This window comes from Chryseobacterium sp. POL2, from assembly GCF_011058315.1.
In the GTDB taxonomy this organism is placed as follows: domain Bacteria; phylum Bacteroidota; class Bacteroidia; order Flavobacteriales; family Weeksellaceae; genus Soonwooa.
The window spans coordinates 2,479,691-2,537,361 of the sequence record NZ_CP049298.1; the positions used below are offsets into that span (position 1 = coordinate 2,479,691).

At 35.3% G+C, this 57,671-nt stretch carries 52 protein-coding genes, 3 tRNA genes, 1 pseudogene and 1 riboswitch (2 of these 57 running past the window's edge); of the genes and pseudogenes, 26 read left to right on the top strand and 30 right to left on the bottom strand.

Annotated elements, in window-relative coordinates; genetic code table 11:
* The 6 genes from G6R40_RS11490 to G6R40_RS11515 form a co-directional block, all read right to left on the bottom strand.
* Positions 1–349 carry the start of a (Fe-S)-binding protein gene (locus tag G6R40_RS11490; RefSeq protein WP_165135580.1) on the bottom strand. It extends 989 nt beyond the left edge of the window, so the window shows 349 of its 1,338 coding nt (coding positions 1–349); its start codon is at positions 347–349; the stop codon falls past the left edge of the window.
* A gap of 11 nt (positions 350–360) precedes the next feature.
* On the bottom strand, positions 361–1,302 hold the full coding sequence (locus G6R40_RS11495) for an MlaD family protein (protein ID WP_165135583.1): 942 nt from the start codon (positions 1,300–1,302) through the stop codon (positions 361–363).
* Between the two features lie 126 nt (positions 1,303–1,428).
* Positions 1,429–3,573: a SurA N-terminal domain-containing protein gene (locus tag G6R40_RS11500; protein ID WP_165135586.1), complete on the bottom strand. Its 2,145-nt coding sequence runs from the start codon at positions 3,571–3,573 to the stop codon at positions 1,429–1,431.
* A gap of 158 nt (positions 3,574–3,731) precedes the next feature.
* Positions 3,732–4,373 carry a hypothetical protein gene (locus G6R40_RS11505; protein WP_165135589.1) on the bottom strand — a complete coding sequence of 214 codons (642 nt, stop codon included), beginning with the start codon at positions 4,371–4,373 and terminating at the stop codon, positions 3,732–3,734.
* A 20-nt stretch (positions 4,374–4,393) separates the two neighbouring features.
* Positions 4,394–4,963, bottom strand: coding sequence for a hypothetical protein (locus tag G6R40_RS11510; protein ID WP_165135592.1), 570 nt, complete (start codon positions 4,961–4,963; stop codon positions 4,394–4,396).
* 13 nt (positions 4,964–4,976) lie between these two features.
* The gene (locus tag G6R40_RS11515) at positions 4,977–5,534 is read right to left on the bottom strand and encodes an RNA polymerase sigma factor (protein WP_165135595.1); all 558 of its coding nucleotides are present in this window, start codon (positions 5,532–5,534) and stop codon (positions 4,977–4,979) included.
* Positions 5,535–5,636: 102 nt separating this feature from the next.
* Between G6R40_RS11515 and G6R40_RS11520 the strand changes: the two genes are divergently transcribed.
* The 8 genes from G6R40_RS11520 (at position 5,637) to G6R40_RS11555 (ending at position 14,729) form a co-directional block, all read left to right on the top strand.
* Positions 5,637–6,419 carry a Rossmann-like and DUF2520 domain-containing protein gene (locus G6R40_RS11520; RefSeq protein ID WP_228455853.1) on the top strand — a complete coding sequence of 261 codons (783 nt, stop codon included), beginning with the start codon at positions 5,637–5,639 and terminating at the stop codon, positions 6,417–6,419.
* A 61-nt stretch (positions 6,420–6,480) separates the two neighbouring features.
* The gene (locus G6R40_RS11525; protein WP_317164513.1) at positions 6,481–7,377 is read left to right on the top strand and encodes a GLPGLI family protein; all 897 of its coding nucleotides are present in this window, start codon (positions 6,481–6,483) and stop codon (positions 7,375–7,377) included.
* 140 nt (positions 7,378–7,517) lie between these two features.
* Positions 7,518–7,742 (top strand): ferrous iron transport protein A, encoded by a 225-nt coding sequence (locus G6R40_RS11530; RefSeq protein WP_410497364.1) that lies wholly within the window; start codon positions 7,518–7,520, stop codon positions 7,740–7,742.
* 2 nt (positions 7,743–7,744) lie between these two features.
* Positions 7,745–9,784, top strand: coding sequence for a ferrous iron transport protein B (gene feoB, locus G6R40_RS11535; RefSeq protein WP_165135598.1), 2,040 nt, complete (start codon positions 7,745–7,747; stop codon positions 9,782–9,784).
* 16 nt (positions 9,785–9,800) lie between these two features.
* Positions 9,801–9,941, top strand: coding sequence for a FeoB-associated Cys-rich membrane protein (locus tag G6R40_RS11540; protein ID WP_165135601.1), 141 nt, complete (start codon positions 9,801–9,803; stop codon positions 9,939–9,941).
* Between the two features lie 97 nt (positions 9,942–10,038).
* Positions 10,039–11,745, top strand: coding sequence for a hypothetical protein (locus tag G6R40_RS11545; RefSeq protein ID WP_165135604.1), 1,707 nt, complete (start codon positions 10,039–10,041; stop codon positions 11,743–11,745).
* Positions 11,746–11,878: 133 nt separating this feature from the next.
* On the top strand, positions 11,879–13,261 hold the full coding sequence (gene glmM, locus G6R40_RS11550; RefSeq protein WP_165135607.1) for a phosphoglucosamine mutase: 1,383 nt from the start codon (positions 11,879–11,881) through the stop codon (positions 13,259–13,261).
* Positions 13,262–13,358: 97 nt separating this feature from the next.
* A complete protein-coding gene (locus G6R40_RS11555) occupies positions 13,359–14,729 on the top strand; it encodes a tetratricopeptide repeat protein (protein WP_165135610.1) in 1,371 nt (456 codons plus the stop codon).
* Between the two features lie 16 nt (positions 14,730–14,745).
* Here G6R40_RS11555 and G6R40_RS11560 read toward each other — a convergent pair whose 3' ends face one another.
* From G6R40_RS11560 to G6R40_RS11570, 3 genes are read right to left on the bottom strand one after another with little or no spacing between them, the layout of a single operon-like run.
* Positions 14,746–15,636 carry a DMT family transporter gene (locus G6R40_RS11560; protein ID WP_165135613.1) on the bottom strand — a complete coding sequence of 297 codons (891 nt, stop codon included), beginning with the start codon at positions 15,634–15,636 and terminating at the stop codon, positions 14,746–14,748.
* Positions 15,626–16,279, bottom strand: a complete 654-nt coding sequence (aat, locus tag G6R40_RS11565) for a leucyl/phenylalanyl-tRNA--protein transferase (protein WP_165135616.1) — start codon at positions 16,277–16,279, stop codon at positions 15,626–15,628. The genes G6R40_RS11560 and aat overlap by 11 nt, the downstream gene beginning before the upstream one ends.
* Before the next feature lie 52 nt (positions 16,280–16,331).
* Positions 16,332–16,706, bottom strand: a complete 375-nt coding sequence (locus G6R40_RS11570) for a DUF3127 domain-containing protein (RefSeq protein WP_165135619.1) — start codon at positions 16,704–16,706, stop codon at positions 16,332–16,334.
* 177 nt (positions 16,707–16,883) lie between these two features.
* Between G6R40_RS11570 and G6R40_RS11575 the strand changes: the two genes are divergently transcribed.
* The 5 genes from G6R40_RS11575 (at position 16,884) to G6R40_RS11590 (ending at position 18,210) form a co-directional block, all read left to right on the top strand.
* A tRNA-Leu gene (locus G6R40_RS11575) sits at positions 16,884–16,965 on the top strand.
* Positions 16,966–16,969: 4 nt separating this feature from the next.
* Positions 16,970–17,045: transfer RNA gene (locus G6R40_RS11580), tRNA-Gly, on the top strand.
* Between the two features lie 6 nt (positions 17,046–17,051).
* Positions 17,052–17,135: transfer RNA gene (locus G6R40_RS11585), tRNA-Leu, on the top strand.
* Between the two features lie 445 nt (positions 17,136–17,580).
* On the top strand, positions 17,581–17,709 hold the full coding sequence (locus G6R40_RS15260) for a hypothetical protein (RefSeq protein ID WP_262887645.1): 129 nt from the start codon (positions 17,581–17,583) through the stop codon (positions 17,707–17,709).
* Between the two features lie 102 nt (positions 17,710–17,811).
* On the top strand, positions 17,812–18,210 hold the full coding sequence (locus G6R40_RS11590; RefSeq protein WP_165135622.1) for a lipocalin family protein: 399 nt from the start codon (positions 17,812–17,814) through the stop codon (positions 18,208–18,210).
* A 207-nt stretch (positions 18,211–18,417) separates the two neighbouring features.
* On the opposite strand, the gene G6R40_RS11595 is transcribed toward G6R40_RS11590, so the two are convergent.
* Together G6R40_RS11595 and G6R40_RS11600 are read right to left on the bottom strand one after the other, a co-directional pair.
* Entirely contained in the window at positions 18,418–19,032 is a 615-nt protein-coding gene (locus G6R40_RS11595; RefSeq protein WP_165135625.1) for a response regulator transcription factor, read from the bottom strand.
* Positions 19,010–21,934 (bottom strand): sensor histidine kinase, encoded by a 2,925-nt coding sequence (locus tag G6R40_RS11600; protein WP_165135628.1) that lies wholly within the window; start codon positions 21,932–21,934, stop codon positions 19,010–19,012. The genes G6R40_RS11595 and G6R40_RS11600 overlap by 23 nt, the downstream gene beginning before the upstream one ends.
* A gap of 242 nt (positions 21,935–22,176) precedes the next feature.
* On the opposite strand from G6R40_RS11600, the gene G6R40_RS11605 reads away from it, so the two are divergent.
* The 3 genes from G6R40_RS11605 to G6R40_RS11615 are packed head-to-tail and all read left to right on the top strand — an operon-like array spanning position 22,177 to position 26,850.
* The gene (locus G6R40_RS11605; protein WP_228455854.1) at positions 22,177–24,633 is read left to right on the top strand and encodes a glycoside hydrolase family 3 N-terminal domain-containing protein; all 2,457 of its coding nucleotides are present in this window, start codon (positions 22,177–22,179) and stop codon (positions 24,631–24,633) included.
* A 26-nt stretch (positions 24,634–24,659) separates the two neighbouring features.
* Positions 24,660–26,096 (top strand): glycoside hydrolase family 1 protein, encoded by a 1,437-nt coding sequence (locus tag G6R40_RS11610; RefSeq protein ID WP_165135634.1) that lies wholly within the window; start codon positions 24,660–24,662, stop codon positions 26,094–26,096.
* Positions 26,097–26,136: 40 nt separating this feature from the next.
* Positions 26,137–26,850, top strand: coding sequence for a hypothetical protein (locus tag G6R40_RS11615; protein WP_165135637.1), 714 nt, complete (start codon positions 26,137–26,139; stop codon positions 26,848–26,850).
* 228 nt (positions 26,851–27,078) lie between these two features.
* Here G6R40_RS11615 and G6R40_RS11620 read toward each other — a convergent pair.
* From G6R40_RS11620 to G6R40_RS11650, 7 genes and pseudogenes are all read right to left on the bottom strand, one after another.
* A pseudogene (locus G6R40_RS11620) lies at positions 27,079–28,282 on the bottom strand (IS256 family transposase).
* 544 nt (positions 28,283–28,826) lie between these two features.
* On the bottom strand, positions 28,827–29,003 hold the full coding sequence (locus G6R40_RS11625) for a histone H1 (RefSeq protein ID WP_079666618.1): 177 nt from the start codon (positions 29,001–29,003) through the stop codon (positions 28,827–28,829).
* A gap of 303 nt (positions 29,004–29,306) precedes the next feature.
* Positions 29,307–30,164 (bottom strand): neutral zinc metallopeptidase, encoded by an 858-nt coding sequence (locus G6R40_RS11630; RefSeq protein ID WP_165135640.1) that lies wholly within the window; start codon positions 30,162–30,164, stop codon positions 29,307–29,309.
* 213 nt (positions 30,165–30,377) lie between these two features.
* Positions 30,378–30,860, bottom strand: a complete 483-nt coding sequence (gene ribH, locus G6R40_RS11635) for a 6,7-dimethyl-8-ribityllumazine synthase (RefSeq protein WP_165135643.1) — start codon at positions 30,858–30,860, stop codon at positions 30,378–30,380.
* A gap of 2 nt (positions 30,861–30,862) precedes the next feature.
* On the bottom strand, positions 30,863–31,567 hold the full coding sequence (locus G6R40_RS11640; RefSeq protein WP_165135646.1) for a tetratricopeptide repeat protein: 705 nt from the start codon (positions 31,565–31,567) through the stop codon (positions 30,863–30,865).
* 70 nt (positions 31,568–31,637) lie between these two features.
* A complete protein-coding gene (locus G6R40_RS11645) occupies positions 31,638–32,174 on the bottom strand; it encodes an adenine phosphoribosyltransferase (protein ID WP_165135649.1) in 537 nt (178 codons plus the stop codon).
* Between the two features lie 4 nt (positions 32,175–32,178).
* Positions 32,179–33,387 carry a hypothetical protein gene (locus G6R40_RS11650; protein WP_165135652.1) on the bottom strand — a complete coding sequence of 403 codons (1,209 nt, stop codon included), beginning with the start codon at positions 33,385–33,387 and terminating at the stop codon, positions 32,179–32,181.
* A gap of 162 nt (positions 33,388–33,549) precedes the next feature.
* Here G6R40_RS11650 and G6R40_RS11655 point away from each other — a divergent pair, with 162 nt between their 5' ends.
* Genes G6R40_RS11655 through G6R40_RS11670 form a run of 4 tightly spaced genes read left to right on the top strand, consistent with a single transcriptional unit; the run spans position 33,550 to position 35,917 of the window.
* The gene (locus G6R40_RS11655) at positions 33,550–33,972 is read left to right on the top strand and encodes an RNase adapter RapZ (RefSeq protein WP_262887646.1); all 423 of its coding nucleotides are present in this window, start codon (positions 33,550–33,552) and stop codon (positions 33,970–33,972) included.
* The gene (locus tag G6R40_RS11660; RefSeq protein ID WP_165135658.1) at positions 33,972–34,685 is read left to right on the top strand and encodes an NDP-sugar synthase; all 714 of its coding nucleotides are present in this window, start codon (positions 33,972–33,974) and stop codon (positions 34,683–34,685) included. The genes G6R40_RS11655 and G6R40_RS11660 overlap by 1 nt, the downstream gene beginning before the upstream one ends.
* A complete protein-coding gene (locus G6R40_RS11665) occupies positions 34,682–35,398 on the top strand; it encodes a TIGR00730 family Rossman fold protein (RefSeq protein WP_165135661.1) in 717 nt (238 codons plus the stop codon). The genes G6R40_RS11660 and G6R40_RS11665 overlap by 4 nt, the downstream gene beginning before the upstream one ends.
* 48 nt (positions 35,399–35,446) lie before the next feature.
* Positions 35,447–35,917, top strand: coding sequence for a DUF6702 family protein (locus G6R40_RS11670; protein WP_165135664.1), 471 nt, complete (start codon positions 35,447–35,449; stop codon positions 35,915–35,917).
* Positions 35,918–35,969: 52 nt separating this feature from the next.
* On the opposite strand, the gene G6R40_RS11675 is transcribed toward G6R40_RS11670, so the two are convergent.
* The 8 genes from G6R40_RS11675 to G6R40_RS11710 form a co-directional block, all read right to left on the bottom strand.
* Positions 35,970–36,710, bottom strand: coding sequence for a sulfite exporter TauE/SafE family protein (locus tag G6R40_RS11675; protein WP_165135667.1), 741 nt, complete (start codon positions 36,708–36,710; stop codon positions 35,970–35,972).
* Positions 36,701–37,156, bottom strand: coding sequence for a FixH family protein (locus G6R40_RS11680; protein WP_185670486.1), 456 nt, complete (start codon positions 37,154–37,156; stop codon positions 36,701–36,703). The genes G6R40_RS11675 and G6R40_RS11680 overlap by 10 nt, the downstream gene beginning before the upstream one ends.
* Before the next feature lie 11 nt (positions 37,157–37,167).
* The gene (gene ccoG / locus G6R40_RS11685) at positions 37,168–38,619 is read right to left on the bottom strand and encodes a cytochrome c oxidase accessory protein CcoG (protein WP_165135670.1); all 1,452 of its coding nucleotides are present in this window, start codon (positions 38,617–38,619) and stop codon (positions 37,168–37,170) included.
* Positions 38,620–38,746: 127 nt separating this feature from the next.
* Positions 38,747–39,625 carry a cbb3-type cytochrome c oxidase N-terminal domain-containing protein gene (locus G6R40_RS11690; protein ID WP_165135673.1) on the bottom strand — a complete coding sequence of 293 codons (879 nt, stop codon included), beginning with the start codon at positions 39,623–39,625 and terminating at the stop codon, positions 38,747–38,749.
* Positions 39,626–39,640: 15 nt separating this feature from the next.
* A complete protein-coding gene (locus G6R40_RS11695; RefSeq protein ID WP_165135675.1) occupies positions 39,641–39,865 on the bottom strand; it encodes a cbb3-type cytochrome oxidase subunit 3 in 225 nt (74 codons plus the stop codon).
* A 12-nt stretch (positions 39,866–39,877) separates the two neighbouring features.
* Complete coding sequence (ccoN, locus tag G6R40_RS11700; protein ID WP_165135678.1) at positions 39,878–42,148, bottom strand: cytochrome-c oxidase, cbb3-type subunit I; 2,271 nt, start codon at positions 42,146–42,148, stop codon at positions 39,878–39,880.
* A 2-nt stretch (positions 42,149–42,150) separates the two neighbouring features.
* Complete coding sequence (gene ccoS / locus G6R40_RS11705) at positions 42,151–42,348, bottom strand: cbb3-type cytochrome oxidase assembly protein CcoS (RefSeq protein ID WP_165135681.1); 198 nt, start codon at positions 42,346–42,348, stop codon at positions 42,151–42,153.
* Between the two features lie 107 nt (positions 42,349–42,455).
* Positions 42,456–44,837, bottom strand: a complete 2,382-nt coding sequence (locus G6R40_RS11710) for a heavy metal translocating P-type ATPase (RefSeq protein WP_165135684.1) — start codon at positions 44,835–44,837, stop codon at positions 42,456–42,458.
* A 91-nt stretch (positions 44,838–44,928) separates the two neighbouring features.
* Between G6R40_RS11710 and G6R40_RS11715 the strand changes: the two genes are divergently transcribed.
* The 4 genes from G6R40_RS11715 (at position 44,929) to G6R40_RS11730 (ending at position 47,683) form a co-directional block, all read left to right on the top strand.
* Positions 44,929–45,642, top strand: a complete 714-nt coding sequence (locus tag G6R40_RS11715; protein ID WP_165135687.1) for a Crp/Fnr family transcriptional regulator — start codon at positions 44,929–44,931, stop codon at positions 45,640–45,642.
* A gap of 65 nt (positions 45,643–45,707) precedes the next feature.
* Complete coding sequence (gene panB, locus G6R40_RS11720) at positions 45,708–46,523, top strand: 3-methyl-2-oxobutanoate hydroxymethyltransferase (protein ID WP_165135690.1); 816 nt, start codon at positions 45,708–45,710, stop codon at positions 46,521–46,523.
* A gap of 135 nt (positions 46,524–46,658) precedes the next feature.
* Entirely contained in the window at positions 46,659–46,985 is a 327-nt protein-coding gene (locus G6R40_RS11725; protein ID WP_165135693.1) for a hypothetical protein, read from the top strand.
* Positions 46,985–47,683 carry an RluA family pseudouridine synthase gene (locus tag G6R40_RS11730; protein ID WP_165135696.1) on the top strand — a complete coding sequence of 233 codons (699 nt, stop codon included), beginning with the start codon at positions 46,985–46,987 and terminating at the stop codon, positions 47,681–47,683. Before G6R40_RS11725 ends, G6R40_RS11730 begins: the two co-directional genes overlap by 1 nt.
* Positions 47,684–47,745: 62 nt before the next feature.
* Here G6R40_RS11730 and G6R40_RS11735 read toward each other — a convergent pair whose 3' ends face one another.
* The 4 genes from G6R40_RS11735 to G6R40_RS11750 form a co-directional block, all read right to left on the bottom strand.
* Positions 47,746–49,941, bottom strand: a complete 2,196-nt coding sequence (locus G6R40_RS11735; protein WP_165135699.1) for a TonB-dependent receptor domain-containing protein — start codon at positions 49,939–49,941, stop codon at positions 47,746–47,748.
* A 126-nt stretch (positions 49,942–50,067) separates the two neighbouring features.
* On the bottom strand, positions 50,068–52,335 hold the full coding sequence (locus G6R40_RS11740) for an aconitate hydratase (RefSeq protein WP_165135702.1): 2,268 nt from the start codon (positions 52,333–52,335) through the stop codon (positions 50,068–50,070).
* A gap of 503 nt (positions 52,336–52,838) precedes the next feature.
* On the bottom strand, positions 52,839–53,330 hold the full coding sequence (locus G6R40_RS11745; protein WP_165135705.1) for a DinB family protein: 492 nt from the start codon (positions 53,328–53,330) through the stop codon (positions 52,839–52,841).
* Between the two features lie 104 nt (positions 53,331–53,434).
* Entirely contained in the window at positions 53,435–56,197 is a 2,763-nt protein-coding gene (locus G6R40_RS11750; RefSeq protein ID WP_165135708.1) for a bifunctional aconitate hydratase 2/2-methylisocitrate dehydratase, read from the bottom strand.
* Positions 56,198–56,548: 351 nt separating this feature from the next.
* Here G6R40_RS11750 and G6R40_RS15385 point away from each other — a divergent pair, with 351 nt between their 5' ends.
* Both G6R40_RS15385 and G6R40_RS11760 read left to right on the top strand, forming a co-directional pair.
* The gene (locus tag G6R40_RS15385) at positions 56,549–56,851 is read left to right on the top strand and encodes a DUF2752 domain-containing protein (RefSeq protein ID WP_410497365.1); all 303 of its coding nucleotides are present in this window, start codon (positions 56,549–56,551) and stop codon (positions 56,849–56,851) included.
* 75 nt (positions 56,852–56,926) lie between these two features.
* A riboswitch (TPP riboswitch) is annotated at positions 56,927–57,015 on the top strand.
* 42 nt (positions 57,016–57,057) lie between these two features.
* Positions 57,058–57,671: the 5' portion of a TonB-dependent receptor gene (locus tag G6R40_RS11760; protein ID WP_165135714.1), read on the top strand. Its footprint extends 1,501 nt past the window's final position; only the first 614 of its 2,115 coding nucleotides appear in the window; its start codon is at positions 57,058–57,060; the stop codon falls past the right edge of the window.

The following is a 57,671-nucleotide window of genomic DNA, read 5'->3' on the forward strand; positions in this document are numbered from 1 at the left end:
CTTCTAAAGTTGCTGTAAAGACGTTATAAAATGTATCTCCTAAAATAGAATGTAAAAAGCGATGTGTCCCGAAAATTCCATCGACAATTATTTCTAACAATTCGATGTTAATAATTACGAATCCAACATAGACAAATACGTGTAAAATGGCTGCAATAGGGCGTTTTCCCATTTTGCTTTGTCCTAAAGCTACACGTGTCATGGTTGCCCAACGTTCGGACTTTCTGTCGGATCTGTTAATGTCTTTACCAAGGTTGATATTTCTATAAATCTTTTGTAAGCTTTTCGCAAACATGCCAAAACCAAGAATCAAAAGAATTACAAAAATGATGTTGTCAATATACTGCATATCAATCGAAGTTATTTTTTTCCAAATACAGAAATGTTAATGTAACGTTTAGGGTTAGCTTTAAGATCTTCTATTAAAGCGTTAAGACTGTTAGATGTTTTGTTCAGATTGTTGTAAAGTTCTTCATCTTTGGTAAGCTTTCCAAGAGAACCTTCTCCATTTTGTATGCCAGAAATAACAGAATTCAGTTTGTCTGCTGTTGTGCTAAGATTGTCAATGGCAGAGTTCAGTTTTTTAACATCAACATTGTCGGCAACTGTCCCGAATTTTTCTACTGTTGTTTTTGTAGACTGTAGAGTTTTGTTGGTATTATCAAGTACCGAATGGATGCCAGCTTCGTTATTCGCTAAAAGTCTGTTAGTTTGGTCAGCTGTTGTTTTGAAAGCTGCAACCGTTTGGTTTAGGTTGGCTAAAAGTAGTTTTATCTGTTGGCGATTTTGTTCATCTACCAATTTGTTTGCACTTACCATAGTTGAGTCTAGTTTTGTAAGAACGCTAGCAACTTGGTCTTTTACAGGTCCGACTTGTGAGGCTAAAGAGTTTAACATTGATAGTTGGAAATTCCCCATCAAAGTGTCACCGTCTTTAGCAAGGATATTTCCTTTGGCTAAATTAATCCTAAGCTCTTTGCCAGACATTAAGCCTGGCTCAAAGATTTCTACTTTAGACTGTTTAGAAAATTCGAATCTGTCGTTCACAGTAATTTCAACGACAAAGTGGATGTCGCCAGAAGTCGTCGGGATAGGTTTGATGTCAGAAACCTGACCTACACGTAATCCATTGATGGAAACTGGATTTGATTTTGCTAAACCTTCAACGTTATCGTATTTAATGTAATATTGATTATCGGTAGAGAAGATGTTTTTCCCTTTCATAAATTGATACAATATGACAAAGGAAATAACCGCAAATATTGCGATAAGACCCGCCTTTAATTCTTTACTAAACTTCACGTAAATATTATTTTTTAGGTTACAAATATAAGAATATTGAGATTAATATTCTTTCTAAATAAAATAAGAAAAGCGATTTGCAAAAATACAAACCGCTTTTCTTTATGTTTTTAAATAATTTTATTCTTATTGGTGGTTTTTATCCCAAACTTCAATTCTGAAATCTTCGATATCCGCGTTATCCTGAAGAGATTTAAGATAACCTTGTCCGAACATAGAACTATTTTGTTGTTGGATAGACTCAACGACTTGTTTAGCATCACCAGGCATTTTGTTACTCTTAAGCGATTTGCGTTGTACAACATATACGCCACTCATCCCTTCGATAGGAGAAGAAAGCTTGTTGTTTGCAACACCGAAAGCCGCACCAGCAACTTTTGGCTCCATAGAGTTTGCTAAGAATGCGTTGAAGAAGTTGATGTCAGAGTTTGCTTTTTGTGTGTTGAACATTTTCGCAATTTGATCTAGACTTCCCGCTTTTGCAGAATTGATTTTTTCTATGATTTTCTTCGCAAGCAACTTGTTTTTCACAATAGGTTCAATCTGTTCTCTGACGCTTTCTGGATTTGCCAGACCTGCATCTTGTTTGCCAGCAACGTAAACAACAATGCGATCTCCTGTCCCGTCAACAGTGAAGATATCCGTATCTCCAATTTCTCTTTTCTTGTCAAATGCCCACATTAATATTTCTGAATCTTTATCCGTTCCTAAACCAGGCAATTGACCTTGGAATCGTGTAACAGATTTTGGATTTTGCATAGTAAAGCCACCCTTTTTAGCAATGTTAGAGAATTCGTTAAAGCTCTTACCTTGGATTTGTTGGATAAATCGTGTTGCTTTATTGTGAACATCGCTTTCCGTTTTGTCGGAAGCTTTGATGCTTTTTGCTAAATGAGCTACTTTGTAAGCCATGCTACCCGCTTTTTTATCATCGATTTTGATGATGTGGTAACCGAACTGCGTTTCTGCTAATCCGATTGTTCCTTTGCTGTTTGTTGCTAAGAATTGCAAATATCCTGGCGCAAATTGAGATTCTGGTGTTGTCCATCCCACGCTACCTTTTCTTTCAACAGCGTTCGGTTCATCAGAGAATTTTAAATCTTTATCAAAATTAGCAGCGTTTGATTTTGTGTCTGCAAGGATGCTGTCAGCTAGTTTTTTTGCTGCTTCTTTCGTTCTTGTCGCTGTCGATCTTTCCGCGCCTTTGTAAGCGATAAGAATGTGGCTTGACAATGTAGAGTCAGAAGGTTTCTTATCTAGCAATTTTGATACGATATAATAATTTTGCTCTTTATATGGTCCAAATGTTTGTCCTATTGCAGCAGAGGCGATTTTGTCTTTTAAAGTGCTTGGTAGTTGTTCTGGCTTCAGGTACTGCGGGATGTATGGAACATCTGAGTTAAGCTCAACAAACATAGAGTCATTTGTTGTGTTTTGGAAGTTCTCAGTTCCGTTAAAAGCGTCAGATCCTTTTAGGAATAATTTGTTTAATTCATTAAGCGAAGCCGCGTCGTCTTGCGCACTTGGCGTTGCAGGGAAATAAACGTATCCTAAGTTACGGTTAGCATCAACTTTGAATCTTGTTGGGTGAAGTTTGATATAGTCCAATAAATCTTGTGTTGTAACTTTTACAGGATTTATTTTCTCAAAACTTGTATAATCAACTTTTACATAATCGATGTTTGCTATCTCATCACGTTGTTTCACGATAAGATCTGCTTCTTTTTTGCTGGCGGTAATGCCGTTTCCTAAGTTACCGAAAAGAATTCTTGCCATCATTCTGTATTCAATTGATTTTTTGTTTCTTAACCAACTGTTATACATTTCTGCCTCCCCAGAATTTTGCAGGCTTTCGATTTGTTTTTTTATGTCTTGCAGTTTGAAGTTTCCTTTTTCGTCAAAATTTGAAGGATTTTGTGCAAACATTGGATCGTACTGAAGTTGGCTCCAGAACACATCGTCTGTTAATTCAAGTCCTAATTTTTCAAACTCTTGTTTGATTAGTTTGGATTGTACCAATACTTGCCAAGCTTGTTCTTCAAGTCCGTTTTGTGGTTGTCCTTGTTGTTGAGCCTGTTGTTGAAGTACAAATAATTGGTCATTGAACTCGTCACGGCTAATATCTTCGCCATTAACTTTTCCTAAAATACTAGGGTTTTTTCCAAAAACCTGATCAATAGTATCTGGATTTATTAAGAATGCTACTAATGCTAAGGCAATAACACCCATCAATAACCAAGGTCGTTTTCTAATCTCTCCTAAAACTGCCATTTTTTGTTATGTGTTTATAATCAATTCGCGAAAATACATATTTTTAAAGGAAAATGAAAAATTTGTTTTAAACTTTTATCAATCTGAATGCTATATTAAGAAAAAACCACCGAAAAAATCTTTTTCGATGGCCTTATTTGGAAGAGCTTTGGTGATAGCTATTTTTCCTTTCCACCATACTTTTTATCTATAATTTTGTCCCGGACTTTACCTTCGGTTTGGAAAAATTTTAAAACTTGTTGAGGTGTTAATATTTTTAAAAATTTGTCCGCGTATAATTGTCTATTGTTTAAAAGCTGTTTTCCAACTTCAAAACTTTCGTCAAGTTTTTGTTTGGCTTCATCGTTGCTCAATTTTTCAATGTCAATAGTACCTTTGAATTTGTCTTTAATTTGTTTCTGGCTCAAGGTATATTGTTTAAATATTTCTTTGAACTCTTCCTGCGACTCTTTCGGAATGTTTAATTCGTCGAGTATAATATCTTCTTTTACAGTCTGCATAAATTGGGAACGCTCTCTAGGATTCATGTTTTTTATCATTTGATGACGTTCTTCTTTATCCAGCTGATTCCAGTTGTTTATAGAATTTTGTTGCATTTGCGAAGTTGTTCTTGTCCTGTTAAAATCATTTTGACTAGGACTGAAATTGTTGCCAAGCCCACTGCTTCTTAATTGCGAGGTTGTGGTTTGGTTATTCGTTCTTTGTTGGCTGCGCTCTGTGGCATTTCCACGCCGTTCGGTTTGTGCATCAATATGTAGACTGAACGCCATTAATATTAAACTAAACAATGTTTTTTTCATAACTTTCATTTTTGTGTCGTTTAATTATATAAATCTAAATATACATCTTGATCGACACCTCGTTCGACTTCCGAAATCTGGGCTGGTGTGAAAACTGCTAATATTTGATTCATTTTGTTTTCTGATGAATTGTTGGCGTTAGCAAAAGATGTTGTTGGTGTTTTTTTCTTTGTTTTTGCTGCTGCTAATAATTCTTTAGTTTTCTTTGGCGATCCAGATGTTGTGTGTTGTTCAGCAATACGCTTTTCTGATTTAATAATATTTTGCTTTGTTTCGACTGTCGGTTCAGGGTTGTTTATTGCTAAGTCCTGATTTTGTATTGAAGAATAACTGCTGTCAATAATAATTTTTTGTTGGGTAATAGATTGTTGTTTTTCAATGTTTTGGTTGTTAAGAGACCAAAAGCTAAGCCCTCCGATAACTGCGATAGCTGCAGCAGCGGCCCATTTGAAATTAAATGAGATAATTCTTCCTTCTTTCTTTTGAAGCTTGGTCTTTTCAATAACCTTATCTTGCATTGACGCAAAAAAATCGGTCGGTGTTGTGAAAGTATTTTTACGTTCTAGATTTTCTAAGTCAAAATTTTTCATCGCTTTTATTTTACTATAGCTCGCCAGAATAATTGTCTTTTATAAAATTTTCAATTTTTTCTTTAGCGTAATGATAGTTAGTTTTTAATGTCCCGACAGACATGTCCACAATTTTGGAAATCTCTTCGTAAGGCAAATCGTCATAGTAACGCATTGTAAATACCAATTTTTGTTTTTCTGGAAGGCTTTGTATTGCCTTTTGTAACATAACTTGTATTTCTTCTGCATCTTTTTCCGCGTTATCAGCCACCAGATTCTGCATATAGTAATCTGGGTCTTCATCGGCCTTTTTCATCTTTTTCATTTTGTTAAGTTGTTGCAAAGCTTCGTTGGTAGCAATCCGATAAAGCCAAGTGTACAACTTGCTATCTTGTTTGAATTGATGAAAATTCTGATAGGCTTTGATAAACGTTTCCTGCAATACATCCTGTGCGAGATCGTGGTCAACAATCAATCGACGAATATGCCAATACAATCTGCTTTGGTGTATATCCATCATCGCACGAAGCCCTTTTTCCACAGTTTTTGGCTGTGTCATCAGCTTGATAATGTCATCGTCTGTAAGCTTCATGTGGGATGTTTCATTTATTGGATAATTATTTTAATCCAAAGTTAAAATTGTTTTTTAATTTTTTGATTTTCTAAGGATAGTTTGTTCCTGAAATCTGCTAAATTGCAAGAAATATTAAAATACCAAAAAGTGAAAATCGTTATCATTGGCTCTGGAAATGTCGCATATCATCTCGCAAAAGCACTAATAACAACCGAACAAAATTTAGTCCAAATTTTCGGAAGAAATCAGAAAGTTCTAAAAAATATCTCAGAAGAACTTAATATTCCGTTTTCTACAAAAAATTTGGCGGATGCAGACTTGTATATTATTTCGGTTAGCGATTCTGCGGTAGAAGCGGTTTCCCAGCAGGTTTTTAAAAAGAACGCCATTGTTGCTCACACTTCCGGTTCTTTGCCGAAAGAAATTTTGCAAGGTAATTATCAAAAAGCGAGTTTTTATCCTTTGCAAACTTTTTCGAAAATTAAAGATTTAGATTATTCTGAAATTCCGTTTTTTATTGAAGCAGAAACGGAAGATGTGGTTGAAAAATTAAAAAATATAGCCGAAAAAATTTCAAAATATGTCGAAGTTGCCGATTTTGAAAAGCGAAAATACATTCATCTAACTGCTGTTTTCGCATGCAATTTTGTTAATCATCTTTTTGCAAGAGCAAAAGAGATTTCGGATTCACAGAATATTTCGTTTGATTATTTTATGCCTTTGATAGAAGAAACCTTTGATAAAATAAAATCCGTGGAGCCCAAAGCAGCACAGACTGGACCTGCGGTTCGTAATGATAAACGGATTCTCGAAGCGCATCAATCATTGATTACAAATCCAGAGCAACTCGCTATTTATAACTGTATGAATGCTTCAATCAAAAAAATGTACAAGCTGGATTAATTTTTTGTAACAAAAATTAATTGCTGATACTAATTGATTATACTTTTAAAATAACATCAAAATGAATATTAAAAAATTAGTTAGTTTAAGTTTTCTTTTATTGGTTGGATTGCTTTCCGCACAAGAATCCGCCAATCGGTTTTTCTATGAATTAAGTTTTAAGCCTAAAAAAGATTCTGCAAAAATAGATAAGGTTATGACCATCTTGGATATTACAAAAGACAAATCTATTTATCAGGATTTTACACTCCCCGCACAAGATTCTATCATAAAAGTTGCAGTGGAAGAAATGGAGAAGACCAAAACTTTTAAAGACTTGAGTAAGTCTATTAAAATGCCGAAGTTTTCGTATAAAATCTATAAGTCTTATCCGTCGATGAAAGAGACCTATCATGATAGAATTAGCATGACGCTTTTCGGTTATGAAGATGACATTAAATTTAATTGGAAAATGGGCAACGAAAAGAAAAAAGTCGGAGCTTATAACACGCAAAACGCTACTGTAGAATATGGTGGAAGAATATGGACCGCTTGGTTCAGTCCAGATTTGCCGTTTTCTGATGGACCTTACAAATTTTATGGATTGCCAGGTCTTATTGTGAAAATAGAAGATGCTGATAAAAATTATTCTTGGGAACTGAAGGGTAACAAGACGGTTAAGGATTGGAAAGAATTCAGTTATGCTGAAGAAGCAAATGCTAAATATGGGATGAATAATGAGTTGAAGCTTACAACCAAAGAAAAATTCCAAAAAGCTTATGCCGCCTTCAAACAAGATCCAATGGCTGAAGCTCGCGCAAATATTCCACAAAATATGATGGGAATGAAAATGCCAGGAAGCGATTTGACCGTTGGTGAAATGTTGAAAAATCAAGAAAAGATGATTAACGATTTCTTTAATGCCAATGACAATCCTATCGAAAAGACAGAAGCTACATCAGTTAAAAAGAAAAAATAATTTCTAAAATATTGATAATATGACAAAAGTCGGGTGAAAGCTCGGCTTTTCTTCTTTGATTTGTTATTTAGATTTAATTAAAATAAGCTATATTTGCAGTTCTAAATTTTAAAGTTTTGACTAAAAAAATATCTGAAACATTGTGTTGCTTTCCTAAAAATAAACTAGGGAAAATTCGAGGTTTTAATGATGAATTAAAAATGCCAACCAAAATTTTAGAAATGGGATTGCTCCCGCAAACAGTGTTTAAGATTTTGTACCAAGCCCCTTTCAATGGGCCTTTGTATATAGAATATGGTGAAGAGCATTCGCGTTTGGCTTTGCGTATCGAGGAGGCAAGATTTATTGATGTAGACGCAGTTTAGTTATGGATAATAATGAAAATCTAAAGAAAAAAGTCTTGTTGGTCGGGAATCCTAATGTTGGAAAATCGACCATTTTTAATTGGCTTTGCAATAAAAAACAAAAAACCGGAAACTACGCAGGTGTAACAGTTGCAAGTCATTCTGGTCAATATGAGTACGGTGGCGAAACGGTTGAAGTTATTGACCTTCCAGGATCTTACAGTATTTATCCAAGTTCCGAAGATGAAGCTATTTTTAGCAAATATTTAGTTGAAGAACGCGCGAAGTATGAAGGTGTAATCTATGTCGCAGATGCGCTTAACTTGAGACGAAGCTTACTATTATTTCAGCAAATTCGAGATTTTGGGATTCCTGCAATTATGGTGATTAACCAAATTGATGAAGCTGAAAAACGCGATATCAAAATCAATGTGGATCATTTGGCTGAGATTTTAAAAGTGAAAGTCTTTGCGACCAATGCAAAAAAAAATATTGGTCTTGATGGTATTAAAAAAGCCGTTAAAAATGCTGAGTTCAAATCGACCGAAGAAATAAGTTTTGAAGTTCCACTGGAGCAAAAAGAAATAGTTAACCGAATTGCAGAACAAACGCAAGAACCCAACCAATACAGCGTTTGGACACTTTTGGCTGCCAATAATTATTTGGGTAAGCTGAATAATATCAACGAAATTTTAAAACAAGAAGACGTTAATTGTCATGTGCCAAAACGTTTGCAGGTGCAAGAAACCATTCGACGGTATCAAAATATTGACAACGTTTTATCGAAAACGATTATCGAGAAGCCAGCTTTCAAAGAAATGTTAACCGAAAAACTAGACAAAGTTTTGGTGCATAAATTTTGGGGATATATTTTCTTCTTCTTTATTCTGTTGTTGGTTTTCCAGTGTGTATTTTTCCTTGCCGAATATCCAATGTCTTGGATTGAAGATGCTTTTGCATGGCTACAAACTTCGGTGGGGGAGACGATTCCGCCAGGGCCAATTAATAGCTTAATTACAACAGGAATTATTCCTGGGATTGGAGGGATATTGGTTTTTGCACCACAAATTGGGATTATGTTGTATTTCCTGTATCTATTGGAAGACTCTGGTTATATGGCACGTGTGGTTTTTTTGATGGATAAGTTTTTAAGACCTTTCGGACTCAATGGAAAAAGTATTGTACCGCTAGTTTCTGGTGTTGCTTGTGCGATTCCTGCAATTATGTCAACGCGAAACATCGAAAATACCAAAGAAAGATTAATAACAATTCTTGCAACGCCTTTTATGACATGTGCGGCGAGAATTCCAGTATATAGTATTTTGATTACATTGGTAATTCCTGACAAAACTTTGTTTGGTGTTAAATATCAAGCCTTGGCACTTATGGGAATGTATGTTTTGGGATTTGTTTTCGCGCTTTTGGCAGCTTTGGTTTCAAAATATTTTATTAAATCTAAAACCAAAAGTTTCTTGGTGATGGATTTGCCAACTTACAAAATGCCACTTTGGGGTTACAATGTCAAATTGATGCTAGAAAAAGTTTGGGGTTTTATTACAGGGGCTGGTAAAGTGATTTTTGCAGTAAGCGTAGTTCTTTGGGTATTAAGTTATTTTGGTCCAAAACAAGAACCCGATCAATTTGTAGCGACGGAAGTTAGTTTGCAGGATTCTTATCTTGGAAAACTAGGGCATTTTATAGAACCCGCAATTCGCCCTTTAGGTTACGATTGGAAAATGGGAATCGGTTTGTTGTCAAGTTTTGCTGCGCGCGAGGTTTTTGTTGGGACAATGTCAACCTTATATAGCCTTGATGAAGAAGCGCCAGAAGGTAAACTTTTAGACAAAATGCATCAAGACACATACCCGAATGGTGACAAGGTGTTCACTTTAGCAACAGGGATTTCGTTGTTGATGTTTTATGCACTTGCCATGCAATGTTTCACGACAATCGCTGTGGTATATCGCGAAACAGGGAGTTGGAAGTTAACGGCAACACAAGCGACTGTTATGTGTGTGTTGGCATACTTTGTGTCACTAATAACGTATCAGATTTTAAAATAATTCTAAAACTAATTTTATGGATTCTATTGTGTTTCAATATGTATTGATTGGGGTTTTGTTGTTTGCGATAGGTTATGCACTTTTCAGAAACTTAAGAAATGCTTTTCGTAGGTCAAAAAAAGGTGGCGGTTGCGATACCAACTGTGGATGCTCTTGATGTATATATGCTTTTTAATTATCAAAAAATACCTAGGACTAGGTATTTTTTTTTGTATTTATTAAAATATTTTTGTTTTTAATAAAAATTATAAGACATGAAAAAGAGTAAATTAAACAGTGTTATCTTCATTTTCATAATGATGATTGTCTCGGTTATTAGTTGTCAAACTGAAGTAAATAATAATGAAGAAGTTGCAATTGATGATACTGTTTTTGAGGTATTCAAAACGCAAATTGTAGCTAAGGAAATGAATGGTGCAAAAAATGGACAAACATATATTGCAAACTTTCAAGGGGAAACATTAGAGTGTAGGTCATTTGAGGATAACAAGATTGCTTTTGTAATTCCATCAGATGCTGTATTGGGCAATAGTTCTTTGGAGGTAGCGGAGCTAAATAAAAAAATTAACCTTAATATTAAAGACGTTTTGCTTAATGATACTCCAGAAAATGTTGTAAAAACCTTTTGGACTTCAGTGGATAATTATACATCTACTTTGGATAATAGCGATGAGACAAGTCTACTAAAAGACAATCTTAATAATGTGAAAAATGTATTCGAAAAAGCAACAGCAGAAGAGAAAAAAACGATGGCAACCTTTTTCTCAGCAAACAAGGACTTGTACGATGAGATTCTAAAAAACTCGCCGCAAAAAAGCATGATGCTAGGTCAAGATGATAACTTAATTGCTAATGAGAATTTCCTGATGTTCAAGACCTCTATGTATTATCTTGCTACTTGTGGCGTTGTACTGTGGGTGGCAAAGGATCCTTTTATAGTAAGTGCAGCGCTTGTAGGTATTTATATTAATTTTAAAAATGCAAAAAAATATGGAGGCGCATTCATAGATACGCGAATGCTGATCTTAGACTCCTCTATACAGGATAAATCAACTATAGATTTCATCACAGGCGACACCAAAGTATTGAATTATAGCTTCGAAAGAAGAAGTGTTATCAACGGTGATAAAGGCAATGCTTTTGGAAATTTCTCAGATTTCTTTTTAAAATTTGCAGAGTTTGAAGGTTATTTCGAAAAAATTAATTCAGTTGCCACTTGGCTTAACCAAAAGATACCTTTTTGTAATTTTTCCATGGTTACAAATGTTTTGATACCACAGCAGGTTAATTCTAGCAATGTATTGGTAAATGATACAACTTTTGCAAGAGCAAAATTTAGCGTTTCTAATAATGAAGTAGAGATCGAAAAAGTAAACTTTAATAGCAATGGAAAAATTAATGTTCAGTTAAAACTTAAAAACCAAACAGCAACACAACCAGTCGTAACAACTTTGACTGCAAATTATAAGGATGATTATAATGAAAAGTCGAAAAGTTTTAATATTAAAGTTTTACCTAAAAGTTTTATTACAGGCAATTGGAAACTTTTACAAATTGTAGACGAAGATGTTCCTGCGGATGAGTGGGAAGTGGATGAGCCTACAGGATGTCCAGGGCAAAGAGAAGATTATTTCTACAGTGGAGTAGCAGTATTTACGGATACTACAATGAAATTTAATATTTCCGAAAAGTATAGATACTATAGATATGATGCGCAATGTAATGTGGTAGAATATAAAGAACCCACAGGTTGGCAAGTGATTACAGCTAATCATAACAATATTATTGAATCTAATAATTTGAAACTAACCGATGGAAAAGGGAATAATAATGATGGCTATAATTGGAATTTCAATAATGGTATTGTTAAAATTCTCGATCCGAACAAAATATCATTAACTTATTCATATCATGATGGGTATGAGTTAGTTGAGATGATGTACGTGTTCGCACGACAATAATAAAAAAACTCTCTGCAATTTTTTGTAGAGAGTTTTTGTTTAATAAAAATTGAAATTAAATTGTTTTTGAGGCTTTAGTTTACCAAATCTAAATTGCGTAATTTTGCAAAATATTTTTAAACTTAAATAAAGTATGTCATTAATAAAAAGTATTTCAGGTATCCGCGGAACAATCGGTGGAGCTGTCAATGATAATTTAACACCATTAGATATTGTAAAATTCGCTTCCGCTTTCGGAACTTGGCTTCAAAATACTCAAAATAAAAAAGATTTAAAACTCGTTATAGGTCGCGATGCTCGTATTTCTGGGCAAATGTTGTCATCTTTGGTAACTGCTACTTTGCAAGGTTTGGGAATTAATGTCGTGGACCTTGGTTTGTCAACAACGCCAACAGTTGAGGTAATGGTGCCAGAACTTAATGCGGATGGTGGAATCATTCTTACGGCTTCTCATAATCCAAAACAATGGAATGCATTGAAACTTCTTAATAACAAAGGCGAATTTATCAATGCTGAAGAAGGTGCAAAAGTTTTGGCATTAGCAGAAAACGAAGATTTTAATTATGCTGAAGTTGATGACTTGGGAAGTTATGAAGAGAATACAGATGCTTTTGACATTCATATTCAAAAGATTTTGGATTTGCCAATGGTCGATGTTGACGCCATAAAAGCAAAGAAGTTTAAAATCGTTTTAGACGCTGTTAATTCTACGGGAGGTCTTGCAATTCCGATGTTGTTGGAGAAATTAGGTTGCGATGTTGTAAAACTTTATTGCGAACCGAATGGTCATTTTCCACACAATCCAGAACCTTTGAAAGAGCATCTTAGTGACATTTGCGACTTGGTGAAAAAAGAAAATGCTGATCTTGGCGTTGTCGTGGATCCGGATGTTGACAGATTGGCTTTGATTGACGAAAAAGGCGAAATGTTTGGCGAAGAATATACGTTAGTAGCTGTTGCAGATTACCTTTTAAAACACAAAAAAGGAAGCGCAATTTCTAATCTTTCTTCGAGTAGAGCGCTTCGCGATGTTGCTAAAAATCATAATTCTGAATATTTTGCAAGTGCAGTAGGAGAGGTAAATGTTGTGACCTTGATGAAAGAAAAAGACGCTGTAATTGGTGGTGAAGGCAATGGCGGAATTATTTATCCAGATTTACACTACGGAAGAGATTCTTTAGTTGGCGTAGCCTTATTTTTAACACATTTGGCTAAAGAAAATAAAACTGTTTCTGAGCTTAGAGCAACTTATCCCGCTTATTTTATGGGAAAAAAGAAAATTGAGCTAACGCCAGAAATTAATGTTGATGCACTTTTAACTAAAATGGAAAAAGAGTATCAAAATGAAGAGGTTTCTACCGTAGATGGCGTAAAAATAGATTTTGCTGAAAATTGGGTTCACTTAAGAAAATCAAATACAGAGCCGATTATCAGGATTTATACAGAAGCAAAATCTCAGGAAGAAGCTGACAAGTTAGGCGATGATATCATTGCTAAAATAAAAAGTTTGATTTAGTTTCAATTATTTTGACTAAATTTAAATATCATTAATAAAGGTTTGTCGAAGTTTGCAAAGAAATTTCTCTTTTCGATGGACCACCGAGACATAAATATTGGAAGAATTTTTTGAAAATGAACTTGCAAAAAAGTTCGAAGACATGATTGAAAATAATGAAGAACTCTATTTCGATAGCGAAGAATACGAGGATATCATTATTTATTATTTGGAGTTAGGCGATATTTCGTATGCGGAGTTGGCAACAAAATATGCACTGAAATTACATCCAAGCTCAATCGAATTAAAAACAAAACAACTCGAGGTTTTCCTAGAGCTAGAACGTTATACGAAAGCTAAAGAACTTATCGATGAGCTAAAACCATCATGCATGGACATGACGGACTTTTTGGTATGTTGCGCAAAATATTACTCTAATCTTGGAAATCCAAAACGCTCAATAGAATATTGTGAGAAAGCGCTTGAGTTGGAAGAAGAGCAGAATTTCTTACACAATTTTATTGCGGACGAATATGTTAATCTTGATGATCCTTTCAATGCTTTGAAACATTATTCAAAAGCCTTGCATTTTGATCCACAAGATGATTATTCTCTGGAAAACGCAATGTCTTGTTATAACAAACTGAACCGTTATCAAGAAGCTTTAGGCTTTATCAATCAATATCTCGACCGTTATCCTTTTTCGGAAATCGCTTGGTTTGAGTACGGACAACTTCAGTTTAACAAGAAGAATTTTGAAGAGGCAATAAAAGCTTTTGATTATCTTTTGGCAATTAACCCTAACTCTGTCGGCGTGTATGCCAACAAAGCAGCTTGCTATGAGGCTTTGGGCGATTGGATGCAAGCAATTGCTGTTTATGAAGAAATGTTGGAGTTAGAATATACCAAAGCCTTTACTTTCTATAAAATTGGACTTTGCTACAAGGAGAACAAAATGCCCGTACAAGCTTTAACATTTTTCCAAAAATCATTAATAGAAGATCCACAATTTTATCTTTCGATGATGGAGCAGTCTTTTATTTATGAGGAAATGGGAAAACTTAAAGAAGCGCTTCATTTCGCTAAAGAAAGTGTGCTGTTGAACGAAAATAATATCGATTATCAAAAACGTTTAGCCTTTTTATATATTGAGTCTGGCGATTTTGAAGAAAGCTTAGATTGTTTTAAGACTTTAATCGCAGTTGAGCCTTCTAGGTTTTATAATTGGTATGCCTATTCGGAAGTTTTGATGTTAATTGGCGAGTACGAAGATGCGTTAACCCTTTTAGAAAAAGCGATTCAGTTGCATAACCGTGCAGAATTGCATTATCAGAAAAGCAATTGTTATTTTCATTTAAATTTAAATGATGAAGGCACAGAAGCACTCAAATTAGCTCTGGAAATGGATCCTGAAATATCTGAAGATATGCAACAGAAATATCCGTTTATAAAAGATGCCGTTAAAAAAGTAAAAACGAGAAAGAAATAAATTTAAAATCACTTCATTACGAAGTGATTTTTTTTGTTGTTTTGGTTCTTAAAAATATTAATCCTGCCAAGATCATTATCCCTCCAAAATACTGAATTGGCGTCAAAATTTCGCCATCAAGAAATCCCCAGATAACGGCAACAATCGGCATAACCAAAGTAACTGTTGATGCAAATAAAGGTGTTGAAATGTGTAGTAATTTGTAGTTTAACATCATGGCTAATCCCGTTCCGAATATTGAGAGAGTCGCAACATAAGCCAAACCTTCCCATTTGAAAGTTTCTACGGAAAAAGTAGAAAAGAAACCAGAAAATACCAAAGCTAATAAGGATGGAATCAACAATACAAATCCAAAAACGAAAGATGATAAAATTTTCGCAGGAATGTCATGAAGTTTCGCTTTTACAGTTGTAGTGCTAATGGCGTAAAGTAAAGTCGCGAGAAGCAATAACAAAATCGGAATTAATTTTAATTCGCCCAAACCAGAATTTCCGAATGCTAAAATACAAGCGCCTAAAAAACTAATAACAACGCCATACATTTGTGTTTTACTCGTTGGCGTATGCCAAGCCAGACTTCCCACAATAATTACAAAAATCGGCATCATAGAGTTGATGATTCCCGCAATGCTACTGCTGACTTCGGTTTCCGCGATTGGAAAAAGAAACATAGGTATGAAGTTACCACACAAAGCTGCGATAATCAACCATTTTAGCCGTTCTTTTGGGAATTTCTTTACTTCTTTTATCGCGATTGGTAACAAGACCAAAGCAGAGATGAAAACACGTAATCCACCAACTTGATAAGGTGTGAAGTAGATAAGCGATTTTTTAATTAAAATAAATGAAGAACCCCATATAATTGAAAGTACGATTAAAAGAATCCATTTTAATTTGTCATTCGGCATGTGTCGATCGGTATAAGTAGGTTAAATATTCCTTTTTAGAAATCATTTTGGCACCAAGACTTTCGAGATGTTCCGTATGAACTTGACAATCGATAAGGTCAAACTTCTCTTCATGGGTTTTACAAAAATTAATAAATCCCGCTTTGGAAGCATTACTGACTTTAGAAAACATACTTTCACCACAAAACACACGATTTATTTTAATGCCGTAAAATCCACCAACGAGTTCCCCTCCTTGCCAAACTTCATAGCTGTGCGCAATACCTGCTTTGTGAAGGCTAATAAAGGACTGAATAAGATTTTCATTTAGCCACGTTCCGTCCTGGTCTGGGCGATAAGTCGTTTGACAAGCCCGTATAACCTGTTCGAAATTGTGATTTTGTGTAAAATTAAATTCGTTTCTGTTTAAAATTTTAGACATCGATTTGGAAACTTTAATCTCTTTTGGAAACAAAACAAAGCGTGGATCAGGACACCACCATAATATGTCTGAATCTTCGTTGTACCAAGGAAAAATCCCTAATTGATAGGCAAAATACAAACGTTCTGGACGTAGATCTCCGCCAATAGCAATAACGCCATGGTCAGGATTATACAACATCGGATCAGGAAACGAAATATCGTCGGCGTCTAGTTTAATCATTAGGCTAAAAAAAATCCTACGATAAGGTAGGATTTAATCTTGTGATTATATTTTAGAAAGGAAGATCGTCTTCCTCTTCTTCGAAAACATTCGTCGCTTGGCTGGTGTTAGCAGGCGCACCTTGTGCTGCAACAGGTTCGTTATAGCCTCCAGCATCAACTTTTTCGATTCTCCAACCAGTGATTGAGTTGAAATATCTTACCTCACCTTGTGGCGATGTCCATTCGCGACCTCTTATGTTAATAGAAACTTTTACTTTGTCTCCTTCTTGGTAAGCATTTAGTAAATCAACTTTTTCAGAAAGAAATTCGATGTTGATTGGTTGTGGATATTGTTCTTCCGTTAGCAATACCATTTCTTTTTTTTGAAATCCACTTGCAAAAGTCTGTAAATCAGAAAGCTTTTTAATAGTGCCTTGTAACTCCATTTTAAAAATATTTATGAGGGTAAAGGTAATAAAAACGAAAATACATTGAAAGTTTTTTAGTTCGAAAAATAACTTGGAAAAAAATATAAAAAAGTTTTCAAAAAAATTTGGTGGATAAAAGAAAAAGTCTCTATATTTGCAACCACAAAACAACAAGAAAGAAGTTCTTTAAATAAAGCGGATGTGGTGTAATTGGTAGCCACGCCAGACTTAGGATCTGGTGCCGTGAGGCGTGGGGGTTCGAGTCCCTTCATCCGCACTATGCGAAAATAGCTCAGCTGGTAGAGCACAACCTTGCCAAGGTTGGGGTCGCGGGTTCGAATCCCGTTTTTCGCTCCACACCATGCCCTGGTGGTGGAACTGGTAGACACGCAGGACTTAAAATCCTGTGCCTCTTTTGGCGTACGGGTTCAAGTCCCGTCTGGGGTACTTAAAAGCCTTGTTAATCATTTTATTAACAAGGCTTTTTGTTTTAGTGGGGGAATAAAAGGGGGAATTAATGTTTATAATCCTTATGTGCTTTTCCTCTTAAATATTTTCCATAATTTTCATATCGAGAAACTTTTATTATTAAATATATATAATATTATCACAAAAAATATATTGAATATTAGTTATTAAGATACATTGTCCAATAAACAAAACCTCTAAATCAACCAAGTCGGAATTTTGTTTACAACATTTAGCTATAGTTTTTTTTCTCAAAGATTTTAATTGATAAACCTTTAATCAATTAAAATAACAAATCCTTTGAAAATTGGATTCTAAAATTGTAGTATTATTTCTACAACAGTTATAGACAATTTGTACATTTTCTTATTTTAAATATTTCTAGCTTCGTAACTCTAAATCTATCTTTTGAATTTTCAGTAAAATGAAAGAATCTTATTATTACATGAGAGGAAGAACCAAACCAGAGGTAATAGAACAAATGGGACAGGGTCTTAATTTGTTTGATTCTCATTTATGGACTTATAATGTCAACGGAAATTGGTTTTATTAAGATTCGATTTTATATATCTATTTTGACGGAGAAATTGTGATACACTCTTTTTTCCGAAAATCTTTTAAATTATTTTGAAAAATTAAAATAACTAATTATAATATGAAAACCTTATTAGCTTCCGCCATGACAATTTTGGTGATTGTTTCTTGCGATTCATCTTCCATAAAAAAAGCTTCTGAAAAAATACCTTATAAAAATAATTCCCAAGAATTAGTTGGTAAATGGGTTCAACCAATTCCAGGACAAGAAAGTCAACTACAAGGTTTTGAATTAAAAACAGGCAATTCTGCGGAATCTATTAATACCAATACGATCAAATATGAAAAATGGAAATTATCGAAAGACACGCTCTTTTTGTCTGGTCATACAGAAGGCGTTGCAGAACAGTCATCTTTTACAGATACGCTTTTGATTAAAAATATATCGGATTCTGAGTTGGTTATTTCTTACAAAGGTAGTTCAGCAGGAGATGAGCAAACCTACCATAAAGAGAAATAATCTATGTTGAGAAATATATTTTTTGCTTCTACACTTTCTATCTGTTTTCAAATTACAATGGCACAAGATTCCATTCCAATGATACTTCTGCGATAGAAAAAATAGATTTTATTTCCTTAGGATTAAAACTGACAGCTTATTTCTGAGGAAAATCAAATTAGGAATGACAAAAATCACTTGCAGAAGTGGTTTTTTATTTTAAGAAAATTAATGAAGTTTCTTTTTGAATTGCATCAACCCAAAGAGATTATCAACATCTAGCTTTTCGAAAATTCTTTTTTTATAAGTGCTTATAGTTGTTGCTTTTATTCCCATTATATTAGATATTTCGAGGTTTCCATTTCCTTCTGTGAGAAGATTAAATATTTGTAGTTCTCTCTCGGATAACTTTTCGATAGGATTTCGTTTTTTTATTTGCTGTGCAATGATACCCACGAGTTGCTGTGGAAAATAGTAACCGAAAGTCAGCATCTCATTTACTGCTTTCACAATCTCTTTTTCATTGGCCATTTTATTGAGAAAACCATCGGCTCCTTCGCGGATGTATTGTATTGCAATGTCATTGTCTGTGTAAGAAGTATACATCAGAATCTTAACATTATTTGCAAGTCCTTTCAATTCCGAAATCATTTTTTTGTTGGTAGTGTCAGGAAGATCTATATCCAAAAGAATCAGGTCATATTCACTTGCTCTAACTTTGGCAAGTGCTTCCTGATATGATGAAACTTGATTTATTTCCAAATTTTTGATATTGCTGTGAAGAATTAAGGAGGTTCCTGCCCTCACTACATAATGATCATCAATTATTAATACTTTTTTCATTGGGAGAGTTTTTGAAAGTGATCTGTACTTCAGTTCCTTTAGGGGTGTTTTTTTTAAACAAAATAGTAGCATCCAGCTTTTTTATCAATTGGATAACCAAATTAAGACCTAATCTTATATTCTTTAAATTTAAGCTTTCATCGACATCTATACTGGATAAGGCGTTATAGTGATTTATCTGATCGTCCCTCATTCCAATTCCCCAATCGCTTATCAAAAGTGTGGTTTGTCCCAGTTCGTTGGGACCCCGCTTAATTTCAATCTTACTATTTTCAGAATTCTTGATAGCATTATCCAAAATATTGTGAATTATAACAGAAAGCATATTTTTTTTTGTTTTGATGGAAAGCAATGGCGCTATATCATTTGAAACTACGATATTCTTCTGTTTGGCTATTTCATAGAACAATAATCTTTTTTCTTCCACTATATCATAAATATTACAAATCTCGTATGAATCGGAATTTTTAAACAACTGTGCATAATCTTTCATGTCTGAAGTGAATTTGTAGAGCTCTTCAGAAGACTTGTGTATGCTGTCAAAATACAGCCTTTGAATGTCCGGATCATTCGATTCTATTATTTTTTGAGATAAATCTGAGATAAACTTTAATGGTGTTGTGATATCGTGTGAAATAGTTTCCATCAATCTTTTCTGATAATCGGATTCTGTTGCCAGTTGTTTTTTGAGTTTTTGATTTTTGCCAGACAAACGTTTCGTCCTGAAATAGATAATCCATAAAATAATTAGGAAAGCCACAATAGCAATGATGAAATGAAACAAATTGGTCTCGTAGAAAAAAGGAACCACTTCCAGATCGACAGTTTTGTAGTCATAGCCGAATCCTGTGTAAACTCTGAAGGTAAATTTATATTTCCCGGGCTTCAAATTGAAGACATCTAATTTTCTTTGTTGTTTCAAATCTTTCCACTCTCCTTGGTCATCCTGTTTTACACTCAGCTGTAGATTTTTTTGATTGCCGTAATATGGGATGTCGAGCAAGATTTCCAGGTGTTCAAAATCGCTTTTTAAGCTTATATTTTTATTAAAGCTCTCAATTTCCCCGTTATTGATCCTTATCCTTTCTACAAGCAATTCCCCTTTTTTTGGATAATATGATTTTATATCAAATGGATTGAATATCAAAAAACCGTTAAAAGATGGAAATACAAAATCGCCATTTTCAAGTTGAAAGGCATTGGGAAGCGAACCTCCATTCAATTCATTATTGAGCAAACCATTTCCTGTGTCGTATCGATAATAGATAGGTTTCTCCTTCTTGTTTTTCAGGAAATTTGATATCTCCTTTTTTGATATTTTGAAAAGACCGTTATTTGAAGATATCCACCAAAAACCTTGTGGATCCTCCAAAATATAGTGAGCAGTCAAAAGTGCGTTATCACGATCAGGGGTAATCTGGATTAATTTGGAAGATTTGAAAAGAAAAAATCCTTGGTTCTTCGTTGTTATCCAACATGTTCCATCTTTATTTTTAATGATATGCTTAACAGTAATTCTGTCATAGATTTTCGTAATCTTTCTAGCTTTTAAAGAAACTTTGTATAGTTCATCCGTAGTTCCGACCAAAAGGTGGTCATTATCAATATAACAAACACTTGTAACTTCCCTTGTGAAACGAAATTGAAAAGCGGGCTCTAGAAATTGAGTGTCGGTATACAAGCATAAAAAATTATTATTACTCATGTCTGTTGTAGCAACAGCATAGTATTGTTCTACTTTTCTTAAAATCTTTATTACACATTTACCAAAATTTATTTCTTCAGATTTTTGATAATTCTTGTTTTTCAGTAATCGTTCGAGAGTGTTGGTTTTTTCGCGTAGAATATTCTCATTTTCATCATACATCATAAGAAATGTATTGCCTTCTATTTTAGGAAAGTGGTAGTCTTTTCTGAGACCATTTTTATCAAGTTCTTGTCCATTTGGAGTAATAAAAGTAGTGCTACTGAAAGGCAAAGAAGAATATGCAACATAATCCTCAGGTATATTTTTAAAATTGTAGGGAGACAGGATGTTTAGACCTTTTGTCAAACTTCCAATATAAATCTTATTGTAATCTTTATCGTAAAAAATACAATGGTATGGGTTTTTTATATCGTTGTGGGTTATCAATAATTTGAAATTCAGATGATTATTTCTGAGATCTCCTATGTACAATTTGTCGTTATTGATAATAAAAACCTGTCCTGTAGTTTGTTGCCAATGGATTTTTGATTCTGGATCGAGAAGAATTGCTGGACAAGGAATTTCCAAAAGTTCACCTTTTTTTATTGCGAATAACTTTTTCTGTTCCTGATTTCGTATCAATAAAACGTCATTAAATGCAAAAGCATTTCTTAGATTGACATAAGGGATATTCAAAGTTTTGTGTATATCGCCTCTTTCGTAATCTATCCGATTTCCATCGGTAAAGAAATATCTTTCCTTTTCAAAACTGATAAAGTAATCAGTATTATTGTTGTAATATAGACCCTCTGAAGAGGTTTTGTTAAATATTGAAAATCCTTTTCCCTTTCTATTTAATTTATTTCTGGTGATTTTTCTATTTTCAAATTTTTGTAATTCTCTATTTTTAAGAATGAGCTTTTTACCGTGCAAATCACCAAATATGATAATGCTGTCTTTTTCCACGCTCCCGTAGAAGTCGCCCAAATGAGAATTGGATAAGCCAGAGTTTTTGTACTTTTCAAGTTTATAGCCATCATATCTTAAAACATTATTCTCTGTGGTAATCCAGATAAAACCATACTTGTCCTTTACAATATCCTTTACACTATTCTGAGGAAGTCCATTCTCCATATTATACCGAAGTGTAGTATAATTTTGTGCATTGGAGGAAAGCGTTAAGATAAATAATAAAAGGATAAAAATATATCTCATAGAAATAAATAACTTCTACAAATTTAACATAATAATTCAAGCTAATTTGTAGTACTAATTCTACAAAGCCAGTATATTATTCATACAATAGTATTTTATTCTTATTTCTAATTTTACTTTTTACAATCTAATAAAAAATAATAAAAAAAGTCAGGTGAAATTATTCTCATTGACTTATCATTCTTTGTTCCTAAAAGATGCTATTAATTAAACTATTTTAATATGAAATTATGAAAAAAAGTATGTCTTCACTAATCCAATTTTCGAAAAAAACAAAGTCCAAAGGGCTTTTTCTCGCTCTTTTATCCACGTCTTCTTTTGCAAATGCTCAAAACACTATCCCCACTATAACAGTTGCTGGAAAATCATTTAAAGATCTAAATAAAAATGGGAAGCTCGATATATGGGAAGATACCCGGCTTCCGGTAGATAAAAGAATAGACGCAATCATCCCTCAGATGACAAACGAAGAAAAAGCAGATCTTTTAATAGGAACAGGAATGCCTGGTGTTGAGGCTCTTGTTGGTTCAGTAGGACCGGCTAAACAGGGGCTGGTTCCAGGAGCCGCTGGAGGCACTTCTGATTTGGAAAGATTTGGTATTCCTGCAACAGTCCTCTCAGACGGCCCCGCAGGTTTACGAATAGAATCTACAAGAAAAAACGACCCGAATACATACTATGCAACAGCTTTTCCCGTGGGAACATCATTAGCATCAACTTGGAACAAAGATCTGTTGGAGCAAGTTGGAAAAGCAATGGGTAATGAAGTGAAAGAATATGGTGTAGACGTCCTCTTGTCCCCTGGCATGAACATTCATCGAAATCCCTTGAACGGGAGAAACTTCGAATATTATTCGGAAGATCCTTTGATTGCTGGCAAAACGGCAGCTGCTATTGTGAACGGAATACAATCTCACGGTGTAGGTACATCCATCAAACATTTTGTTGCAAATAACGAGGAAACCAATCGTTCTACCATCAACGCACACGTTTCTGAAAGAGCTTTAAGAGAATTGTATCTGAGAGGTTTTGAAATTGCCGTAAAAGAGTCTAACCCTTGGACGATTATGACATCATACAACAAACTTAATGGCGAATATACATCTACTAGAAAAGATTTGTTGACTCAGATTCTTAGAAATGAGTGGGGATTTAAAGGAATTGTAATGACAGATTGGTTCGGAGGTTTTCCAGGATTTGAATCTATTAAAAGTGGTCACATATCCGATGTTGTGAAACAAATGGAGGCAGGAAACGATCTTTTAATGCCGGGAATTCCAACTCAGAAAAAAGCACTTGTAGATGCATTAAATTCGGGAGCATTATCGCAAGAAGTGGCAAATACTAACGTCAAGAGAATGCTGAGGTACATTTTCGGAACGCCCACTTTTGCCCAATATAGATACAGCAATAAACCCAATCTTGATCAAAATGCAGAGGTTACAAGAAACGCAGCCGCTGAAGGAATGGTCTTGCTGAAAAATGAAAATAATGCATTGCCTTTTTCCGTCACAAACAAAGAAATCTCACTCTTTGGAGTTACTTCATACATATGGAACACAGGTGGAACAGGTAGTGGAAGTGTGAACAATAAACATACCGTTTCTCTCTTGGAAGGTCTTACTTCCGCTGGTTACAAATTGGATGCAGAATTAGTAAATCTCTACCAACCTTTTACAAAAAAGGAATCTACAGATGAGGATAATAGAAGAGCAAGAGAGTTTGCTAGCGGAAAGTTACCTGTTCCTAAAAGACTGGTCGAGATGCCTCTGAACGATAATTTGCTTGCGAAAAAAGCGGAAACTTCGGAAATCGCTTTTGTGACTTTAGGACGAAATTCTGGAGAAGGGCGTGACAGGGTTGTTGATGAAGATTTCAATCTTGCGGTAGATGAGTTAGAAATGTTGGATAAGATTTCCAAAGCTTTTCATGCAAAAGGTAAAAAAGTCGTTGTTATCTTAAATGTTGCTGGAGTTATAGAAACGGCCTCTTGGAAAGATAAAGTTGATGCTATATTATTAGCATGGGAACCAGGGCAGGAAGGCGGACATTCGGTGGCAGATGTAGTTTCAGGACAAGTCAATCCTTCGGGAAAACTTACAATGACGTTCCCTATGAAATATTCCGACACTCCTTCGGCAAAGAATTTCCCGGGTGTTCCAGCAGAGAATCCATCAGAAGTAACGTATGAGGAGGGTATTTATGTTGGTTATCGTTACTTCAATACTTTCAATGTCAAACCTTCTTATGAGTTTGGTTACGGAAAATCTTATACAGATTTCTCCTATTCAAATATTAAAATCAATTCTAAAGTTTTTAATAAAAATTTAACGATCAGCATCAATATTAAAAATACGGGAAAAGTAATTGGGAAAGAGGTTGTGCAATTATATCTTTCAGCGCCAAACAAATCTATAGATAAACCAAAATCTGAACTAAAAGCTTTTGCTAAAACGAAAAATTTGAAACCTGGCGAATCTCAAACCATCACAATGACTTTATCCCCTAAAGATTTAGCATCATTTGTACCAGCAAAATCGGCGTGGATTGCAGAAGCAGGGCGTTACAAAATTTCTGTAGGTGCATCATCTTTGGATATCAAGCATACTATAGATTTTTCTGTTCCGAAGGAATTAAATGTAGAAAAAGTACAACATGCTTTTGCAGCAGACAAACAATTTGAAGATTTGAAACCCTAATTATTAGTAATTAAAATTAAATTATAATGAAAAAAACAATTAACAGGCGAGATTTCATGAAAGCAAGTTCTCTTGCAGGATTAGGATTGATTGTTCCCAATGACCCTTTAACTACACTTTATAATTTAAATCTTGATGGTAAAAATGCTGTTTTTCCCAAAGATTTTTTGTGGGGTGTAGCAGCTTCTGGACCACAAACGGAAAGTCGCGAAGGACGCGGTCGTAGCAATTGGGATGTATTTATAGACAATGTTGGCGGATCTGCCGACGGAACAAACAATATGCGGAACACCGAATTTGAAAAACGTTATCTCGATGAATTCAAGATGTTAAGAGATGCTGGAGTAAAAGCTTTCCGTTTTTCTTTCTCTTGGCCAAGAGTGCAACCAGAAACACCTGGAAGTCCTAATGCAAAAGCTATGTCATATTATGATAAGTTAATAGATGCAATGCTAGAACACGGTTTGGAGCCCGTTCCAACTTTGTTTCATTGGGATATGCCACTATGGGCAGGTGATTTTCTTAAAAGGGATATCAGCGACAAAATGCAAGATTATGCTGATATTATGTCACGGTTAGTAGGAAGTAGAGCAAAGACCTGGCTGGCCTTTAACGAGCCGAGCGTTATTGCCGCATTCGGTTATGGGAAAGGAACTTTTGCGCCGGGGTATCATTCAAAAAAAACAATGGGTGCTGCGATTCATCACATTAATGTATCACAGGCAAAAATATTTGAAGCTGTGAGGTCGAATGTACCTGCCGTGAAAATTGCTTCGGCTTTTAATATTATGCCTTTTGAAGCTTTGTCCGGCAAAAAGGAAGATATTGATGCTGCTCATTTTGTTGATGTCCTTTGGAATCAGTCCTTTGCTGACCCAACTTATGGATTAGGTTATCCCGATTTAATAAAGCCATTTGTAGAGCCTTATATAAAGGACGGAGACCTAAATTTTATAGCTTCAAAACCAGATTTTTTTGGCGTTAATTTCTACTCGAGAACCTTTGTCAAAGCAGATAATGATAAACATTCAATACTTGGGACAATTCCTATTGCACCGCCATCAGAATTGGAAAAAACTCAGGAATTTCCTTATGATCCTAACACATATACCAAAATATTATTGGATATAGATAAAAAATATGGTCAGCCAGATATCTTGGCAACAGAGTTTGGTTTTGCAATCGAGGAGGATAAGCCGATAAACGGTATTTTGAATGATCCACAACGTATCAAATATATCCAAGGGTATATCAAAGCTGCTCAAGAAGCAGTTAAGAAAGGAGTAAAACTCAAAGGCATGATGTATTGGTCTTCAACAGATAATTGGGAATGGACATTAGGTCTGAGTCACCATTTCGGCTTGATCCATATTGATAAAAATACCTTGGAGCGTATTCCAAAGAAAAGTCTTGAGTATTATGGGAAATGTATCAAGGTAAACGCTGCAGCGGATGTTAGATAAGTTAAAACTAAATAATAAAAACAATTTTAAATAAATTTTCATGAAATCAATATTACTTTCATTACTTTTCTTGGGCACGGCAACATCTCTTTTTTCTCAGCAAAATAATGCAAATGAAAACATAGATCCATCCAAGCCTACCAACTTATACACGCAGGTAAATGTGCAGGCTGAACTCAACTCTTACAAAGGGTTCAGTACATACGGAACGCGACTTAATTTCCAATATGCCCTTAACCCAGATAATTTGATTCTTGCTGAGGTTCCTTTTCTGTATAATTCAGAAACAAAAAAGTTTGGCTTGTCGGATACCAGAGTCAGATATTTTAACGTGCAGAGAATGAACAGCAATAAGTTGTTTGCATTGGCTCCCTTTGTAGACATCTATATGCCTACAGGAAAGTCTGCTCACGGCTTGGGTGGGGGAACATGGTCTTTGTCAGCTGGTTTAATTGCTGGTTTGGGTTTTTCTAAAAATGTTTCTATGTTTCCGGGCGTAAGCTATGTGTATCTTACCGAGAGTGGAAAAAGCGGGATGCAGATTCAGTCTAATGTAAGCTTGAAATTCAGTGATAATACGTTTGTATTTGTTAATCCAAGTGCAATGTTTATTAACTCGGGTGTAACTTGGCAAGGCGAATTAGATGTTAATCAAATTATTATACAAAATAAACTCAAAGGTAATATCGGATGGTTGCCTAATTTTACGAATAAGGTAAACACTTTCAGAATTGGTGTTACTTTCTTTATGTAAGTACTGAGTAAGGCCTTGGATATGCAAATAAAATTTACAAAAATGTAGCTTAACATAGTTGGAAATTTTGTTTGCATATCTAATTTTATTTAATTTAACTAAAATAATATGGTTGATACAATTTGGTTTGCCATTCTTTCACTTTATACTTAAATTGAAAACGTCCGTCAAGTTGAGAAATGACACTATCCCATAAAGTGTGTAAGTTAAAAAGTTAGGGCTTGGATTTTATAATCTGAGCCTTTTGTCAAAAATAATCATAAATTGGTTTAAAACAATTCCCCAATTGTGAATAAGCATTGTCCACTTCTTAGTAGATTCTTTGAGAGCTAAATAAACAGATTTCAACACGGCATCATCGGTAGGGAAAGACATTTTGTTTTTGGTATACTTTCTGATTTTCCCATTCAGATTTTCAATGAGATTAGTGGTATAAATGATTTTTCGAATTTCAAGTGGGAATTCAAAAAAGACGGTTAATTCATCCCAATTGTTTTTCCCAGATTGAATAGCGTACAAATATTTACTTTCCCACTTGGTTGCAAAATCTTCTAAAGCTGCTTTTGCAGCATCTTTGTTAGGTGCTGTATAAATGTGTTTCATGTCGGCAGAAAATTCTTTTCTATCCTTCCAGACTACATATTTACAAGCGTTCCTGATTTGATGAACCACACAAATTTGAGTTTGAGATTCAGGGAAAACCGAGCGAATAGTCTGAGTAAAACCATTAAGATTATCAGTAGCTGTAATCAAAATATCCTCAACTCCACGAGCTTTTAAATCCGTTAAAACATTCATCCAAAAACTGGAAACTTTCGTTTTTTCCAAGCCACATACCAAGAACATCTTTTCGTCCTTCTCGGTTTAATCCAACGGCTAAGTAAATGGTTTTGTTGATGACTTTTGAGTTTTCTCTGACTTTAAAAACTATTCCATCCATCCAAACAATAAGATACAAATCGTCTAACGGTCGGTTTTGCCAAGCAACTACTTCATTGGCAACAGCACTAGTAATTCTGGAAATGGTGGAGGTAGAAACATCAAAATCATACATTTCTTTAATCTGTTCTTCGATATCCGAAACGCTCATTCCTTTAGCATAAAACGAGATGATGATGTTCTCCAAACCATCAATAATATTGTGTCTTTTGGGAACTAAGGTGGGTTCAAAACTACCTTCACGGTCTCTGGGAACTTTAATCTCCGATTCTCCAAATGAGGATTTTATTTTCTTAGTTCCATGTCCGTTTCGGTAATTTCCACTTAATGTTTTTTCGTGTTTTTCATTGTCCAGATGGCTGTCTAATTCAGCATCTAGCATATGTTCTACTGCTTTTTTGTGCAGTTCTTTGAAAAAAGTGGTTAAATCTTCTCCATTCTTAAAGGACTTGTAAAAATCCTTGTTGTTTAATAATTCTTCTTTGTCGATCATAACTATGTAATGTTTAAAAATAGTAAAAAGTTATTTCCGAAAAATTATTTGAGCTTTGAGGGCTCATAATTTTTCAGAATAACTTTTCAACTTACACAGTTAGTGGGACGCTACCAAATAAATGCAATTACGCTTAAAACTGTAATTGATAAATATAAACTCAAGTTGTCAGTGATGATGCTCACTCTTATTTCCTATTTGTAATTAACTACTAATTGCGTATCGCAATATACAATAATCTAACCCCAAGCTTTGTCCATCTGTTCATCAGTGAATACTTCTGTCACCTTCATATATTTATCTAAAACAGCATCTTTTTTGATGTATTTTCTTCAAAACTAAATACAATAGCTTAATTTAAAATTTTATAAGTAGCTGTTAAATATTCCTAGAATTAATGATACATAAATATAATTGCTAATTAATAAATTATTCATATTATGGTAATGTCAAATATGCATTTTTAGTTAACAAATAGTTACAATTCAACAACAAAAAAGCCTTCAAAAACATGAAGGCTTTATAACTAGAAAGATTCAAAAAATTATTTTTTAGATTCTTCAACAGAAACTTTTCTGAATTCTTTGAATAATTTTGTTAATTCTAAAGCTGATTTTCTTGCTCTTGCTCCAGCAGCTTTGTTTCCTTTTTCTTCTTGTAAGCTAGCATCAGTTTTGAAAGCTTCGATTTCAGCATTGATCTTTTCAATAAGTTCTTTCATTGTAAATTATTTTAATTTGAGTGTCAAATATAGAATTTTGTTTGATTGTTCCCAATTTTTTTTCTAAAAAATGATGCCTCAATGCCTTATTTATAGTGTTTTTAATGAAAATGAGATTTTTTTAGATTCTATTTTTGAATTTTTTTTGAACTTTCAAGGTCTAGTTTTAAAAAATTGAGGTTTAAAGCCTGCTAAAATCTACTTTTAAAAATTAAATTCCACTTAAAAGTGATGACATATCTGGATAAATCTAGTTTTATTAATTTATAATCAAATCTAGGTATATTTAAAAAAAACAAAACATTATTTTAGCAAAGCATTGAAAGTATCTCCTTGACGGATATTGCCCGTATTATAACCCTTCATAAACCATTCCTTTCGTTGCGCAGAAGAACCGTGGGTAAAAGCTTCTTGATTGACATACCCGCTTGATCTTTTCTGGATGTTATCATCGCCAACAGCTTCGGCTGCGCTAATCGCGGATTCGATATCGCCAGGCTCCAGAATTTTTTCGCGATTATCTGTTTGGCGTGCCCATAAGCCGGCATAAAAATCCGCTTGAAGCTCTGTAGCAACCGAAACACGATTTATTTCTGTTTCCGAATAGCGACCGCTTCGGCGCAATTGATCAACTTTTTGTGTCGTTCCTAATAATGTCTGTACATGGTGACCAACTTCGTGTGCCATAACATAGGCTATAGAGAATTCTGTTACTTGGGCACCAAATCTTTGTTGAAGCTCTTTAAAGAAGCTCATGTCCATATATATGGTTTCGTCAGCAGGGCAATAGAAAGGCCCCATGGCTGCTTGTGCAGTTCCACAGCCCGATCTTGTAACATCTTCGAAGAGCACTACATGTGGTTTTCTATAAGTCATACCGTTTTGTTGGAAAATTTCAGTCCAAGTTTGCTCTGTTTCGGCTGTTACCATTTCGACAAATTCGCGGATCTGTAGCTCTTGTGGGTTAAGCTGTCGTTGTTCTGTTGTCTGTTGGCTAGAGTTGACTGCAGTTCCTAAAATTGCAGAAGGGTCACCTCCCAAAAAGAAAACTATTGCCGCTATGATAAGCGTCCCCAAGCCGCCACCTACTATGAGCCCACCGCCTCCGCCGGAGCCCCGTCTGTCGTCAACCATGTCACTTCTATCTTTAGTCCATTTCATATTTTGTATATTTTCGGATAAAAATACAAAAAAAATGCAGGTGGAAACCTACATTTTTTATTATTCTAAGTATGTTGAAAATTGTTTTTTTAGCCCCGATTGTAGCATTTGTTTGAGCTCGTTGTAAAACTTGGAAAAGCTTTGGCTACAACAGCGAGTGCGGAAAGCGGGCCCCGCAGTCCTAATGAAGGTGTAATGGTCTTGCTCCTTATTCTAAACCTTGTTGTTGAATTGTATCATTTTGATGGCTGTTACGGCTGCTTCAACGCCTTTGTTGCCCAAAGAGCCGCCACTACGAGCGATAGATTGCTCTTTTGTGTCGTCTGTTAGGACGCAAAAGATAGCGGGTGTTTTGGTAAGGACATTGCAGTCTTTGATGCCATGCGCAACGGCAGAGCATACGTAGTCGAAATGTGGTGTTTCGCCACGAATAACACAGCCAATAGCAATAACCGCAGCAAAGCGGTTGGATTTGCACATTTGCATTGCTGCAAAACTTAATTCGAATGCGCCAGGAACATAAAAAACTTTGATGTTTTCTTTGCGAAGTCCTTCTTTTGCTAGAACTTCCAAAGCTGCATCGCGCATATTATAGGTTACAAAATCATTCCACTCCGAAACAACAATGCCGATAGAATATGTATCGGCATTTGATAAGTTAAGTGGCTTGTAATCCGAAAGATTAACTGTTGCCATGTTTAGTAATATTTAGTCATTTCAATATAAGCATCAGACTGACCGTTGTCGTAATCTTGATACTTCTCATCGATCATTGCAAAGTATTTTTTAGCTTCTGCTTTTTTGTTTAGTGAAAGTGCTAACATACCTGCTTTTTTTGTAAAATAATAAATGGTATAAGGATCTTTTGCGGTAGAAACTGCTTTGTCCATATTGCTCATTGCATCGTCGCTTCTGTTAAGATTTGCAGAGCAATCAGCCATTGCGCCATACTTCATCGCCATAAGCGTTTTGTTATCGCTGCTGAATTTATCTAGCATATCGTAAGCTTTTTGGAAATTTCCTTTTTTGAATTCGATAAGTCCTGCATTGTAAGCTGCAAGTTTACCCGCGTCCGTTGCGGAATATTCGTTATAAGTTCCCATGAAACCTGGGTTAGCAGCGCTTTTGCCACCTAAAGCTAAATCGTTGTCGCCTTTTGAAAGGTTAGCTTGTGCTGTTAAAAAAGCTTTGGTTGCTTCTTCGTTTTTTGGACCAACGATAAATTGTTTGTATCCAAAAAATCCTAAAACAGCTAGGATAAGTACGATAAAAGCGATACCAATTGGTTTTGAATATTTTTCTAAACCTTGCTCCACGTTAAGAGCTTTTTGGTCTAAGTCTTTGAAAAATTCAACGGTTTCTTTTCCTTCCTGAATTTGTTTTTTATTTAAGTCTGCTGCCATATTTTGTAAATATTCGAAATGCAAATTTAATGCTTTCTGTGTGATATGCAAAAAAACTGAGTTTTATAGATTAATATTTTAAAATTGAATAAATCTCTGCGTTAAATTTTTTAAGCTTTTCGGTTCCGTTCAACCCGTCAAGTTCTATTAAGAAACTGAATTGTGCTGGGATAGCGCCTTGTTTTTCTACAAGTTTTGCGGCGGCTTCTGTTGTGCCTCCAGTTGCTAAAAGATCATCATGGATTAGTACACGTTGACCAGGTTTTAGTTGATCGGTTTTCATTTCAATTTCTGAATTTCCATATTCCAAATCGTAAATTTGTCCAATGAAAGGAGGAGGAAGTTTTCCTTTTTTACGAATTAATATAAACGGAACTTCCAGCGCAACCGCAATGGCAATGCCGAAAAGATAACCGCGACTCTCGATGCCACATACAACATCTATTTTGCCTTTGCTGAATTCTACAAAGTCTTTGATAACTTCTTCATATAATTGAGGTTGAAGAAAAATGGGTGAAATATCTTTAAACTGAATGCCTTCTATCGGGAAGTCAGGGATATTGTCGATGGTGTTTTCTAAATTTTGAATAAGCTCAGCAGATGCCATTTAATTATTGTTTTTTTGATGAATTTATTTTATAGCTTGTGATTTTCCAACCATTGGCTGTTGACTTAAGTCCATAGGTTACATTAAGTGATGTTGTGTTGCCATCTTTGTCCGTTACGTCGTAGTTGGCATTAATTGTTGAAGTATTGTCTTTGGTAATGGGCGCCGAAACGGAGTTTACTTTAATATTTTTCACAGAGCCAAAGCCAGAATTTGGATTTGAGAATTTGTCATAACTTCCCCATGCTGGATTTTCTGCGTTCTCGTAAGCTGCTTTAAGATTTTGAGAATTAAGATTGCTCAAGAATTTTGAAACCGTAGATTTTGGGTCACTGCTTACTTTTGGAGTCGATGGTGTGGAGGCTGTTGTGGTCGTTCCCGATGAATTGTCGGGACTTGTTGCTGTTGCGTCTGGATTATTAGGGTCAACCAAACTTGGATCAATAGGCTCCGTAGGTTCCGTAGTAACGGGCGCTTTTACTACCGCTCTAGGATTAAAATCGATTCCTGATTTTATCATTTGATAGACTTTCTTTGTTGTTTTTACGCTAACTTTTACTTCAAGTTTGTTATCGATAATACTTGCAACTGGTAAAGACGAATATTTCACAGTAAATCCGCGGAAATTATTATCCTGCATCATGTTTTTTGCAGTTTGTAGCTTGTTGCCATTGCTGAAAACTTCCAGTGTTGTTTCAAGTCCTGCTCCGGTAAATTCAATTTTTTCGCCATTTTGGTTAACCAACTGGGGGATTACTACAAAGGCTTTTGGACCATGGATGCTATCCGACATTGCGGGTTTTACAATAATATTAAGCGCGCTTGCAGCAACATCATTTGGGTCAACTTCTGATACTTTGTCATCACCAAAGATATTCATCGTGCCTAATGATGGTGGCGCTGTACTGGACCAACTAATGTTATTCTTCTGTGCGATTTCATCGGCCATTTTCATAATTTCGGGAACCTTTTTGCCGTTTAGCAATTTTCCTAAAGCCTCAATCTCTGCAACATCGCCATCCACATCAACACCGAATGTTTTTAAAATATATAAAGCTTCATTGAATTTTATCTGCTGTAAGGTCGGCAACGAGGAAGTCATATCGTTTATACTTTCCTGAAATGCCTTTCTGTTGGCACCATCTACACTTGTTTTTTTACAAGACATTACAAGGAATAAACTTGCAAACAAAAGGTATCGAAAGAATTTCATATCTATGTTTTTTCTAGTTAGATTTCTAATATACAAAATTGTTGTTAAATATCTACAATGCAATGTTTTGCATATAACAGACATGTTACAGCGCAAAATTACATCATTTCTTTTTTCGCGAAGCAAATTAAAAAAACTATTTTTACAAAAATTAATAGTAGTATGTCGAATAAATTGACGGTTGAGATCCATAGTTTTTCCTATAAAAAAGGAGGAATCCCAAAAGATGATTCTGGAAATGGTGGAGGATTTGTGTTTGATTGTCGAGGAATTCTCAATCCTGGACGTATTGAAGAATACAAATCTCAAACAGGAAATGATGTTGCAGTTCAAGAATATTTAGAAGAAAACACAAAGATGCCTTCGTTCCTGCACGCTGTAAAATCTATTGTTTCTATTAATATTGATGATTATCTGGAGAGAGGTTTTGAAAATCTTCAAATCAATTTTGGGTGTACAGGTGGACAGCACCGCTCGGTATATTCTGCATTGAAAATTACTGAATTTATCAAAGAAAAATATCCGAAGGTTGATGTCAAAATTCAGCATGATGAGCAACCACAACTTAACAAGTCACAAGCTTAATGAAAGCCTTGATTTTTGCGGCAGGCAAGGGGACAAGACTTCAACCATTCACCAACTTTCATCCCAAAGCGCTAGCTGAAGTTAACGGAATTCCTTTATTGGAACGAAATATCAAGTATTTGCAATCACATGGTATCAATGATTTTGTTATCAATGTTCATCATTTTGGAGAGCAAATCATTAAGTTTTTGGAATTAAAAAATAATTTTGGTGCCAATATTGAAATTTCGGATGAGCGAGAAAAATTATTAGAAACTGGCGGTGGTTTGGTTTTTGCAAGAGACTTACTATCATCGGAAGAGAGTTTCCTCATTATGAATGCCGATATCTTAACAGATCTCAATATTTCTAATTTTTTAAAATTCCATTTGGACGGCAATAACTTTGTTACATTAGCCGTTTCGGACAGACAAAGCTCAAGAAAATTATTTTTTGATAAAGAAATGATTTTAAAAGGCTGGAAAAACCTTGGAACTAACGAAACTAAAATGGCTTGTGATAATGATAACTTCAGAGAATTAGCTTTTAGCGGTATCCATTGTGTGCATACATCTATCTTTGAAAAAATAACGAGAAACGGAAAATTTTCAATAATGGATGAATATCTTGATATGATGATGACCGAAAAAATTATAGGTTACGAACATAACGCGAATTTGATAGATGTCGGAAAACCCGAATCTATACAACAAGCAGAAAAATTATTTTTATGATTGACGATAGCAAAGACTTAGATAAAAGATTACACGAAAGTTTCAGACGAAAAACTTGGGACGAAACCATTACCAAAGACAGTTGGATGGTTTTCAAAGTGATGGCTGAGTTTGTAGATGGTTACGAAAAAATGGGACGTATAGGACCTTGCGTTTCGATATTTGGTTCTGCCAGATTAAAAAAAGACGATTATTATTACAACATGGCGATCGAGATTGCGACCAAAATTACCGAAATAGGTTTTGGCGTTATCACAGGTGGAGGCCCTGGTATAATGGAAGCTGGTAACAAAGGGGCTTTTGGACATGGTATTTCTATTGGGCTTAATATTGACTTGCCGTTTGAACAACATTTCAATCCGTATATTGATAAAGGTTATAACCTCGATTTTGACTATTTCTTTGTTAGAAAAGTCATGTTTGTAAAATATTCTCAAGGATTTATTGTCATGCCAGGTGGTTTTGGGACTTTGGATGAATTGTCTGAAGCTTTAACTTTAATTCAGACGAAGAAGATTGGACGTTTTCCTATTGTATTGATAGGCTCAGATTTTTGGAGCGGACTTTTGGACTGGTTCAAAAACACATTGGTAGAACGAAAGCTAATCAATGAAGAGGATTTACAATTATTCCGAGTTGTAGATACAGCAGATGATGCCGTGGCACACATTAAAGCATTCTATGACAAATATGCTGTGAACGTCAATTTCTAAAATTGGCTGATGGCATGTTATTTGACCAAATTTTAAAAATCAATAGTTATGAAAAAGTATTTCAACATTTTTGGCGTTTTATTCTTGTTTATTGCAATGAGTTTTACAGGATTGGAGATGTTTTCATCGATGACAAAAGTTGAATTTGTAGAAGGTAGCAAAACCTTAAAATTTACAACTAAGCTAAGTACATCCCACATTTCTAAAGCGCTTAATATTGACCCAAACACAACAGGATTCGATGCAGAGGTTAAAAAATATGTTAATGCTAATGTTGCTATTGCTGTTAATGGGAGTAGTAAAGTATTAACTTTTACAGGAAGTCAGGTGAATGGCGAATCTGTTTTCGTTTATTATGAAGCTTCTGGTGTTAGCGATGTTTCTAGTTTGAAAATTAAAAACTCAATATTAACAAGTGTTTATCCAAAACAAGTTAATATCGTCAACATTTCTTATAAAGGAAACCTGAAAACTGTTAACTTCCAAAAAGGAAAAGAAACTGCAGATGTCACATTTTAAAAGACATTGCTAGTAAAATAAAAACTCCCGAATTTTCGGGAGTTTTTTAATTTTAATGACATAATGTATGGTCGTTGGGATCACTACCGTGTTGATGGTGTTTAATTTGTAATGCTTCTTTTTTCGGGGAAAGATAAGGTATTCCGATTTCTAAACCGCGTAGAATGAAAAGTCCGCCCAAAATAATCATTACAACTGGCACGAATTTCACCAATTTTAAACGCATGTTTTGGCTTAAAAAATTCCCCAAAACAACAACTGCAAACATAAAAGGAAAAGTACCCAATCCGAAAAATAACATATACAAAGCACCTTGCCAAATTCCGCCAGTTGCTAGAGATGCCGTTAAAGCCATATACACCATGCCGCAAGGCAAAAGACCATTAAGAAGGCCTGTGGTAAATCGCGATGACAAATCAGCTTTGGTTAGTAGTTTTGAAAGTTTTAATTTTACTTTTAATAAGGCTTTGTTGACAAAAGGAATTTTTGTAGCAAAATCTTTTCCGCCAAAAGAAAATAGAGCCATTACAATCAGCAAAATACCAACGCCAATACTAAGAGAAGTTTGTAAGCCTGCAAAATGAAAACTTTCACCAACAATTCCTAAAACAGCACCTAATAAAGAATAAGTGATAATTCTTCCAAAATTATAAGTGAAATTTTGGAGATAGAAGTTGACTTTTTGCTGCCGCGATAATCCCATGGAAAGTGCGATAGGTCCACACATGCCAATGCAATGAAAACCTGAAGCAAATCCCAGTAACAAGGCGGATAAAAGCAATGCTATTTCCATAATACATCATAATCAATCTGGTAGGATTGGTTATTTTCTTTCCATTTTGTTTTTAAAGTGTAAGAACCAGGTACCAAAACTTTTGCTGGTATCAACATGGAGTTGGTGCCATCAAGACGTTCTAGTTTATGGATATCTAGATTCGAATCATCCGTGCGGAAGAGTACAATGTCGATTTGTTTATTATCGATTTTTCTTTCCGAAGGGAAATGAAGTTTTATACCGTTTTTATCTTGGGAGTAAATGGGTTTTATCTCCAGGTGTTGTGCATTTTTTTTGGCATCAATAACATCTTGATAGACGAGTTCTTCCTCGTAATAATTGTCAGAAATCATTTCTGCATTTTGCTTTCCTATAGGAAATACTAAAATTAGATACAAAATAAATACAATAAAACTACCTAGCGCGATAACGACTCCATGTCCCCACGATAATTTTTTCAACATTTTTTTTATTTTTAAAATTGGAATTTGAATGGACCTTCGAAGTAAGTCTGGAAAGAGTCTAACAATTTTCCATTCATATCATAAACCCCGATGCTTAGGTTTTGTTTTGATAATTTAATTTGAGATTCTGGGAAACTTACATTGATGGTTCCTTTAATCATTGCATCTCTTTTCATGATAATTTTGTTACCTCCACTTACGCTGATTGTTCCATTTTGTGGTTCAATAACTTTGATCGTAACGGTTCTTGTTTCATTCGATTTGTTAAGGAAAGTATAGTTGTAAGTGTTTGTTATTTTGCCATCACGAAGGAAGAAAGTTGATCCAGGAGGTTTTAAAAATTTGGCCTCCATTGTTCCTCTATTGTTAAGCAAGAATCCTAAGAAAACCATCAATAAAACTAAAAGAACAGAAGAAATCTTCATTCTATTGTTAAACTTGAATTTTTCTTTTTTCTCAATCTGGTTGATGGATGCATAGCGAATAAGCCCTTTTGGCAGGCCTACTTTCTCCATAACTTCGTCACACGCATCAATACAAGCTGTACAGTTGATGCATTCTAGTTGTTGACCATCACGAATATCAATACCTGTTGGGCATACCACAACGCATTGGTGACAATCTATACAATCGCCTTTTCCTACGGCTTTTCTATCTTCTCCTTTTCTCCATTTTGAGCGGTTTTCTCCTCTTTGATAATCATAGAATACATTGATAGTTTCCTTGTCAATCAAGACACCTTGCAATCTTCCATAAGGACAAACTAAGGTACAGACTTGCTCTCTAAACCACGCAAATACAAAATAAAATGCTGCGGAGAACATAATCATCACCAAGAAATTAGTTGGTCGTGCAAATGGACCTTCCTTCATGATTTTGAAAACTTCCTCGTAGCCGACGATATACATGAACATGAAGTGCGTTATGATAACAGAAATCAGAATAAAAATCGACCATTTGAGTCCGCGTTTCCATATTTTTTCACTATTCCAAGCTTGCTGGTCTAGTCGGATTTGTTTGTTTCTATCACCTTCTATGGCATATTCAATTTTTCTAAAAATCATTTCCATAAAAATAGTTTGCGGACATATCCATCCACAAAATATTCTACCAAAAACAACTGTAAATAAAATAATGAATACTAAAGAAGCAATTGCACCTAAAGCTAAAATAAAGAAATCTTGAGGGTAAAATGGTTGTCCAACAATAAAGAATTGACGATCCAAGATATTAATCATCAAGAATGGATTGCCATTAATTTTTATAAATGGAACCGCAAATAGAATAATTAATAGAATAACACTGACTACATTTCTGTAATTGGTGTATTTTCCTTTTGGTTTTCTAGGAAATACCCATTTACGTTTTCCAGTATTATCCATCGTTCCGACAGAATCTCTAAAGGTTTCTGCCTCAACGATTTGGCCTTGCCCACCGATAACAGGTTTGTTAGAGTCGCTCATATCATAACTTTTATAAATAAAAAAAGAGATTGCCCGAAAAAAGAATTAATTCTTTTTCCAATACCAGTCCAATTTACGAAAGAACTGATATATTTTGACAATCTCTTTTATATGGTTTTCTTAAAATCTATTTCTCCCAGTTCGCTTCTGTACCTTGTGGTGCAGCGCCGCCCTGTGCTTGTGTAATAGGAGCTTGCTCTTGGTTGATATGATATACATAAGCCGAAACTTTTTCGATATCATTACCAGTTAGCACGCCATTTTGTCCCCAAGCTTGCATTGTTGGATTGTGTGGACTACCATTGTACACAACGTGGAAAATACTTTTGTATAAGGTTTTTTCCGGTTGATTAATCCAGAAATTGTCTGTCAAGTTTGGACCAATACCTCCTTTTCCTGCATCCATGTGGCAAGCCACACAGTTTGTTTCAAAGATAGCTTTACCTTCTTCAACATGATCTTCCGTGAAAACAGCGGTTTCCAATGTTGCCTGCGGTACTGTTTCTAGATACTTTTCGACAGCAGCAATCTGTGCTTTGTGTTCTTGGTTGTACTCGACATCTGGGTCAGCAAAATCTGTAAAGCTAAAAGAAACAATATACAATACACAATATGCAATACCGAAATAGAATAGACCTAACCACCACTTTGGTAATTGATTGTCAAGCTCCATAATTCCATCGAAACCATGGTCGATAAGGATATCCTCTTCCTCTTTTGCGGTTTGTTTTTTAGAAGCAGACGCCCACAAATGTTTGAAATAAGGGACTTTTGTTTCTGCTAGATATTGGTTTTTCTCTTCTTCAGTTAATTTTTTGAATTTTTCATTCTCAATTAAATCACCAATCGCAGACTGAATAAATACTACGATGATACTTACTATGGTTGCTGCCCAGAAATATTTCGTTTTGAAAAATTCTGAAGTCTGTGCAAACATGTAAAATACGACAAGCAATAATCCTAATACAACAAGGATATTAATATATACGGGTGTTCTTCTTTTCATGATCTTAAAATTGTTTTAATGCGAAGTTTTATTATCATCTTTTTCTTCGTCTTTTTCCTCAATGTTGATATCGTCATCAAGTGGCGCATTTTCTTGTTCTTGATAAAACTTTTTTGGTTTGTTGAATACATAGTACGCAATACCAACAAAGGTGATAAGGAACAATATTAATGACAGGGTATTCAAAAATCCTGCATATTCTACATTGGAAACGATGTCTTTAAAACTTTGCGGAATCATTCGTAATTATTATTAGTTGCTCGCAGTTTTTACTTCAGTTGTCTTAATATCTGTTCCTAAGCGTTGTAAGTACGCAATAAGAGCTGTTATTTCTCTTTTTTCAAGCGGTACGAAACTTGCACCTTGCGTTTCTTTTTGCTTAGCAAATTCTTCCTTAACGTCTGCTGCTTCAGAATAAATATTTTTAACAATTGCATTGGCTTGATTATTCATCCAAGAATCTATGGAGTCAATCTGTGCTTTTGTATAAGGTACATCTAGTGAGTTTTTCATAAGCTCAAGTTTGGCTTTGCTCAAAGATGTATCTAGCGTATTTGTAATTAACCAAGGATAACGTGGCATGATAGATCCTGCCGATGTTGATCTTGGATTATACATGTGTTTGAAGTGCCAAGAGTCTGGTCTTACACCGCCTTCTCTATGTAGATCTGGCCCAGTTCTTTTAGAACCCCAAAGGAATGGGAAGTCATATACGAATTCGCCAGCTTTAGAATATTGACCATTTTTACCATTGAAACGTACAACTTCGTCACGGAAAGGTCTAATCATTTGAGAGTGACAAGCGTTACACCCTTCTCTAATATAGATGTCTCTACCTTCTAATTCTAATGGACTGTAAGGTTTAACCGCTGATATAGTAGGGACGTTATTTTTCACAAATATTGTTGGTAAAATCTCAATCATACCTCCGATAGCTACAGCAACGAAAGCTCCGATTGTTAAATATAAAGGTGTTCTTTCCAACCAAAGGTGGAAGGTTTCGCCTTGTTTTCTACCTTTTACAGTTTTAGCCAATGCAGGTGCTTCAGCAGGTACATTTTTAAGGAATGAACCTTGTCTAGCTGTTGCAATTAGGTTAACTACCATCAAAATTGATCCAATGATGTATAATAAACCACCAACAAATCTCATCTTGTAATATGGTAAAATAGCCGTTACAGTATCTAACCAGTTTTTATAAACTAAAGTTCCATCTGGGTTGAATTGTTTCCACATCAAACCTTGCGTAAATCCTGAAATATATAAAGGAACGGCATAGAAAATAATACCGAAAGTCCCTAGCCAGAAATGCCAGTTAGCCATTTTGGTTGAGTACAATTTAGTTCTCCACATTACAGGTACCAAATAATAGATAACCCCAAATGCCATAAATCCATTCCATCCTAAAGCACCTAAGTGTACGTGACCAATTACCCAGTCTGTAAAGTGCCCAACTTTATTTAAAGTTTTTGTTGCTAAAATTGGACCTTCGAAAGTTGCCATACCGTAACATGTTACCGCCACTACGAAGAATTTAAGAATTGGATTCTCTCTTACTTTATCCCAAGCTCCTCTTAATGTCAATAGACCATTAAGCATACCACCCCAGGATGGTGCGATTAGCATAATTGAGAAACCTGTTCCTACGGCCTGTGCCCATGCTGGTAAAGATGTATATTGTAAATGGTGAGGGCCTGCCCAGATATATACAAAAATTAATGACCAAAAGTGGATAATTGAAAGTTTGTACGAGAATACTGGTCTTTCTGCTGCTTTAGGTAAGAAGTAATACATCAAACCTAATACAGGCGTTGTTAATACGAAAGCCACAGCATTGTGACCATACCACCATTGTACTAATGCATCTTTAACACCAGAATAGATAGAATAAGACTTCCACATTGTTAAAGGAACCTCAAGGTTGTTAAAGATGTGCAACATTGCAATGGCAACCCATGTGCCCAAGTAGAACCAAATAGCAACATACAAGTGTCTAACTCTTCTCTTGGCGATTGTCCCGAACATGTTAATACCGAAAATCACCCAGATTACCGTAATTAAAATGTCAATAGGCCATTCGTGCTCGGCATATTCTTTAGAAGTGTTAATACCCATAAGGAATGTGATGACTACAGAGACGATCATAATCTGCCATCCCCAGAAGTGGATCCATGACAACGTGTCGCTCCACATTCTTGTTTTTAGAAGTCGTTGCATCGAGTAATATGCCCCAGCAAAGAAGCTGTTACATACGAACGCGAAAATCACAGCACTAGTGTGCAACATTCTGATTCTTCCGAACCCAAATGCCCCATGTGAGTTGATTAATCCCTGCATATCCCCACTCTTGAGACTGGCAATTGTCGGGTCGTCCGTTCCTAAGAAATATTCAGGAAGTTCCGGATAAAAAAGCATTAGTGCCGCAGTAAGCCCAAGTAAGAATCCAACCAAGCCAAAAACTACAGTTGCAATCAAAAAAGCTTTTACGATACTATTGTCATAACTAAACTTTTGTGTTTCCATATCTACAAATCACTATTATCTTTTCTTTCTTTTTTTTCAGATTCCAATGTCTCATCTTTTATTTCGTCATCCATCAGGATCCGAACTGCAGGGCTTTCATCGTCTTCAAAATGTCCTTTTCTAGCCCCAATAATGAAGATTATTAAGAAAACTACAGCCAGAGAAACGCTGCATATAATCATTAAATATAGAATCTCCATATGTGAGACAAATTTAAACTAAATAAAGTTCCCAAATTTAGTTAAAATTAATGACTTTGGTCAGAATGATTTTATTTTAATTAATTTATAATTTATCTAAATAGTTTTTATTTACGTAATAGCTTGAAATACTTTGTACTACGGTACCATGTTGACAAGGTGGTGAAAGCCACAACGCTTATAGAACTGATAGGCATAATAATGGCCGCAAACAAAGGCGAAACTTTCCCCATAACCGCAAAGCTAACCCCAATAACATTATAGAATAAACTGATTGCAAATGTTAATTTTACAATACTTATAGCGTCTTTTGAGAATTTTAAGTATTTATCAAATTCTGGGATTTTTCCACCGTCCATAATCACATCAGATGATGGTGTGAACGCGTTGGTGTCGTCAGCGATTGCGATGCCTACATTGCTTTGTTTCAAGGCGCCGGCATCGTTCAATCCATCACCGAGCATGGCGACTTTATGATGTTGGTTTTGAAGTTGTTGGATGAATTCTAGTTTGTCTTCTGGACTTTGGTTAAAACGCATTTCTTTAACATTCGGGATCATCGTTTTCAGTTGTTGTTCTTCCGAAGAATTGTCGCCGCTTAAAATGCTGATTTCGTAGGATTTTAAACTATAAAAAAGTTGTTTTAAATCTTTTCGATACTCGTTTTTAAAAGTGTATTTTCCTAAATAATCATTACCAGCTTGGATGAAAACTGCGGTTTCCAAATTTCCAGATTGTTGTCCTGTAAAACTGGCTGATCCTATTTTGTAAATCTTACCACGCACATTTGCCGAATAGCCTTTTCCTGAGATCTCCACAAAGTTTTCGACAGGGAAATAATCGTCCTCAATTTCAATGAATTCATATAAAGATTTGGACAATGGGTGGTTTGAGTTTTTAAGTAAACTTTTAATATTTCTTAAATCAAATTCAGAAATCGTATCGCCATGATAGTTGATATTTGATTTTTTACTTTCGGTAATAGTTCCTGTTTTATCAAATACCAAGCTGTCAATTTTAGCTAGTTTTTCGATGGTTAAAGTGTCTTTGACGTAGAATTTGTTTCTTCCCAAAATTCGCATCACATGTCCAAAGGTAAATGGTGCCGAAAGAGCCAAGGCACAAGGGCAAGCGATAATTAATATGGCCGCAACCACTTGGAACATTTTTTCGAAATTCTCTTGCGACCAATAGATGGCAGAGATGGCAGTAATACTTAGTATAACAATAGTAAAGTACTTACTAATTTTGTTGGTTATGGTATCGAGCCCTGTTTCTGTTTTTTTGAACGCTTCTTTGTTCCAAAGTTGAGTAAGGTAACTTTGGTCCACGTTTTTAATAACTTCCAGCTCCAATATTGGTCCGCTTTGTTTCCCTCCAGCAAAAATCTTGTCGCCCGCTTTTTTGGAAACTAAAGCAGCCTCTCCTGTTATGAAGCTGTTGTCAATATTGGCTTCCCCTTTTATTAGGATAGAATCGACAGGGATAATTTCCTGATTTCTTACCATAATTCTGTCGCCAACTTTTAGGTCGGACAAGAGAATGTTTTCTTGTTTTCCGTTGAAGTCTATTTTGGTAACCGCAATTGGGTAAAAAGATTTATAATCTCGGTCGTATGATAAAGTATTGTAAGTTCTTTTCTGGAAGGTTTTTCCTAAAAGCATGAAGAAAAGTAGTCCGCAAAGCGTATCGAAATACCCTGGACCATAGTCTGTTGCGATTTCGTAAATGGATCGTCCGTACAGCATGATGATTCCAATAACAATAGGAACGTCGATGTTGATGATTTTGTTTTTTAAGCCATACCAAGCAGATTTGTAATAATCTTGCGCGGAATAAAATACCACAGGTGTCGCTAAGATTAATAACATAATTCTGAAAAGATGCTTGTAACTTTCCATCCAGACATCGTTGCCGCCGATGTATTCTGGGAAGCTTAAAAACATGCTGTTTCCAAAAGCAAATCCTGCAATCGCTAATTTTACGAGTAAACTTTTGTCAAGAGTTTCTTTTTTTTTATCCGCTGTTTCTAAATTAATAACAGGTTTGTAGCCGAAGCTTGTTAAAAATCGAGCGAGTTCACTCAGTTTTAATTCTTCACTTTTGTACGCGATTTGTACGGTTTTTCGAGTGAAATTAACTTGCGAGTATTTTATTTTCGGATTAATTGTGTTAAGACTTTCTAAAAGCCAAATACAAGACGAACAATGTATAACTGGAATTTTGAAAGTTACCAAAGTTGTCCCACCTTCATGGAAATCAACAATTTTGTTGAAGACATCTTCGGCATCCAAATAATCGAATTGCGTCTGGTCGTCGCTATTTGGTCGTATCCCCGAACTTTTATTAAACTCATAAAAGTTACCAAGATTATGTAGGTTTAGGATTTCGTAAACGGACTGACAACCATTGCAACAGAATAATTTTTCATCAAACTCAATGCGCTCTTTTTCAATAGGCTGACCGCAGTGAAAGCAATTTTCTGACATGTGGCATGATTGTTTTAGCTTACAAAATTACGTCAAAAAACTTTGCTTTTAGAGGTAGAATGTCTTATTTTTGCTGATAAATGTCATTCGTATGTCACTTGAACAACAGCAACTTATCGAGCAAAACTTTATCCAAGCCTTTAACAGAGAGTCTTTTAGAAATAGTTTAAGTTCGGAAGATTATGAAAAATTAGTAGCCGAACTTAAAGATTTGGAATTCGCAAAAGGCGAAACCGTTTTCGAGGATGGAGAAGCTCCACAAGGCGTCTATTTTATTAAAGAAGGAACTGCAAAGCTTTCAAAATCTGGAGTTTACGGAAAGGATCAAATCCTCCGATTCTGTAAAGAAGGCGATCTTATCGGTTATAGATCACTCTTGTGTGGGGAAAACTTCCAAGCTAAAGCAGAAGCCATGACGCCTTTGAAAGTCACTTTTTTGCCAGCCGATTTTTTCATTCACTTATTAGAAGTTGATGCGAAGTTATCTTATGCAATGTTGCAAAAAATAGCTTTCGAACTAGGAGAGTCATCCAATACAGTCACTTTTTTGGCTCAAAAAACTGTCCGTGAAAGATTAGCCGAAATTCTTATTTTACTAGAACAAAAATTAGGAACAGATCCAGAAGGTTTTATTAATATTTCGCTGACCCGTGAAGAGATTGCAAATCTTATCGGGACTGCTACAGAAAGCGCTATCCGTTTGATTTCTGAATTTAAACAAGATGAACTTATTCTGGTGGAAGGTAGAAATATAAAAATCATCAACCACGAAAGACTTATCAAGTTAGGTCACGTTGTGATATAGAAGTAATATAACAATAATGATTTCATTGCTTATCATTATTAAATAATAATTTATCAATCAAGAAAATGTCTGTACATTCTGAAATAAAAAAAGTAACCACCGAGAGCCTTCGCAAAATGAAATTTGACAAGGATAAAATCTCGATGATTACAGCTTACGATTTTACAACGGCTAAAATGGTAGACGCAGGTGGAGTGGATGCTATTTTGGTTGGAGATTCTGCAGCCAATGTTATGGCGGGTTTTGAGACGACACTTCCTATTACATTAGATCAAATGATTTATCACACACAATGTGTCGTTCGAGGAGTGGATAGGGCTTTAGTAGTTGCGGATTTACCCTTTGGAACTTACCAAAGTAATCCCGAAAAAGCGTTGGAATCTGCGGTAAGAATGATGAAAGAAGGAGGAGCCCACGCCGTGAAAATTGAAGGAGGAAAGGAAATTGAAGATTCCCTTAAGAAAATTGTAAATGCTGGAATTCCTGTAATGGCGCACTTGGGCTTAACACCGCAATCTATCTATCAGTTCGGGACTTATAAAGTTCGTGCTAAAGAAGATGCTGAGGCTGAAAAATTAATTGCTGACGCCAAATTGGTGGAAGAATTAGGCTGTTTTGCATTGGTTTTAGAGAAAATTCCTGCAGATTTGGCTAAAAAAGTTACAGAAGCTATTTCTATCCCGACAATTGGGATTGGCGCAGGTGTTAATTGCGATGGACAAGTTTTGGTATATCACGATATGGTAGGTATGAACAAAGGCTTTTCGCCAAAGTTCTTAAGAAGATATTTGGATTTGTATACCGAAATTACAGGCGCAGTTTCGCAATATGTGAAGGATGTAAAGTCTGCCGATTTTCCAAATGAATCAGAAAGTTATTAAACTTTCCAGATATTAAAATATAATAGGGAATTGTATAGAATTCCGATTTTTAAAGCATATTTTAAAAATGATAGTTTTTTAATGACTATCATTTTTTTTAATGTAGCGTGTAGTTTTTAGCAAATATAAAAATATATGAAAAATTTAATGGCCATACAGGCAGGTGTATCTTTTGCCGCTTTAGCTTGTTTATTAGTTGGTTGGATTCAGCCATTTTCACCAGAGATTAATAATTTTATTTACAATAAGTTATTTTACATTTTAGTAGGTGCAAGTTTCGCGTTGCAAGCACCAACTTTAGCAAATCAAAAATTCAAAATCCCAATGTATATTGCTGCGGGACTTTGTGTTGTCGGAGCATTTTTACCTGCCGAAACGCGACTTTCAGGGATTAAAACGATTGGTCTTATTTCAGGAGTTGTTATGTCTTTGTTTGGCAGAAATCGTAATGTTCAACAATAATGGCAGAACAAAAATTTTCTTCTGAACAAATTGTTTTTGAAGACAATCATATTATCGTTATTAACAAAAAAGCGGGTCAGCTTGTTCAGGGCGATAAAACCGGCGATGAATCGTTACTCGAATTAATCAAGAATTTCATCAAAAAAAGAGACGAAAAACCCGGAAATGTTTTCCTAGGTTTGGTTCATCGTATTGATAGACCTACTTCTGGTTTGGTGATTTATGCGAAAACTTCAAAAGCACTTTCTCGTTTGACGCAAATGGTGAAAAACCGCGAGATTAAAAAAACCTATTGGGCTTTGGTGGCAAAGGAGATGATTCCCAATTCTCAAAGATTGGTTCATTATTTAAAGAAAAACGAGAAAAATAACAAAGCCATTGTTTTTCCTAAAGCTACAGAAGGAGCTAAAGAAGCAATTTTGACGTACAATATTATTAAAGTTCTGGACAATTACCAACTTTTAGAAATTGATTTGGAGACAGGGCGTCATCATCAAATTAGAGCTCAACTTTCAAAAATTGGAATTCCGATTAAAGGCGATTTAAAATACGGTGCGCCAAGATCCAATCCCGATGGAGGAATATCGCTTCATGCTAGAAAACTAAATTTTATACATCCCGTAACGAAAGAAGAGATTGAAATTGTAGCGCCACTTCCCAAAAATGACAAAGTTTGGCAAGCCTGCGAAACATTATAAACAAAAGGCATTCAAAAATTTTCTGAATGCCTTTCTTGTTAATATAAATGTAATTTGAGTCGTTATTTTGTGTTCATTAATCCGCCATTGTCATCTTTTGGAATGTCGTTTTTCAGCATATTCGGGTCTTCTTTGGCTAATTTATTCTTGGTCGGAATTTTATAATTAATAGAGAATCCAAACTGGCGACTATCCCAACGGTTGTTAAGGTAGATTGGCGATGGCGTGTTCACGGTTTTGAAATTCATTCTACTGCTGTTGAAAATGTCATTTGCAAATAGACTTAGCGTAATTCTGTCTTTATTAAATTTCTTACTAAAATTCAAATCAACACGATTCATAATAGGTTGAGTCGCTTGGAAGAAATAATAATTTCCTTTGGTGGAATAGCTAAATGTAGGTGAGAATTTTATTTGATATGGTAAAATAAACTGCCCTGTTACATTAAAAAACCACATGCCTTTTTTGTCTGCAATTTCTTTAATATCCTGGAACTGATATCCTGCGTACAGATACAAAAAGTTAATTTTATCAGGATTAAAATTAAACTTCATAATTTCGCTAAAAGGCTTACTGAAAATCATTAAAGGAACAGGTAAACCAACATTGAAACTATGCTGTGTTAAACTATTAATGTTAACATTGGTCTGCGAAATATTGTAACCGTCGCGTTCCACATACATCATCACCTGATTGTCCACTTTGCTCACGTTATAACTTATAAAAGCATAATCGAAAGCACTTAATTTAGCTTCAAAATTGTCATAAATGGTTGGCTGAACATTTGGGTTTCCGGAAATGTCAACATTCGGATTTTGGAAAGTTGTGTTATTGGGGTTCAGCTGACCTGTAGATGGCAAACTTATTTTTCGGTTGTAGTTTAAATTGAAATATAAAGATCTTGCAAAATCATATTGAATACTCGCATTTGGAAATAATTCAAATTTTTTGAAAGCCGTTAAATCGTCCCAAGTGTTTTGAGCTACATTCAGAGATTGACCCGAAATATCATAATCTTCAGCTCTCAGACCTGCAATAAAACTGAATTTTTTCAATTTAGCATTCAATTCTGCATAAGTTGAAGTGGTCTGTCTTTGGTACTCTAAATTTTGGATTCCCATAAAGTCAGTTGTAAAATTCACTTTTTCATATAAACCACCAAAACTAAATTTCCCTTCATCAAGAAGTTTAATCGGTTGCGAATAATCTACACGAAGATTATAAAAGTCTTGATTGGAAGCATTGTTAAAGTCGGTATTTGTTTGGATTGAACCCAAAGGGAAGTTGACAAAATTATCGCCTTTTTGATCAAATTTTGATTGGAAGTTAGAGTAATTCATTTTGATGTCTAACTTTTGATTTTTGTCATCAAAACGTTTTTGGTAAGTAGCTGTAATTTCGTTTCTGTCGCTTTTGGTTTTGCCTTTTCCAAGATTTAAATAATCTGCAACAACAAAATTGCCAGAACCAATTGGTGTTTCAAATTGCGCAGTTCCGTCCGAATTGTTGTAAGTATCGTTGTTTGAGGTGTTATAATCGTAGTTCAGTAATAATCTGTCTTTTCCAATATCAAAAGTCATGGCACCTTTTGCGAAATATCCTCTCGAATATTTATCTGCAAAACCTTTTGATAAATCATCCATTTCGTTGCTGCTAAAGGCTTCTGCATAAGTTTGACCAGCACTAAACTGCCACCCAAACCATTTATTTCGTGAGTTTAAAACGATACTATTGTTAAAACGATTTCTAAATTTATCATAATCAGAAAAACGATAACCTCCAGAATAGGTTGCTGTAAGATAATTTTTTGCTGATTTAGAAGTTATGATATTTAAAATAGTACCTCCAGAAGTGGCAGGAAATTCTGCGCCAGGTTGTGTTATGACTTCAATTCTATCTATTGCCGAAGCGGGCATTCCTTCCAAAAAAGCAGTAAGATCGTTGGTGGAAATATTCATCGGTCTGCCGTCCATATAGACTTGAAGGGGTTTTCCTTGATACATCATTCCAGCAATATCCGTAACCACCATACCTGGAAGTTTTTTAATTCCTTCCAATGAAGAACCGGAATTAAGATTGGCTTGTTCCGAGAAATCAAAAATCGTTCTGTCTGCTTTTTGTTCAACGGCTTTTTTAGTTTTTGTAATTGTTACCGCTTCTATTTGTTTTTCTTTAGAAGTTTCTGTTTTTGTTTGCTGTGCAAATCCTATTTGAAAACTCAAAACCAAACTTGCTGCGAAAATAATTTTTTTGTTCATAAATTCTAATCTAAATAATAAGACTATTTTTTTGCAAGTTTGTTACAATTGTATAAAAAAGGATGAAAAATCTATCAAAAAAACCGCTCCAAAGGAAGCGGTTTTAATATTTAAAGCAAAGGAAGTTTAGTTTTCTTGTTGCTTAATTAAGTTAAGAGCGGAACCTGCTTTAAACCAATCGATTTGTTGCTCGTTGTAAGTGTGGTTTGCAATAACGGTGTCTTTTGTTCCGTCGTTATGAACAAATTCTAAAGTCAATTGTTTTCCTGGAGCAAATTGATCAAGGTCTAAGAAATTCACCACATCGTCTTCACGGATTTTGTCGTAATCCGACTTGTCAGCGAAAGTTAAGCCAAGCATTCCTTGTTTTTTCAAATTCGTTTCGTGGATACGTGCAAAAGATTTTACCAAAACGGCTTTCACACCTAAATGTCTTGGCTCCATGGCAGCGTGTTCTCTTGAAGAACCCTCACCGTAATTTTCGTCACCAACAACAATTGAAGGAACTTTAGCCGCTTTGTAAGCTCTTGCTACTTTTGGAACTTCGTCGTATTGACCCGTCAATTCATTTTTCACTTTGTTGGTTTCCATGTTGTAAGCGTTCACCGCTCCAATCAACATATTGTTTGAAATATTATCCAAGTGACCTCTGTATTTCAACCATGGACCCGCCATAGAAATGTGGTCGGTTGTACATTTTCCGAAGGCTTTAATTAAAACTTTAGCTCCGGTAATATTTTTACCGTCCCAAGCTGGAAATTCTTCCAATAATTGAAGTCTGTCCGAAGTTGGACTTACCACCACCTGAACGCTAGAACCATCTGCGGAAGGCGCTTGGTAACCATTATCGTCCACCGCGAAACCTTTAGCTGGAAGTTCAGAACCTTTTGGCTCGTTTAGTTTTACTTGCTCGCCAGCTTCGTTGGTTAAAGTATCGGTAATTGGATTGAAATCTAAACGTCCCGAAATTGCTACCGCAGCTACCATTTCTGGAGAAGCTACGAAAGCATGGGTATTTGGATTTCCGTCGGCTCTTTTTGCGAAGTTTCTATTGAAAGAATGGATAATAGAGTTTTTCTCACCTTTGTCAGCGCCTTCTCTGTCCCATTGTCCAATACAAGGTCCACAAGCGTTGGTGAAAATTCTAGCGTTTTCAAATTTTCTGAAAGAATCTAAGAAACCATCTCTTTCCGCTGTGAATTTCACTTGCTCAGAACCTGGGTTGATTCCTAATATGGCTTTTGGTTTTACGCCTTTAGCCACCGCATCTTCAACGATGGAAGCAGCTCTAGATAAATCTTCGTACGAAGAATTGGTACAAGAACCAATTAATGCCCATTCTACTTCTAAAGGCCATCCGTTTGCTTCCGCTTTTGCTCTGAATTCAGCCACAGGCGTTGCTAAATCTGGAGTGAAAGGTCCATTTAAATGTGGAGAAAGCGTAGAAAGATCAATTTCAATCACTTGATCGAAATATTGCTCTGGATTGGCGTACACTTCAGCATCACCTGTTAAATGTTCAGCGATTTTATCGGCGGCATCCACAATATCTTGTCTTCCCGTTGCAGAAAGGTATCTTCTCATGGAATCATCATACCCGAAAGTGGAAGTGGTCGCACCAATTTCCGCCCCCATATTACAAATTGTTCCTTTTCCTGTTGCAGAAAGAGATTGTGCACCTTCTCCGAAATATTCTACGATGCAACCCGTTCCACCTTTTACGGTAAGAATTCCGGCAACTTTTAGGATAACGTCTTTAGCGGAAGTCCATCCCGACATTTTTCCTGTTAATTTTACCCCAATCAATTTTGGCATTTTTAGTTCCCAAGCCATTCCAGCCATTACGTCAACGGCATCGGCACCACCAACACCAATCGCCACCATTCCTAAACCACCTGCGTTTACGGTGTGAGAGTCGGTACCGATCATCATTCCGCCTGGGAAAGCGTAATTTTCTAAAACCACTTGGTGAATAATTCCTGCACCTGGTTTCCAGAAACCGATTCCGTATTTATCACAAACCGAACTCAAAAAGTTGAAAACCTCAGAGTTTTTGTTAATTCCTTCTTGCAAGTCTTGCTCTGCACCCACTCTCGCCTGAATCAAGTGATCCGCATGCGCTGTTGAAGGAACGGCAACTTTGGTTTTTCCAGCTTGCATAAACTGTAACAATGCCATCTGCGCGGTTGCATCCTGCATTGCCACTCTGTCTGGAGCGAAGTCTACATAAGAATTCCCTCTTTCGTAAGCTTGTGTCGCGTTACCTTCCCAAAGGTGCGTGTAAAGAATTTTTTCTGAAAGTGTCAAGGGTTTTCCCACAATTTCTCTCGCTTTTGCGATTCTTTCAGGGTAACGGTCGTACACTTTTTTGATCATATCAAGGTCAAAAATCATATCTTAATTTTTTAATATTAATAGTATTTAAAAAAGGCTATACAATTTACAAATTATTTTCGATCAGAGAATTACTTATTTTTTTCTTTAGAATTAAAATAAATAAGAAGATAGGTTCTTTAACGAATTCAGCCTTGCTATTTGGATGGAAATTTCGTGCCTTTAGCGTGTTAACAAATTAGAAAGTTTGTATTTCGATGATGGGAATTTTGGATAAAGTTTTTATTAAAATGAAATTAAGCGCAAAGCAAAACTAAGTTTTAAGGATTTGTTTCTGTTTCAAGGAAAATAAAGCCACTTCGTTCAATATAGAAATACAAATTCGTTTTACATTTAAAAGTATAACGTCTTCGTTTATCTTAAAAACGAAAGCAAAAAAATATTTAGTCTTTGTTTGACTCTGTGCTTAATTTTAATAAATATTCTCGATTTTTAATTTTGTCCGAAATAATAAAAATCTATCCCAATTTGGATAGATTTTTATTATTTAAATCAAACAATTTCTATTTTTCATCCGCAGATGGACCGTAAATTCCGGGAAGTGGAATGTCTAACATACGTAGATAAACGCTTAATTGTCCACGGTGATGAATTAAATGATTGGTAACGATAAATCGGTAAGCGCCTGATTTTGGAGCTTCAGCAATAATATGATCGCCTGCTTTTAAAGTCCAATTTTTAAAATATTCTTCATCAGATAATGAATTAATCACCTCTAAACTTTTAGTTTTGATGTCTTCTAAAGCTTTCACCAATTCATCAACTGTTTGTAAAGTAGATGGTGTGTAATCTGTATGAAAATCGAAAGTATCTTTGGTGAAAACGTAAGAAACCCAACCGTGCAATTCGACAACGTGATTGGCTAATTCGCCCAAAGTCATGGATTTTTCGTGAGGTTTGTAGCTGAAATTATTTTCTGGTAATACTTTTAAGAATCGTAAAGTATTTTCGGTTTCTCTTTCGATTTCTATTGCTAATGCTTTTTGAATGCTCATTTTATAAATTTTTAATTTTTTAAATATACATATTATTCATGTATTCAAAACAAAAAAGGCTATCCGAAAATGGACAGCCTTTTGTTATAATGTTCTCGAATTTCTTAGTGACAAGAAATAGGAGTGAACTTCGTTAAATTGATTCCTTCAACAGCATCTTGGTACTCTTCAATGTTCGGAATTCTACCTAAAATAGCAGAAAGAACAACCACAGGAGTAGAAGCCAATAAAGATTCCCCTTTTTTGTCGGCTTTATCTTCTACCACACGACCTTGGAAAAGACGCGTAGAAGTAGCCATCACGGTGTCGCCTTTTTCTGCTTTTTCTTGGTTACCCATACAAAGGTTGCAACCAGGACGCTCTAGGTACATGATGTTTTCGTATTCTGTACGAGCAGCACCTTTTGGAGCGTCGTCATTAAATTCGAAACCTGAATATTTTTGCAACATTTCCCAATCGCCTTCCGCTTTTAATTCGTCGATGATGTTGTAAGTAGGGGCAGCAACCACTAGCGGAGCTTTGAATTCTACTTTTCCGTTTGCTTTTTCTACGTTTTTCAACATTTGAGAAACGATTTTTAAGTCGTCTTTATGAACCATACAAGATCCTACGAAACCTAAATCTACTTTTTTGTCACCGCCATAATAAGTAAGGTCTCTAATGGTATCGTGCGTGTATCGTTTAGAAACATCAGCATTATTTACGTCTGGATCGGCAATCATTGGTTCGTTGATGATATCTAAATCTACAACAACTTCAGCATAATATTTAGCATTTGCATCAGGTTGAAGAGCTGGTTTAGCACCAGATTTAATTTCTTCGATACGAGCATTTGCTTTATCAATTAATCCTTGAAGAACTGCATTGTGATTATCCATTCCTTTATTAATCATGATTTGGATACGCGATTTCGCAATTTCCAATGATTGAATTAAAGTATCGTCTTGAGAAATACAGATAGAAGCTTTCGCTTTCATTTCTGCAGTCCAGTCGGTGAATGTAAAGGCTTGGTCCGCCAATAAAGTTCCGATATGAACCTCGATAATTCTACCTTGGAAAACGTTTTCCCCATCAAATTGCTTCAGCATTTGAGCTTGCGTAGCGTGAACCACATCACGGAAATCCATATAAGGTTTCATTTCACCTTTGAAAGTTACTTTCACAGATTCAGGAATTGGCATTGAAGCTTCACCAGTTGCCAAAGCCAAAGCTACCGTTCCAGAGTCAGCTCCGAAAGCAACGCCTTTAGACATTCTTGTATGCGAGTCGCCACCGATGATGATTGCCCATTCGTCGATGGTAATATCGTTCAATACTTTGTGAATAACGTCCGTCATTGAATGATAAACACCTTTCGGGTCTCTTGCAGTAATTACCCCGAAGTCGTTCATAAATTTCATCAATTTAGGAATGTTCGTTTGCGCTTTTTTGTCCCAAACTGAAGCCGTGTGACATCCAGATTGGTAAGCCCCGTCAACGATTGGAGAGATAACGGTTGCAGCCATTGCTTCCAATTCTTGGGAAGTCATCAAACCTGTTGTATCCTGAGATCCAACGATATTTACTTTTACTCGAACGTCTGAACCAGCGTGTAAAGTTTTTCCTGGAGTTACGCCAACTGCATTATTGTTGAAGATTTTTTCAACCGCTGTTAAACCAACACCATCGTTTGTAACTTCTTTAGCAGGAGCAAAAACTACAGGCGCTTCAATTCCTAAAGTTTGAGCCGCAAAAGTTTGGATTTTTTTACCAAAAACGATAGCGTAAGAACCGCCCGCTTTGATAAATTCTAATTTCTGAGGCGTGAAAGATTTAGAAATATCTTTTAATTCTACGTCTCCGTTGTATAATTTCTTTGATTTTGTATTAATCGTTAAAACAGTTCCTGTAGCAACAGAATAAGCTTGTTCAAGAACCACATCGCCATTTTCGTTACGAACTACATTTCCGTTATCGTCTGTTTTCTTTACCCAGTTTTGAAGATCGATTCCGATACCTCCAGTTACATCCACCGTAGTTAAGAAAATTGGAGAAATACCGTTTGTACCTGCAACAATTGGTGCAATATTCACGAAAGGAACGTAAGGCGACGCTTGTTTCCCTGTCCAAAGTGCTACGTTGTTGACCCCCGACATACGAGAAGAACCAACACCCATTGTACCTTTTTCAGCGATTAACATCACAGAAGCATCAGGATGTTGAGCTTGTAAAGCTTTAATTTCAGCTTGAGCTTCAGGCGTAATCATACACTGACCGTGCAATTCTCTGTCTGAACGAGAGTGCGCTTGGTTACCCGGAGATAATAAATCCGTAGAAATATCACCTTCCGCGGCGATGTAGGTTACCACTTTAATTTCTTCTGCAACTTCAGGAAGTTTTGTGAAGAATTCTGCTTTAGCGTAACTTTCTAAAATATCTTTAGCAATCGCGTTTCCTGCTTTGTAAGCATCAGCTAAACGAGCTGTATCAGCATCATACAAGAAAACTTGAGTTTTCAAAACATCAGCGGCTTGTTTTGCAATCGCTTCGTCATTTCCTAAAGCCAAATCCAAAAGAACGGCGATAGATGGACCACCTTTCATGTGAGATAATAACTCAAATGCGAAAGTTGGCGTGATTTCAGCAACTGTAGCTTCACCTAAAATAATTTCTTTTAAAAATTTTGCTTTTACACCAGCGGCAGGAGTAGTTCCTGGAAGGGTGTTGTAGATGAAAAACTGTACAGAATCTTCTCTGTTTGGATTGTTAGCATCCTTAATTTGAGCGATGATTTCGCTCGTTAATTCAGCGCCGTCAATTGGTTTTGGGTGTAAACCTTGACCTTTTCTTTCTTCAATTTCTTGGATATAATCTGTATAAATACTCATAATACTAGAAGTCTTTTTCCTCTGATTTTCTCGAAACCAAAAGTTACATTTCTACTTAGATTTTAGTTAAAAATAAATTTGCGCAAAAATACGAAATTTATATTTTTTATGGACTATATTCGTGTAGTTTTAAAATAAGATCATATTTGTATATTTCTATAGTGTTGTTAATGTTTTGATAGTCATTGGCTTGGGGTTTTTTTGTGTTAAAAATTGTTGTGTATTTCTTGGCGAATGTTCGCTGATTTAGAGTCGTAAATGATGAAACTAAAATCGTTTTTTTTGTTTTTACTATTCTCTGTTATTTTGGCTTATTATTTTATAGATCCAAAAGTATCATCATGGACGTTGATGTGTCCTTTCAAGAGTGTCACCAGTTATGATTGTCCTGGTTGTGGGAGTCAGCGGGCTTTTCATGAAGTTTTACATGGAAATCTAGACAAAGCATTTATTCTTAATCCTTTATTTGTCATTGCAATTCCGTTTTTTGTGCAGTTTTTAGTATTCCAAATTGGAGATTTGAAAATGAAATATTTAAAATGCTATCAAATAATTTTTGGGTTTAAAAGTATCTTAGTTTATTTAGTAATATTGATTTTATTCTTTATTGTCAGGAATACTAGCTTTTATCATGAGGCGTTTTCTAGATTGTAATTTAGAATCCCGATGAAATTTTAATTTTCATTGAAAAATTACCAAGAATTTAATTTTATTTTTTATAAGTTTGCAAAACGGAAAAAGGGGTGCCCAAAAGGCTGAGATTATACCCTAAGAACCTGGGCAGGTAATGCTGCCAAGGGAACTAAGCGAACAGCTTGGCTGTTTTGTGCATCCTTTTATTCCAAATAATAATATTGAGAATGAAAGGATTTATTTTTTTATCAGCGTTAAGTATCGGTGCTTTGGCTTTTGCACAATCAAAACAAGATACAATCAAAGAAATAGAGCAAGTTCGCGTATTCAAGAAATTGCCAGTTTCTAAAGAAATTATCAATGTTCAGAAAGATCTTGATGGTCGTAATTTAGGACAAGATTTACCTATTCTTTTAAAAAATCAAACTTCGGTAATGTCAACTTCCGATGCTGGAAATGGCGTTGGATATACAGGTTTTAGAATTCGTGGTGTTGCCGGAACGAGTATTAATGTAATGATGAACGGGATTCCTTACAACGATTCGGAAAGTCAAGGGACGTTTTTTGTGAACGTTCCAGATTTGACAAGTTCGGCTTCGCAGATTGTTATTCAGCGTGGCGTTGGCACTTCTACTAATGGGGCGACGGCTTTTGGTGCGAGTGTTAACATTGTTTCCAAAGATCCAGAAGAAAAGTTTTATGTAAAAACCGACAACAGTTACGGCTCCTTTAATACTTACAAATATTCTGCTGAGGTTGGCTCTGGAAAATTCTGGAAAAATAGATTGTCTGTGATGGGACGCTACACCAAAATCCATTCAGATGGTTATATAGACCGTGC

Bases quoted from the DNA above. Each gene is read 5' to 3' on its own strand.
- G6R40_RS11500 (WP_165135586.1), bottom strand. From the start codon at position 3,573: ATGGCAGTTTTAGGAGAGATTAGAAAACGACCTTGGTTATTGATGGGT.
- G6R40_RS11505 (WP_165135589.1), bottom strand. From the start codon at position 4,373: ATGAAAAAAACATTGTTTAGTTTAATATTAATGGCGTTCAGTCTACAT.
- G6R40_RS11510 (WP_165135592.1), bottom strand. From the start codon at position 4,963: ATGAAAAATTTTGACTTAGAAAATCTAGAACGTAAAAATACTTTCACA.
- G6R40_RS11515 (WP_165135595.1), bottom strand. From the start codon at position 5,534: ATGAAGCTTACAGACGATGACATTATCAAGCTGATGACACAGCCAAAA.
- G6R40_RS11525 (WP_317164513.1), top strand. From the start codon at position 6,481: ATGAATATTAAAAAATTAGTTAGTTTAAGTTTTCTTTTATTGGTTGGA.
- feoB (WP_165135598.1), top strand. From the start codon at position 7,745: ATGGATAATAATGAAAATCTAAAGAAAAAAGTCTTGTTGGTCGGGAAT.
- G6R40_RS11540 (WP_165135601.1), top strand. From the start codon at position 9,801: ATGGATTCTATTGTGTTTCAATATGTATTGATTGGGGTTTTGTTGTTT.
- G6R40_RS11545 (WP_165135604.1), top strand. From the start codon at position 10,039: ATGAAAAAGAGTAAATTAAACAGTGTTATCTTCATTTTCATAATGATG.
- glmM (WP_165135607.1), top strand. From the start codon at position 11,879: ATGTCATTAATAAAAAGTATTTCAGGTATCCGCGGAACAATCGGTGGA.
- G6R40_RS11560 (WP_165135613.1), bottom strand. From the start codon at position 15,636: ATGCCGAATGACAAATTAAAATGGATTCTTTTAATCGTACTTTCAATT.
- aat (WP_165135616.1), bottom strand. From the start codon at position 16,279: ATGATTAAACTAGACGCCGACGATATTTCGTTTCCTGATCCGATGTTG.
- G6R40_RS11570 (WP_165135619.1), bottom strand. From the start codon at position 16,706: ATGGAGTTACAAGGCACTATTAAAAAGCTTTCTGATTTACAGACTTTT.
- G6R40_RS15260 (WP_262887645.1), top strand. From the start codon at position 17,581: ATGAAAGAATCTTATTATTACATGAGAGGAAGAACCAAACCAGAGGTA.
- G6R40_RS11590 (WP_165135622.1), top strand. From the start codon at position 17,812: ATGAAAACCTTATTAGCTTCCGCCATGACAATTTTGGTGATTGTTTCT.
- G6R40_RS11595 (WP_165135625.1), bottom strand. From the start codon at position 19,032: ATGAAAAAAGTATTAATAATTGATGATCATTATGTAGTGAGGGCAGGA.
- G6R40_RS11600 (WP_165135628.1), bottom strand. From the start codon at position 21,934: ATGAGATATATTTTTATCCTTTTATTATTTATCTTAACGCTTTCCTCC.
- G6R40_RS11605 (WP_228455854.1), top strand. From the start codon at position 22,177: ATGTCTTCACTAATCCAATTTTCGAAAAAAACAAAGTCCAAAGGGCTT.
- G6R40_RS11610 (WP_165135634.1), top strand. From the start codon at position 24,660: ATGAAAAAAACAATTAACAGGCGAGATTTCATGAAAGCAAGTTCTCTT.
- G6R40_RS11615 (WP_165135637.1), top strand. From the start codon at position 26,137: ATGAAATCAATATTACTTTCATTACTTTTCTTGGGCACGGCAACATCT.
- G6R40_RS11625 (WP_079666618.1), bottom strand. From the start codon at position 29,003: ATGAAAGAACTTATTGAAAAGATCAATGCTGAAATCGAAGCTTTCAAA.
- G6R40_RS11630 (WP_165135640.1), bottom strand. From the start codon at position 30,164: ATGAAATGGACTAAAGATAGAAGTGACATGGTTGACGACAGACGGGGC.
- ribH (WP_165135643.1), bottom strand. From the start codon at position 30,860: ATGGCAACAGTTAATCTTTCGGATTACAAGCCACTTAACTTATCAAAT.
- G6R40_RS11640 (WP_165135646.1), bottom strand. From the start codon at position 31,567: ATGGCAGCAGACTTAAATAAAAAACAAATTCAGGAAGGAAAAGAAACC.
- G6R40_RS11645 (WP_165135649.1), bottom strand. From the start codon at position 32,174: ATGGCATCTGCTGAGCTTATTCAAAATTTAGAAAACACCATCGACAAT.
- G6R40_RS11650 (WP_165135652.1), bottom strand. From the start codon at position 33,387: ATGAAATTCTTTCGATACCTTTTGTTTGCAAGTTTATTCCTTGTAATG.
- G6R40_RS11655 (WP_262887646.1), top strand. From the start codon at position 33,550: ATGTCGAATAAATTGACGGTTGAGATCCATAGTTTTTCCTATAAAAAA.
- G6R40_RS11660 (WP_165135658.1), top strand. From the start codon at position 33,972: ATGAAAGCCTTGATTTTTGCGGCAGGCAAGGGGACAAGACTTCAACCA.
- G6R40_RS11665 (WP_165135661.1), top strand. From the start codon at position 34,682: ATGATTGACGATAGCAAAGACTTAGATAAAAGATTACACGAAAGTTTC.
- G6R40_RS11670 (WP_165135664.1), top strand. From the start codon at position 35,447: ATGAAAAAGTATTTCAACATTTTTGGCGTTTTATTCTTGTTTATTGCA.
- G6R40_RS11675 (WP_165135667.1), bottom strand. From the start codon at position 36,710: ATGGAAATAGCATTGCTTTTATCCGCCTTGTTACTGGGATTTGCTTCA.
- G6R40_RS11680 (WP_185670486.1), bottom strand. From the start codon at position 37,156: ATGTTGAAAAAATTATCGTGGGGACATGGAGTCGTTATCGCGCTAGGT.
- ccoG (WP_165135670.1), bottom strand. From the start codon at position 38,619: ATGAGCGACTCTAACAAACCTGTTATCGGTGGGCAAGGCCAAATCGTT.
- G6R40_RS11690 (WP_165135673.1), bottom strand. From the start codon at position 39,625: ATGAAAAGAAGAACACCCGTATATATTAATATCCTTGTTGTATTAGGA.
- G6R40_RS11695 (WP_165135675.1), bottom strand. From the start codon at position 39,865: ATGATTCCGCAAAGTTTTAAAGACATCGTTTCCAATGTAGAATATGCA.
- ccoN (WP_165135678.1), bottom strand. From the start codon at position 42,148: ATGGAAACACAAAAGTTTAGTTATGACAATAGTATCGTAAAAGCTTTT.
- ccoS (WP_165135681.1), bottom strand. From the start codon at position 42,348: ATGGAGATTCTATATTTAATGATTATATGCAGCGTTTCTCTGGCTGTA.
- G6R40_RS11710 (WP_165135684.1), bottom strand. From the start codon at position 44,837: ATGTCAGAAAATTGCTTTCACTGCGGTCAGCCTATTGAAAAAGAGCGC.
- G6R40_RS11715 (WP_165135687.1), top strand. From the start codon at position 44,929: ATGTCACTTGAACAACAGCAACTTATCGAGCAAAACTTTATCCAAGCC.
- panB (WP_165135690.1), top strand. From the start codon at position 45,708: ATGTCTGTACATTCTGAAATAAAAAAAGTAACCACCGAGAGCCTTCGC.
- G6R40_RS11725 (WP_165135693.1), top strand. From the start codon at position 46,659: ATGAAAAATTTAATGGCCATACAGGCAGGTGTATCTTTTGCCGCTTTA.
- G6R40_RS11730 (WP_165135696.1), top strand. From the start codon at position 46,985: ATGGCAGAACAAAAATTTTCTTCTGAACAAATTGTTTTTGAAGACAAT.
- G6R40_RS11735 (WP_165135699.1), bottom strand. From the start codon at position 49,941: ATGAACAAAAAAATTATTTTCGCAGCAAGTTTGGTTTTGAGTTTTCAA.
- G6R40_RS11740 (WP_165135702.1), bottom strand. From the start codon at position 52,335: ATGATTTTTGACCTTGATATGATCAAAAAAGTGTACGACCGTTACCCT.
- G6R40_RS11745 (WP_165135705.1), bottom strand. From the start codon at position 53,330: ATGAGCATTCAAAAAGCATTAGCAATAGAAATCGAAAGAGAAACCGAA.
- G6R40_RS11750 (WP_165135708.1), bottom strand. From the start codon at position 56,197: ATGAGTATTTATACAGATTATATCCAAGAAATTGAAGAAAGAAAAGGT.
- G6R40_RS15385 (WP_410497365.1), top strand. From the start codon at position 56,549: ATGTGTCCTTTCAAGAGTGTCACCAGTTATGATTGTCCTGGTTGTGGG.